The sequence below is a fragment of the Candidatus Thiodiazotropha endolucinida genome, assembly GCF_001715975.1.
GTDB classification, from domain to species: domain Bacteria; phylum Pseudomonadota; class Gammaproteobacteria; order Chromatiales; family Chromatiaceae; genus Thiodiazotropha; species Thiodiazotropha endolucinida.
Window position 1 is genome coordinate 1 of record NZ_MARB01000021.1, and the last position, 57,671, is coordinate 57,671.

Sequence of the window (57,671 nt, forward strand, 5' to 3'; positions counted from 1 at the left end):
ATCAATCGCTAGATTGAGCGGTAATTACACCGCCAAACGAATTTGACGGCTGACGACGGGTAAAAATCAACAGCCTGCTAGTGGACGGGTGGACTTTTTTTCATTCTTCTCGCTGTTTTTACCCTCCCTGGTCAGCTACCTCGTACCTGCGGCGATCATGCATTTCGCACTCCCCGAAGGTCACCTCTCAAGCAGGCAGGAACAGATACCCATGCGACGTGGCGCAAAACGCATCATGGGGTTATTCCTGTTGACGATCGCAACCGCAGTCTTTTTCCAGGGCCAACTGTTGCTTCCCGCCACTATCGGTGTGATGACCGGGCTCTCCTATCTGCAGTTTTTCGGCTACTTTCTCAAAAAAACCCATCAACCCAGTGAAGAGAAGATCACGACCACTGAATCACCCGATTTCTCCATAGTCGTCGAGAGCAGGCAGCCCTTCGATGTATTTTTGCGCGTCGCCAGATCAGAATGGGACACACTGCTTTTTCTCTATGGCGTCATTCTCTGTGTCAGCGGCCTGGGTTATCTCGGCTATCTGACGCTGGTCTCCGAATTGCTCTATATTCAGTGGGGCGCAACGATGGCCAACATCTCCATTGGTATCGCCTCCTCCGTACTCGAAAATATTCCCACCATGTCAATAGTACTCAACATGCGACCGGAAATGTCTCTCGGTCAATGGCTACTGGTCACACTCACCGCCGGTATCGGTGGCAGTCTGCTGTCGATTGGATCAGCGGCCGGGGTAGCCTTAATGGGTCAGGCAAAGGGAAAGTACACCTTTTTCACCCACCTGCGCTGGACTCCGGCAATCGCACTGGGTTTTTTCGCCGGTATCCTCGTTCACCTCTGGCTCAATGCCAATTTGTTCTGAAAGGTAATGGTATTCCGTCCCCATTGCGCCGCTGAGGAAGCCGTTACAGGCTGCGAAAAAAGAGACTACAAAAGGGGCATCAACGAAAACCAACCGATCCAAAATATTTTTATATTTATATGATTTTAAGCGTTATTTTACATCTATCCCAGCAATCGCCCGAAATCACCAACCATCCCTGACCAGGTACCTGTTCGTGCCATACTCGCATCTGCGTAATTGCGCAATGCAGCATACTGTCCGGGTGAAACAGTAACCGGCCAGCCGGCCCTCCCTGTTGTGCCGATGATTCGAAATACAGGATCCATTGTCACTGGAAATCGGACATCTCCGTGTTATAGTTGGCACCAATTTTTTACCCATAACCTAGTCCGATGAGAACAATACAGCCTCTACAGAGGCCTACCGGACAGCACAATATAATGAATTAGATAAGGGAGAAGCATATGTCTAATAAGCATCCTGTGGTTGCCGTCACCGGCTCATCAGGCGCCGGTACCACCACTGTCAAACGCGCCTTCGAACATATCTTCTATCGCGACGGCATCAAGTCTGCCGTGGTCGAGGGTGACAGCTTCCATCGTTATACGCGTGTGGAAATGCGAGAGAAGATGACCCAAGGCCTGAGCCATTTCGGCCCCGAAGCAAACCATTTCGAAAAGATTGCCGAGCTTTTCAAAACCTACGGCGAAACGGGTGGTGGAAACAAGCGATATTATCTGCATAGCGAGGAAGAGGCCGCCGAGCACAATTCCCGCCTCGGTTGCGATCAGAAACCCGGTGAGTTCACCCCCTGGGAAACCATTGATCAGGACACTGACCTGCTCTTTTATGAAGGTCTGCACGGTATGGTGGTAGATGGTGAGGTAGATGTCGCCAAATACGTGGATCTGGGGGTTGGCGTTGTACCAATTGTCAACCTGGAGTGGATTCAGAAGATTTTTCGCGATAATGCAGAGCGTGGTTACAGCGAAGAGGCAATTGTCGACACAATCATGCGTCGTATGCCCGATTATATCAACCACATCACACCGCAGTTCTCCCGCACCGACATCAACTTCCAACGGGTACCTACGGTGGATACCTCCAATCCCTTCATCGCCCGCGACATACCGACACCGGATGAGAGCTTTGTGGTTATCCGCTTCAGCGATCCCAAGAAGTTCGATATCGACTTCCCCTATCTTCTGTCGATGATCGACGGCTCATTCATGTCCCGCCGTAACAGCATCGTCGTACCCGGCGGCAAGATGGGGTTTTCCATGGAGATTATCCTGCAGCCCATCATCGAACGCATGATGGATGCCCGCAACGTTTAGTGGTATTGGCCGCATAGCCTGCGGGTTATGCGGCCGGATGACCGCTTTCGAATCAGCTAGTCGTACTCACTATCCTTCCACTTTCGCAACGCGGTAAAGACCTCACGTGGTGTGGAGAGTAGATGGCCCGTAGCCTTTTCCACAGCCTCCACCACTGATTGCTCCCCCGTACGCAGGAAGGGATTCGTCAATAACTCCTCGGTGAGGAGTGAAGGTACTGTAGGGACACCCGACTCTCGTTTTTCCCGCTCACGCCTGATACGCCTTGCCAAGTCGGGATTCTCCGGCTCAACCCACTCTGCAAAACCCAAATTGGCAAGGGTGTACTCATGGGCGCAGTAGAGCCTGGTGTCTCCCGGCAGTGCCGCGATGCGTTGCAGTGAATCCGACAACTGCTCGAAGGTGCCGCTGAAAACCCGACCACAACCGGCAGCGAACAGGGTATCGCCACAAAACAGCGCCCCTTCGCCGAAATATGCGATATGCCCCAGGGTATGCCCCGGCACCTCCAGCACCTGGAACCCGGCATCCAGACCGGCTATCTGAGGCCTGTCACCCTCTTTGAGAGGATGGGTTACGCCTCGAATGGACTCATTGGCCGGACCATAGACCTCGACTTCAGGATAGGCTTCCCGAAGTTCAGCGATGCCGCCTACATGGTCATAGTGGTGATGTGTGATAAGGATTGCACTGAGATTGCAGTCATGCTGCCGCAACCAAGCCAACACCGGCGCCTCATCTCCCGGGTCCACTGCAATGGCCCGGGATGAAGCAGGATTTTTCACCATCCAGATATAGTTGTCATCAAAGGCATCGACACCTGTAATTTCGATCATAGGGCTCCCGGAGATCATAAGATTCGTCCAGTGACCTAGACAACCTGGAACTTCGTCTCTCTATTGGCGCGTTCGATGGCGGCGAGGATACCCTCGGAATCGAGCCCGGCCTCAGAAAGCTGTTGCTGATGACTGGCATGGTCCAGATAGCGATCGGGCAATCCGAGATTAAGCACCCTTACTTGACGCCCACTGGATGCCAGGTACTCGTTCACCGCAGACCCGGCACCTCCCATCACCACGTTCTCCTCCAGTGTGATCAGGATCTGATGTGTGCCGGCCAATTTATCGATCAGCTTCTCATCCAGCGGTTTGATGAACCGCATATTGGCCAGCGTTGCGTCGACATGCTCGGCAACCTGTTGCGCTGTTGCGAGCAAACTGCCGAAGACCAGAATCGCCACACGACTGCCGTTACGCCGGATCTCACCCTCACCGATCGGTAACCGTGCCGGAAGTGACGAGCCCACATCCACACCCGGACCACTTCCCCGTGGGTAACGTACAAGGGCTGGTCCGGGATAGTCATAGGCAGTCTGCAGCAATCGACTGCACTCCCGCTCATCACCCGGAGCCATAATCACCATGTTTGGGATCGATCTCGCATAACTCAAATCGAAGCTGCCCGCATGGGTAGCCCCGTCCGCACCGACCTGCCCTGCACGGTCCACAGCCAGTGTCACGTCAAGATCCTGCAATGCCACATCGTGGATCAGTTGATCATAGGCGCGCTGAAGAAAAGTCGAGTAGATCGCCACCACCGGCTTCAAGCCTTCGCAGGCCAAACCCGCAGCGAATGTGAGTGCATGCTGCTCCGCGATACCCACATCGTAATAGCGATTGGGATACTGTTTGGCATATTGCACCATCCCCGATCCCTCACACATAGCGGGTGTAATGGCCACCAGCCGGTCATCATGTTTCGCGGCGGCACACAGCCAATCCCCAAATACCTGGGTATAGGTCTTACCACTGCCGTGTTTCTCCATCTTGCCCGTATCGGGATCGAATGGCGTGACCCCATGGTAGACACAGGGATCATTTTCCGCATGCACGTAACCCCGCCCTTTCTGGGTCACCACATGCAGCAGCCGGGGCCCGGACATGTTGCGCATGTTTTGTAGCGTCGCCACCAGGGTATCGAAATCATGACCATCGATGGGCCCGATGTAGTTGAATCCCATCTCCTCGAACAGGGTACCCGGCATCACCATCCCTTTCATATGCTCTTCCCACCTGCCGACCAGATCACCCACCTGGTGGGGTAGATGGCTCAGCGCCGATTTGCCGCCCTCGCGCATACTGGTGTAGACCTTACCGGACAGCAAGCGGGCCAGATGGTTGCTGAAACCGCCGACCGGCTTTGAAATCGACATATCGTTGTCATTCAGGATCACCAACAGATCCTGATCCAGGGCGCCTGCCTGGTTGAGGGCCTCGAAGGCCATCCCCGCACCCATGGCGCCGTCCCCTATGATCGCTACGACGTTGCGTTTTTCACCCTTCTGCTTTGCTGCCACGGCCATCCCGAGCGCTGCCCCGATTGAGGTGCTGGAGTGACCTGTACCGAAGCTGTCATATTCACTTTCTCGGCGTTTAGGAAATCCTGAAAGCCCCCCCTGTTGCCGCAGACTGCCCATCTGCTCACCTCTCCCGGTAAGGATTTTGTGTGGATAGGCCTGATGCCCTACATCCCACACCAGGCGGTCGTAAGGTGTGTTGAAGACGTAGTGCAGAGCGATAGTCAACTCCACCACGCCAAGCCCGGCTGCCAAATGGCCGCCAGTCTGGGAAACAGCGTCGATGAGCAAACGCCGCATCTCACCCGCCAAGGGTCTGAGCTTTGCCTGATCCAGCTGACGCAGATCCCTAGGCAGTTTGACTTTGCTAAGGAGAGGATAAGCTTCCAGTGCGTTCGGGCTTTGGTCTGAACTGCCCCTATCTGACATATTTTGGAGGCCCCACATAAAGTGAAATGTTGATGCTGAGTGCTTAGCTATGACAACGGTCGAGCTGAATAGTTGATTCTAACCCAACCACGGACCCTGTGCATTTGGCTCGTCCACTCAACGAACCATTCATACATCATATCCACCGCAAAAATAACAAATCCGGAGTCAAACGGACTCTGCAATCCCGCAACCACGATCCATGATGCGTTACACAGGCTCCTGTTTGATACGCAGAGCCTCTGCCAGAACAAAGTCGTGGAATGCCCTTGCCGGCGGTGACAGTCTCTTCCCCTTGCGATAAACCATGTACCAGTGGCGCTGCAACGGAAAACCCACCACATCGAGCACCAACAGACGCCCGGTCTCCACTTCCAGCTCGATGGTATGGCTGGAGACAACACCCAGTCCCATGCCGGCACGTACCGCCTGCTTGATTGCTTCGTTCCGGGTCATCTGCATGCCGGTGCTGAGGGGGATCGACTGTTCGGTAAAGAAACGCTCCATCGCCAGTCGGGTGCCCGACCCCTCCTCACGCATGATAAATACCTCTTCAGCCAAACGTTGTGCCGGTATCCTCCGTTCGTGCTGCAGCGCATGTCCGGGTGGTGCAATCACTACCAGCGGATTCTCCATAAAAGGCTCGTAGACGAGTTCTATATCCTCCGGCGGCAGGCCCATCAGAACAATATCGATCTCGTTATTCTTGAGCAGACCCATCAGCCGTTCGCGGTTGGTGACATCGAGGCTCAGGTCGATACCGGGATATCGACGGCTGAAGGCCGCGAGCAACCTCGGTGCGAAATAGTTGACCGTACTGGCCACGGCAATATTCAGGCGACCGGTATCAAGCCCCTTCATGGCATCCAGGACCTCTTCCATCTCCTCGAAAGTCTGAAAGATGGTCCGCACATACTGGAATATCTCTTTACCGGCCTCGGTAAGCTGAATCTTCTTGCCGGTGTGCTCAAACAGCGGCAGACCCACCGACTCCTCCAGCTGCTTGACCTGCATCGACACCGCCGGTTGGCTGAGATGGAGCTCCTGTGCCGCCCGCGTGTAGTTCAGGTGCTTTGCCACGGTGGTGAAGACTCGCATCTGTCTTAGGGTGGTATGCATGGAAATACGCTCACTTTGGTCAGTCGATCAGAAACGGCTCCCACATAGAGATCTCTATCGATATCAATGTTCGCCAAGAATCAAATTATCAGGAAATATACCATAAATCTCATATGGTATAAGTATTTTATTATGATTTTTATTAAAAGATCTGACTTCACTTAACCGTCTGCCTTTCTATACTAGCTCCACCTTACACAAGGTAGTTAGAGAGAGATTATTAACACTGACAGCACGGAAACATTTCTTCCAGATGCTGCATTTCAAGGCAACGCAATCCTAAATCAGGAGGAATCGCTAAAATGGCCAAGAAATATGATGCGGGCGTAAAAGAGTACCGCGAAACATACTGGATGCCGGAATACACCCCGGCCGACACCGATATCCTGGCGTGCTTCAAGGTTGTTCCACAGCCTGGCGTACCCCGTGAAGAGGCCGCAGCCGCTGTTGCCGCCGAGTCTTCCACCGGTACCTGGACCACCGTTTGGACCGATCTGCTGACCGACCTCGACTACTACAAGGGGCGTGCTTACGCCATCGAGGACGTCCCCGGTGACGACTCCTGCTTCTACGCCTTCATTGCCTATCCGATCGATCTGTTCGAGGAAGGCTCCGTAGTCAACGTATTCACCTCCCTGGTCGGTAACGTATTCGGCTTCAAGGCGGTACGTGCCCTGCGTCTGGAAGACGTACGCTTCCCGCTGGCCTACGTGATGACCTGTAATGGTCCGCCTCACGGCATCCAGTCCGAGCGCGACAAGATGAACAAGTACGGTCGTCCGCTGCTGGGTTGCACCATCAAGCCGAAGCTGGGTCTCTCCGCCAAGAACTACGGCCGCGCCTGCTACGAAGGTCTGCGCGGCGGTCTCGACTTCACCAAGGACGACGAGAACGTCAACTCCCAGCCTTTCATGCGCTGGCGTGAGCGCTTCAACTACGTGGTTGAAGCCATCCACAAGGCAGAGGCCGAGACCGGTGAGCGCAAGGGTCACTACCTGAACGTTACCGCGCCGACCCCTGAAGAGATGTACAAGCGTGCCGAGTACGCCAAAGAGCTGGGTGCTCCGATCATCATGCACGACTACCTGACCGGCGGTTTCACTGCCAACACCGGTCTGGCCCAGTGGTGTCGTGACAACGGCATGCTGCTGCACATCCACCGCGCCATGCACGCGGTACTCGACCGTAACCCCCACCACGGTATCCACTTCCGCGTGCTGACCAAGGCCCTGCGCCTGTCCGGTGGTGACCACCTCCACTCCGGTACCGTTGTCGGTAAGCTGGAAGGCGACCGTGACGCCACCCTGGGCTGGATCGACATCATGCGTGACAGCTACATCAAGGAAGACCGCTCCCGCGGTATCTTCTTCGATCAGGATTGGGGCTCCATGCCTGGCGTACTGCCGGTGGCTTCCGGTGGTATCCACGTATGGCACATGCCTGCGCTGGTCAGCATCTTCGGTGACGACTCCGTGCTGCAGTTCGGTGGCGGTACGCTGGGTCACCCCTGGGGCAACGCTGCCGGCGCGGCCGCCAACCGTGTTGCGGTTGAGGCCTGTGTCGAGGCTCGCAACCAGGGTCGCGAACTGGAGAAGGAAGGTAAGGACATCCTCACCAACGCTGCCGCTTCCAGCCCTGAATTGAAGGCCGCTATGGAGACCTGGAAAGAGATCAAGTTCGAATTCGACACTGTCGACAAGCTGGACGTCTCTCACAAGTAATCGACAGAATCGATGACTTGGCTGCCAGCCACCAGCTATCAACAGCCAGCCGTGGGCGGCCTAGCCGCCCACACATTGAGCTGGCATCTGGAAGCTGGAAGCTGGCCGCTTCAAGGTTTAGTGATTTTTCTTGAGCCAGACATTCACACTGGAACTGGCCAAAACAGAGGATTTATCTAATGAGTGAAATGCAAGACTATCAATCCAGTCTTACCGATACTGCAAGCCGCAAGTTCGAGACCTTCTCCTACCTGCCGGCCATGGACTCCGACCAGATCCGCAAGCAGATCGAGTTCATCGTCTCCAAGGGCTGGAACCCGTCCATCGAGCACACCGAGCCGCAGAACGCCACCGGTTCCTACTGGTACATGTGGAAGCTGCCCATGTTCGGTGAGACCGACGTAGACGCCATCCTGGCCGAGTGCGAAGCCTGTCACAAAGCTCACCCGAACAACCATGTTCGTCTGCTGGGCCTTGACAACTACGCCCAGTGCGCCGGTGCTTCCATGGTTATCTACCGCGGTAAGCCGGCCTGATCTCTGATCCGAGGTTTAGCTAATCACCCCCCGCGCACCGTCCTGCGGGGCGGGGGGATTCCGATTGGTAAGCTGCCAGCCGCCAGCAGCCAGCGATCAGCTGACTCACTGATCGAAATCTTGGGCTGTTGTCGAGTGAGAGTTTACTTAACAACAATGCAAATCGTCGGTTGCAGCTGTACCCCAGCCGGCAGCTGACTGCTGGAGGCATTTAGCGATGAGTGATATCGACCGCGATCAGTACTTAATCAAAGAGGAACCTTATTACCGCTCCGTGCATAATGAGGTTGAGATGTATCAAGCCGCATACGACGCTCGCATGCCGGTCATGTTGAAGGGCCCTACCGGTTGCGGCAAGTCCCGTTTCGTCGAATACATGGCGTGGAAGCTGCAAAAGCCGCTGATCACCGTGGCCTGTAACGAGGACATGACCGCCTCCGACCTGGTCGGCCGTTTCCTGCTCGATATCAACGGCACCAAGTGGCAGGACGGTCCCTTGACCGTGGCCGCCCGCATTGGCGCCATCTGCTATCTCGACGAAGTGGTCGAGGCGCGCCAGGACACCACCGTGGTGATCCATCCTCTGACCGACCATCGCCGCGAACTGCCGCTGGAAAAGAAGGGTGAGCTGCTAAAGGCCCATGCCGATTTCCAGATCGTCATCTCCTACAACCCGGGCTATCAGTCATTGATGAAGGATTTGAAGCAGTCCACCAAGCAGCGTTTCGGCGGCATGGATTTCGACTATCCGGCGACCGATGTCGAGACCGAGATTGTCACTCATGAAGGTGGCGTTGATAAGGAGACCGCTGAGAAGCTGGTTCAGATTGCCCAACGTTCCCGCAACCTGAAAGGCCATGGTCTGGATGAGGGTATGTCCACCCGTCTGTTGGTCTATGCGGCGCAGCTAGTAGCCAAGGGTATCGACACCCAGTCTGCCTGCCAGATGGCGTTGGTTACCCCGCTGACCGACGACCCGGATATGCGCGATACCCTGAGCGCTGCGGTGAATACCTACTTCTGAGCGGCCAGCGGCATAGAGGATCAGCGGGATGCTGAATCATGTCAACATATGTAGGTGAATGGGAATGAGGGACTATCGAAGACTAACGGTTTGGTCTAAGGCGCATGAATTGACAATGATGACATACCAAATCACCAGCAAATTTCCTACTGAAGAGCACTTTGGATTAAGCAGCCAAATGCGTCGGGCTGCCATTTCGATTGCATCAAATATTGCGCAAGGATATGGGAGACAGTGTGATCGGGATTTCGCCCGCTTTCTACATATCGCCTCAGGCTCAAGCTGTGAACCGGAGTATCAGTTGGTACTTGCCGGTGACCTTGGTTATATCAATAACAATGTTATGAGACAGCCTCTGAGCACCTGTAAAGAAGTACGCCAAATGTTAGCCGGTCTCCTAAAAAAGCTGGCAGCTGGCCGCTGACAGCTGGGAGCTTTTTATGACCATCGACTTCTCAGAATACATCACATGCCTCGACGAAGGCGACCACGAGCATGCGGAAGCGCTCGAATCCTCATACCACGAGGCGCAACGCGTCATGTCGCCACGCGGCCTGCAGAACTATATCGAAGGCATGCGCGCCTTCTGCACACTGGGCCGGGGCCAGGACCTTGTCCTGACCTACATCCAGGAGATGCCCGGCGTGGCCAAGGAGGTCGGCGAGGACATCATTCCCGACATCGTCGAGGCGATGATGAAACTCTCCTCTCACACCTCGGGCAGTGTCATCACCCTGATTGTGGCCAACCTGCCGCTGGCGGCCTCCCGCCTTGGCGATGCCGAAGTCATGCGCAGCTTCCTCAAGCTGCTGCACCAGATGACAGGCAAGGCACCGCGCGGTCTGCGCCCGATGATGGAGAACCTGGACGAACTGCTCTCCAAGCTGACACTGGGTGGTCTCCGGCGCTGGGTCATGTGGGGTGCGCAGGCTCACCAGCGCGACCTCGATGGCCAACTGGCCTACTTCGGACTGCAGACCGAGTCTTCCCGCTCAATTCTGCAGTCGGAAAGACGCGGCACCCTGTTTATCGACAACCAGCGCAAGCTCAACTTCTACCTGCGGGCGCTCTGGGCAAGGGCCTTCTTCATGCGGCCCACCGCGGGCGATTTCGAATCGCGCCAGGGTATACGCCCCTATATCGAGGATTTCCAGGTCCATGTACCGGACGCCTTCGACCCATTCCGCGGTATCGACGGCATGGAGGTCTACCGCGCCACCGTGTCACACGCAGCCGCACACATGGTCTACACCCGCGAGCCGATCTCCGCGGAACAGCTCTCCCAGGCGCAGATGCGCATGATCGAACTCTTCGAGGATGCCCGCGTCGAGTACCTCGCCTACAGCGAGTTTCCCGGCCTGCGCAAACTCTGGCTGCAGTTCTTCACCGCCGAGCCGGGTGAGAAAGACGAACTCGGCAAACCCCACGAGACCATGGACCTGATGCTGCGCACCACCCGCGCCATCATGGACCGCGACTATCGTGACGAGTTGGAGGTGATCAACCAGGTTGCTGACGACTACTACGCGCAGCTGCAGGAAGACCCCTACAATCCGCGCATGGCGTGGATGGCGGGCGTCGACTTCTACAACCGGATCGTCGAGATCGCCAAAATCCCCAGCGTACGCATCCTCAGCGAGTGGCCGATCCCCTACCGTGACGACAACCGCTACTTCTGGGAGTTCTCCGAGAACATGTTCGAGTCCCAGGGCGTCGACTACATGCCTGCGACCCATGGCACGGTACGGCGACACGTCAATATCATGGAGTTCGTCAACGAGATCGACTCGGAGATGACCCATGACAACCCGGACGAAATACTGGTGCTCTCCTCCGAGCTTTTCCCCTATGAGGATGACCTGGAGACCACCAAAAGCTGGAACGAAGCCGAAGGCGTGGAACCGATCTCCGATCCGTACCACTATAATGAGTGGGACTACCACGTGCAGCTCGCGAGACCCGACTGGGCTACGGTTATCGAACGCAAGCAGGGCCGTGGCGATCCCGAAATCATGGACGAGATTCTCACCAAGCATAAGCCGATCGCCTCGCGCATTCGCCACCTGATCGATGCACTGCAACCACAGGGTATCGTACGCCGTCGCGGCTACGAGGAGGGCGAGGAGCTGGATCTCAACGCGGCGATTCGCGCCATGATCGACATCCGCCGCGGGGTCATGCCAAACCCGCGGATCAACATTCGCATCCCCCGCCATATCCGCGACCTGTCGATTGTGCTGCTGCTCGACCTCTCCGAGTCGACCAACGAAAAGATCGGTGATATCGCCGAGGGTGAAGAGGGTTACCAGGATCAGGAGAGTATCCTTGACCTTACCCGGGAATCGGCCGGTCTGCTCTCCTGGGCGATCGACTCCATCGGCGACAACTTTGCGGTGCACGGTTTTGCTTCGGACGGCCGTCACGACGTGCAGTACTACCGTTTCAAGGACTTCGAGCAGACCTACGACGACGAAGCCAAATCACGGATGGCAGGCATGAAGGGCGGCCTCTCCACCCGTATGGGTGCGGCACTGCGCCACGCCGGCTGGCATCTGACCCAACAGAATGCACAGAAACGACTGGTGCTGCTGGTCACCGACGGTGAACCGGCCGACATCGATGAACGGGATCCCCAGTATCTGCGCCATGACGCCAAGAAGGCGGTGGAAGATCTGGCGATGCAGGGCGTCTATACCTACTGCCTGACCCTGGACCCCAATGCGGATCGTTATGTAGCGAGAATCTTCGGCGAGAACGGCTACTCCATCGTGGATAACGTGGAGCGACTGCCGGAGAGATTGCCGAGTGTCTTTGCTGCGCTGACCGGATAGTCATTCACAAGGTTTTTTGATTATTGTCCGCAAATGAACGCCAATAAACGCAAAATTACTTTTTTAAGTTTAAACTCACACCCGACAAGGGAGGTTGGGTAGAACGTTACACTGGGTGCCCTCGAACGTAAGTTCCACTATTTATCTGTACATTCCTTCTCTTTCGAGACTGTAGATACACAGGGTGCTTGCCGTACCCAGGCAATTGAGATATTGACAGTAATTAATTCAAGAAAAACCATTTGCGTTTATGAGCGTTCATTTGCGGACTTTTACTGTTTGGGATGTGGTTTTGGAAACGGTAGCACCCGCTTCACCCGCGCTTCACAGCCACTCTCTTTGAAGCGCACCTCCATGATATCGAGGGCCTTTTTGAAATCGCCGATCAATCGAGTGTGCAGTTCTCGGGCCTGACCGTCATAATAGATCAGATCGATCGGGGCAGGATCCGTGAGACTGTCTCTTTCCTGATCACGGCGGAATTTCCAGGCCAGCCGGATCAGCTTACCCCCTTCCCCATCCCGTACTGCGTAGGCCTGATTGTCGACAAAGATCACCTCATCCTCATCGATCACTGCCTGGATCTGCATAGTGCGGACAGGGATGAAGATATGTTCGTAGTGGCAACGGGACAACATCAGCCGGCACTGATTGTAGAGCGGCGAGGGAATGGTCAGGCGCTCACAGGCAAGTTCGTCAGGTCGAAAGAAGGTCTCGCTCAGGCTACCACTCATACCAGGGTCCGTTAATTCTCATCCAACCGCCCCTAAGCCTCAATCATCTTCACCCAGCTCAGGATTCCACCCCTTATCCTTGGCTTCGCTAATCGCCCGCTGATAGATACGACTGTGTCGCTCCGCCAGCTCCGGTGGGAGGTTCGAAACCAGGTGACCGTATTTTTCCCACTCTTTGGTGACTTTGTCATAGAGGTCATTAATCCCCTGTACCAACCAACCCTCACAGGTCTCAGTCTCGGGAATCAGGCCGAACACCCAGGCATCACGAATGATGTTGCCGGTGGGGTTCATGGCGCCGGTAGGGTCCTTGTCTATACCCTGGTATCGCTTTTCTGCCATTTTGGAAAACACGCTCTTATTGGTAATTACTGAAAAATATCGCTTAATTCAGGCTGGATTTGCTTGATTCCACATTATTATACCGGTTTGATTTCAACGCTATATAACCCGTTTAAGATATTAACAATCGACCTCATGGATCAGCACTCAACACCACTGTGTGAGTATCTTCCGCGCATTGACGATTTTCAACTATACCGATTTTGTCCTGCATCGTGACGAGTCTATAGTACAAACTTAAACGATAAGCATTAAATTATAATAAACATAAGAATATTTTGGGTTTACTTATAAACATACTGTCTGTAAGGTTTGTTGCCAATCCCGCAAACATCGTGTGGTTTAAAGAGAGAGATCCTCTCAAACTGACAGATTCAAAAACCGGAGTAGACAAATGGCATTAGACCAATCATCCCGTTACTCGGACCTCAGCCTGAAGGAAGAGGATCTCATTGCCGGCGGCCAGCATATCCTGTGCGCCTACAAGATGAAGCCCGCCTCAGGCTATGGCTTCCTCGAGGTAGCCTCCCACTTCGCCGCCGAATCCTCCACCGGCACCAACGTCGAGGTCTGCACGACCGACGACTTCACCAAGGGCGTGGACGCGCTTGTCTACCACATCGACGAAGCGACCGAGGAAATGCGCATCGCCTACCCGATCGATCTGTTCGACCGCAACATGATCGACGGCCGTATGATGCTGGTCTCCTTCCTGACCCTCACCATCGGCAACAACCAGGGCATGGGCGACTGCGAGTACGCCAAGATGTACGACTTCTTCATGCCGCCACGCGCCATCCAGCTGTTCGACGGTCCGGCCAAGGATATCTCCGACCTGTGGCGTATGCTGGGTCGTCCGGTGGTTGACGGCGGTTACATCGCCGGTACCATCATCAAGCCCAAGCTGGGCCTGCGCCCCGAACCTTTCGCAGAAGCGGCCTATCAATTCTGGCTGGGTGGCGATTTCATCAAGAACGACGAGCCCCAGGGCAATCAGGTCTTCTGTCCCGCCAAGAAAGTCTATCCCCTGGTCTACGACGCCATGAAGCGCGCCATGGACGAGACCGGCGAGGCCAAGCTCTTCTCCGCCAACATCACCGCGGACGACCACGCCGAGATGATCGCCCGCGGCGAGTTCATCCTCGATGCCTTCGGCCCAGACGCCGACAAGGTAGCCTTCCTGGTCGACGGCTACGTGGGCGGTCCGGGTATGGTCACCACCGCCCGTCGCTACTTCCCCGGCCAGTACCTGCACTACCACCGTGCCGGTCACGGCGCCGTCACCTCCCCCAGTTCCAAGCGCGGCTACACCGCCTACGTGCTGGCCAAGATGTCACGCCTGCAGGGCGCCTCCGGTATCCATGTCGGTACCATGGGCTACGGCAAGATGGAGGGGTCCAAAGACGACCGCAACATCGCCTACATCATCGAGCGCGACGAGTACCAGGGCCCAGCCTACAACCAGAAGTGGTACGGCATGAAGCCCACCACCCCGATCATCTCCGGCGGCATGAACGCCCTGCGTCTGCCCGGCTTCTTCGAGAACCTGGGCCACGGCAACGTGATCAACACCGCAGGTGGCGGCTCCTACGGTCACATCGACAGCCCGGCTGCCGGTGCCACCTCCCTGCGTCAGGCCTATGAGTGCTGGAAGGCCGGCGCAGATCCCATCGAGTGGGCCAAGGAGCACAAAGAGTTCGCACGTGCTTTCGAATCCTTCCCGCACGATGCGGATGCGATCTTCCCAGGTTGGCGCGAAAAGCTGGGTGTGCACAAATAAGCACTGCCCGGTAAGTCAACTGGCATTTATAAGCCCCCGCAAGGGGGCTTTTTTTCGCCAACGGTTTGATTAACCAAAATAAACACAAAGCAGCATCGGCGGGGTTGAGCCGCACCATTTGATCTAGTACAGGAATAACCCTAATTATTTAAGTAGAATATCGCAGAGATCATCTGCCTTACATTTTTTGAATCTGGAGTCCCCATGAGTGCCGACACCGAGCAATACCTGGTCAAACAGGAACCCTACTACCAACCTCAGGAAGATGAGATTGAGCTCTATGAGGCTGCCTACGCCGAAAGACTCCCGGTGATGATCAAGGGACCGACCGGTTGCGGAAAGTCACGCTTCGTAGAACACATGGCCTGGCGGCTTGGCAAACCCCTGATCACGGTGGCCTGTAACGAGGATATGACCGCATCGGATCTTGTCGGCCGCTACCTGTTGGATTCCGAAGGGACACGCTGGCTGGATGGGCCACTGACCGTAGCCGCCCGCATCGGCGCCATCTGCTATCTCGATGAGGTGGTGGAAGCCAGACAGGACACCACCGTTGTGATCCACCCCCTGACAGATCATCGGCGAACCCTGCCTCTCGATAAAAAAGGCGAAGTGTTGGACGCCCATGAGAATTTCCAACTGGTGATCTCCTATAACCCGGGCTATCAGAGTTTGATGAAGGATCTCAAACAGTCAACCAAACAGCGCTTCTCTGCGCTCGATTTCGATTATGCACCATCAGCCCTGGAGGCCTCGATTATCGCCAAGGAGACCGGTATCGACGAAGAGAAAGCCACCAGGCTGGTGAAGATCGGTGAGACAGCACGCAACCTGAAAGGACACGGTCTGGACGAAGGCATCTCGACCCGGTTGCTGGTCTATGCCGCGAGACTGGTAAAACGTGGTATCAAACCCAGGGCCGCCTGCCGCATGGCCCTGGTCAGACCGATCACTGACGACAAGGACATTGTCGCAACCCTCGATCATGCGATTGAGGCTGTTTTTGGATAGGGCTTTTTACAAGCCGCATGACACCCATGATCGAAGCGAAGGGTACGGCTTGCTGCATCGAGGCCGTCTATCCCAAGTAGCCAAAATGATATGTACATTTGCAACCATTCGCGTTCATTTGCGGCCTTCTGAATAAACGGTATATGCAAGCCCAATGACACAAGAGCGAGAGCAACTCAACTGCGGCTTCCGGGAGATCGACCCGGTCTTTGACGATTGCCTGGCCAACGCCCGCCGCCATATGAGCGACGCGGGGGTTGACGCCTATCTGGAAGGGGCCTCCCTGACCTGCAAAATCGGCCGCGGCGTGGAACCGGTCATCGTGTTCCTCGAAGAGATGCCGGAGATCACAGCCCGGGTGGGTGAGGCGGTTATTTCCAAGATATCGCAAACCGTATGGAAGATCTCGCGCAGTCCCAACGGCAAGGCGATACTCCCTTTTCTGCAGATGCTGCCCGAGGCGAGCCGCAGGCTGGGCAGCGCAGAACTGATGGAGCGCTTTATCGATCTGCTGCTGGAGATGATGGAGCAGACATCCGGTTCCATTCACGGTTTTCATACCACCATACCCAGCCCTTCCCTGCCGGATCTGTTGAAAAAAACCCCCTATCTGCTGAGCCAGCTATCCTGCGAGGGATTCCGTAACTGGGTCGACTACGGGATCCGCAACTACCGTACCCATCCACAGCGCCAGATCGACTACTTCAGCCTGCAGTCCGCCGACAGCCGGGCAATTCTGCAGCGTGAGCGGCACGGGACCCTGTTCGCCGATCACGAACGCAAACTCGATCTCTACCTGAAATCCCTGTGGCGCACCAAGGACCACTTCGTCCCCTACTCGGAAGGCTTCGACGAACTGCGCAAACCCATGCCCTACTACGACTCACTGGGGATACGCATACCCGATGTGTATGACGATTTTCACGGTGTCGCCGGAATCGACCGCTACCGTGCGCTGTTGGCACATGTCGCCGGTCACAAACGCTGGACCGGCCATGTGGTCGCGGACAATTACAGCCCCTTTCAGCGTGTCGCCATCGAGACCTTCGAGGATGCCAGGGTCGATCTGCTCGTCACCCGGGAGTATCCCGGTTTGCGCAATACCCTCCTGAAACTGCACCCCGCACCCGGCGAGGAAGACTGTGATCCGGAAAAAGAGTCCTGCATCCGACACCGGTTGGCGATGTTCTCATATGCAGCCTTGAATCCGGATCACGGCTACACCAATCCCGACCTGCTGGAGTTTCTGGGTCGCTTCAGTTCAGCGCTGACCGACAGTCTATCGAGCACCCAGGAGATGGCCGGGCTTGCCATTTCCTATATCGCCCGTACCCGCCGTCAGGCGGATCTCTCCGCCAATGTCTATTTCACGGATACCGAAGTGAGCTACCGTGACGACAACCGCCACATGTGGATCTTCATTGAAGAGGGAGATGAGGAAGAGATGTTCGATGCGGAGCAAAAGCGCAAAACATCGGACGAGGAGGTCGAGGGTCTGCCACCCCGCCACTACCCGGAGTGGGACTACAAGAGTAAGACCTACAACCCGGACTGGGTCAGTCTGTATGAGAGCCTCCATCCCCAGGGAGATGCCGGTTTTATCGATGCCCTGCTGCAAAAGCACCAGACCATGGCGAAACAGCTGAAACGCCTGCTGGATCTGCTCAAACCGCAACAGTATGTGCGTATACGCTACCAGGAGGAGGGTAGCGAGCTCGATCTCGATGTGGCGATCCGGTCATTAATCGAATACAAGAGCGGCCACAATCCCGATCCGCGGATCAACATGAGTCATCGCAACGATGGGCGGGATATTACGGTAATGCTGCTGATCGACCTATCCGAGTCTGTGGACCAGATCCCCGAGGGCTCCCAGCAATCGATACTGCAGCTCAGCCAGGAGGCGGTCTCCCTGTTGGGCTGGGCTATCGAACAGTTGGGTGACAGCTTCGCGATCGCCGGTTTCTCATCCAACACCCGGCATGAGGTCCGATACCAGCACATCAAAGGATATGCCGAACACTGGAACGATGCGGTCAAAGGGCGTCTGGCCGCCATGCAGGCAGGCTGGTCAACCCGCATGGGGGCCGCCATCCGCCACGCCTCACACTATCTGGGCGCCAGGCAGGCAGATAAGAAGCTGATGCTGATACTCACCGATGGGGAACCCGCCGATATCGATGTCCACGATGACCGCCTGCTCATCGAGGACAGCCGCAAGGCCGTACTGGAAGCGGAACAGGAGGGCATCTATACCTACTGCATCAACCTTGATCCCCAAGCCGATGACTATGTGAGAGATATTTTTGGTCACCAATTCACGATCATCGACCGGATTGAGCGGTTGCCGGAACTGCTGCCTAGACTTTTCATGGCCTTGACGAAATAGCTTAAATACAGATCACTCCCCGCTTCAGATATCCCTTGCTAAAAAAACCATGCATTAATTACACCTTTTATGCTGTCTTTTGCGGATTATCATAATGCGACAGATCATTTATCGCCGATTCATCCTATGCATGTATAATTACTTGTTTACTTGATCTGCATTTAAGCATCAACGCATGAAACAGACAGACGATCTTCGCATTAAGGCAATCAAAGAACTGAGCCCCCCCGCTCAGATTCATCAAGAACTTCCCATCACGGAAAAGGCGGCCGATACTGTGTATTCGACACGGCAGCGGATACATCACATTTTGCATGACGAAGATGACCGACTACTGGTTATTATCGGGCCCTGTTCGGTACATGACCCCGAAGCCGCCATGGAGTATGCCCGGCGTTTACAACCGGTGCGCGAACGGCTGAAGGATGATCTTGAAGTGGTGATGCGCGTTTATTTTGAAAAACCCAGGACTACAGTCGGCTGGAAGGGATTGATCAACGATCCGACCCTTGACGACAGATTCGAGATCAATTCGGGTTTGCGCCTGGCCAGAAAACTCCTTCTGGACATCAATAATCTGGGGGTTCCAGCCGGCACGGAATACCTGGACCTGATCAGTCCGCAATATATCGCCGACCTGATCAGCTGGGGCGCAATTGGCGCCCGCACAACCGAAAGCCAGGCCCACCGTGAACTCGCATCGGGCCTCTCATGTCCGGTGGGATTCAAGAACGCAACCAACGGCAGTATGCGGGTCGCTCTCGATGCAATTCGTTCGTCCTCCCGCCCCCACCATTTCCTGTCAGTCACCAAGGAGGGCAGGTCCGCTATCTTCTCAACACATGGCAACCAGGATTGCCACGTTATTCTTAGAGGCGGCAGCCGTCCCAACTATGACTCGGAGAGTATCAACATTGCAGCGGAGGAGATGGAAAGCAATGGTCTGAAAGCCAGGGTGATGATCGATTTCAGCCATGCCAACAGCCGCAAGCAACATCCCCGACAGCTCCTCGTAGGACGCGATGTGGCCAGCCAGATTGCACGGGGAGACCAACGTATCATGGGAGCCATGATCGAGAGTTTTCTGATCGAGGGTAGACAGGACAGAATAGAGGGTGAGACCCTGGCCTATGGCCAGAGTATTACGGACGCCTGTATCAGTTGGGAAAACAGTGAGCCACTATTGGAAACCTTGGCCGAAGCAGTCAGACAACGGCGTGAATTCGTTGCAGCGGCTTGATGCCATAAAGTAGAGAAACCGGATGATTCCAGATGCCTGAAGAAGCAATTGAGTTATTGGTATTAGGTAACACCACACCTGAAGTTGAGGCCTATCTAGATGCCTTGCGTAACAATGGCAACCCGGCACACGCCACACGCCACACGCATCGAGCATGATGCCGATCAGCTGGGCTCAGCACTGAAAGAGAAAAGATCACTGGATCTGTTGCTCTACACCATCGAAAACGAAGCGCTGGACACAACACATCTATTTGCCATCATTGGCGCTATCAATCCTATCATTCCCGTTGTCGCCGTATGTGACTCGCCCGATGAAGAGCTGCAGCTGGATCTGATGCGGCAGGGCGTTACAGACCTGGTGCAACGAAAAAATCATCCGCATCTTGTGCAGGTAATTCTTCGCGAACACAAGCATCTCAGTGGCATGCGCCGCTTGCAGCGGCTGGAGCGCCAGCTTGAAGAAGCCGAGGAGCGCTGTGATGCGCTTACGGAAAGCTCTAGAGATGCCATCGCCTATGTACATGAAGGTATGCATGTCACTGCCAACCGCGCCTATTTAGAGCTGTTCGGGCTCGCCGGGGAGGATGAAATCGAGGGGCTCCCCATACTGGACATGATTGCATCCGCCGAACATCAGACGTTTAAAAAACTGCTGCGCAAACTGAGTGCCGATAGTGACTATTCAAGTGAAGTGAAAACCACGTGCGTTCGCGACAACGGCACCGAATTCAGTGCAGAGCTCCATTTCACGCCCGCCAGTATAGATGGTGAAGCATGCACACAAGTCATCATCCGCGATCAATCGATCTCCAGGGAAGTCGAGGAAAAGCTGCGCCTGCTCAGTACCCAAGATGTACAGACGGGTCTCTACAACCGCCAATATTTCATTGGCCAACTGGACGAAGAAGCCAAACATCACTTTGATCGCGGTCAAAACCCACAGACGCTGCTTTACATCACTCTGGACAATTTCACAGAAATACGCAGTAAAACCGGTATCAAAAAGAGCGATGCGCTGCTGCTGGAGATTGCGGGGGAGATTCGTAAAATTGTCTCGAAAAACGATCTTCTCGCACGTTTTGGCGATCATACCTTTACCATTCTCACTGCAAAGCAGGAGCTGGCGGCTACTGAAGAAAAAGCCCGTAAAATCTGTGACACCGTAGCCTCTCATACCTTTCAGGAAAGCGACAGCGACATCAATCCAAGCTGCAGCATCGGTGTGGTTTTCTCATCCGATGATGTACTCAGCGGCCACGATTTTATTACCCAAGCCTACCATGCCTGCGAGCACGCCCGTTCCAATGGCGGCAACGATTTCTATATCACCGACAGCCAAATTCCGGAAGACACGCAAACTACGGCCAGTGAGGCCAATCTCAGCAATCTGATTCGCTATGCCTTCGAAAACAATCAGTTTCAATTGGCGTATCAACCCATTGTCAGCCTACATGGCGATACCAGGGAGAACTATGCGATCACAGTCCGCCTGATTGATGAAAGCAAGGAGGAGATCCAACCCGAGCATTTTCTCAACCAGGTCAAATCACTGAACAGAATGCCGGAACTGGATCGTTGGGTCATTCGCCATGCCATCGATGAACTCGCGACACAGCGTAAACAAGGTAAAAAAATCAATTTCCTGATCAGTATTTCCGGCGCAACGCTGGAAGATGACACCTTGTTGCTGTTCATTTGCGATTGCCTGCGGGATTACGAAGCCAAAGGCTCCTGGGTGACCTTTCAGTTCGATGACGATGAGGCCCGATCACACCTGCACCAACTGCAGAAACTGGCTGAGGGATTGAAAAAGATTAAATGTAAAACCTGCTTGGGTCATTTCGGCTTAGCGAAAAAGCCCGAAGCCATTCTCAATAGTTTCCCCCTGGATTTCATTCAATTTCACAGCTATTTCCTCTCCGATCTGTTCGAAAATCAAGACAAGCAGGATGCCTTGAATCATCTCAATGAAGTGATACAGGCAGAAAATATCAAGACCATTGCCTCAGGTGTGGAGGATGCCAGCAGTCTGGCCATTCTCTGGTCAATCGGCGTCAACTATATTCGCGGTTATTTTATCCAGGAACCTTCAGCATCCATCGATTACGATTTCCATACTGATTGAGGCTGACCCTTGCGGAACGGGCAAAAGATTGAGATGCCACTGTCGCCCCCCCTAGGGCCTGTTAACACTAATCCAATACGCCCTGTTGTGCCTGAAAAAGCGCCAATCAAGGCGCGAGGAGAGAGGTTTGGTTATTCCAAATGAGCGACGAGCAACGCCGAGTGGCGCTTTTTCAGGCGCAACCCGAAGGGCTGGGGCTGTTTTTGCGCCCAGCGGCGTTATCATTCGCTCATGTAGCATAACTACACCTCGCTCATTCTGCCTTGCTGGACACAAAAACAGCCCCAGCAGGGCGTATTGGATTAGTGTTAACAGGCCCTAGGCATTAGCCTCTCGCCCGCCAATATTGCGTATCATGACGAAAGAAGCCGGCCAGAAACGGAACCGACCAAGATAGCAGCTACCAGGGCATAAATGAGTTCCAGAATGTCATCGGCCGGGATGCATCATGAATATTGTAGTTCATCGAATGCATGTCCCGTTGGATGTTATAGGTTGCGTGGGTCATCGTCTTAATGGACTCTTCCATGGAATCCATACTTGTGAGCATTGGTTCCAGGGTTCTGACATCCTGGGCCATCGATTCCACACTGACAGCCATGGTACGTACATTGGCTGAGAGTTGACCGACGCTGTCGGTCATGGTCATGAGATTGCTTGACATGATATTCATATTGGAATCTACGCTCAGGGCCAGGAAATGGATATCCTTGGCGAGACTGAAGATCAAATAGAATCCATATGCCGCCAGCAATATAAATGCAAAAAGAGAGGGATAGACGATCAGTTCCCAGCGCCGCGCGCTGGTTTCGAACGCCATTGACAGGCGATCCATCGAGTCCTGAGTATCTCTGCTGTCTGCCTCAGCACCCCTATCCTCTACCTGATCATTCAGGGGTTTCTTGTCGTCTTTTTCAAACATACTATCTCGACCTAATACTAATTCTATGATTCTGGTCATAACGAATAGTAGCATAGCAACCGTTTATCACAATCAAAGTGTGTTGATACGCTAATAGAAACGAAACAATATCAGCACCAAACAGGCATAAAAAAACCGGGCATTGGCCCGGTTTTTAATTTTTATTACAATTAGTTAGCTTATTACCACAGCTTTATTATGGTTTAGAACTCTCCTGTCGCACCCCGATTCATGATGTCCAGGATATAATCCTTGACCAGTAAGGCCTCCTCCTTGAGATCAGGTGGCAGAGGCTTCCCACCATAGATCATCATGTCCATGTTCAGTGCAGTCAGCCAGAGCCTTCCCTGTTGATCCTCGATCAAGGTGATTCTGCATGGCAGATAAGCCGAATAGGCGTCAGAATAATCGAGCATCTTGGCCGCGATCAGTGAATTACAGAACAGATAGATCTTCACGAAGCGGTATTTCTCACCACTCTTTGCCTCAATATCCTTGTACAGTGGAAGCTCACCTACATTCGACATATTGTGCTCGTTGGCGACAAATTTCATGGTCTCTTCCACATCCTCCCAGGTGAGATCTTCCGCCACCGGAACCTTCCAGATGCTCGCTTCAGCCACATTCTTGGTAGACATGGTAGCCTGCGCAAATTCCATGAACATCTTACCCGCTTCAGGATCGAATTCTTGAAACTCCTTGTTATACTTCACATAGATGGCAGCCGCGCCCATGACTACCAAAAGCCCAATCAGGGCGAACAGATTTTTTATCATCCCCATCTCTCTCTCCAACGAACAACCAATAATATAGAATTGAGAATCCCAAACGACACAGCGCTATTACACACTTATTGGCTGATGTACTTGGGATACAACGCAGCTGTCAGCGCATAGAACTCTTTACTGCCTTTTCCTCTCGGATCCAGTTCATATACAGCCAAACCCTCACTGAAAGATCTGCGAAAAACCGTTCTTTGACAGAGGCGGTATTTTATAAAATCCACATCCGGCAGAGATACCAGGGCAGCAGCAGCTTCATCGGATTCCCTGATCGCATGGTGGGTATCGGCCCGGTTGATGAATGCCAACAAATCAGGACGATCGCCATCCACAGCCTCATCGAGAAAATTGATGAACCGCTGAGTCGACCAGATATCGGCCTGAGAAGGGGGTACTGGAATCACTACCCGATCAGCCAGCGCCAATGCCAATTTCATCGAATCGATATCGGAAGTCCCGACATCAATCAGTACTTCATCATAACCCGCGAGTTTCTTTCTGGACAATGCCGATGCGTTCTTAATATTCAGATAGGGTTCATATCCCTCCTCTGTCCGAACCTCGGATACATCACTCAAGGTCGCCTGCGGATCGGCGTCTATGACCAGTACTTCAGCCTCTGCCATTTCCAACCAGACAGCCAGATTGAAGGTCACCGTGCTTTTGCCGGACCCTCCTTTCAGACTACCGATTACTGTGATCATACACTCCCCTTTATTATATTATCGGTCATGTTTGCGCGCTTTATCCGGGAATATACAGAGTGCTTTTATTATCTATCGTCAGCCTCTCTATAACCTCAGTCCACCGGCAAGTATTGCGAAACCCTCGGCCACTCCTGCTGCCCGGCCAACTTATACCATGCCCCTTCACCGTCACCCCGTCCATCATACCAGTTGATACCGTATCGGTTCGGCACATCGGGCCGCCGCATCGGATGTGACATTCCAGGATAGGACATTGCCATTTGAGGTTGCCATTCCCGCCTCATAGTATCGTAATTGGCCCAACCGGGCCGCCTCCATTGATAGTTTGCTGCAGGATATGATCCGGCGGCATACCTATCCGGTATACCGCGATAGCGATATCCATCCCATACCGGTCGTTTTAGTGGACGGAAACGATGTCCTGTGAAAGGAGTTTGCCCTGTATATCGAGGGGCGGCATAGCCACGGGGAATCGGGTATCCGACACTATCTCCCCGCCAACGGTATCTGTCGTTCGAGTGAGCCACCGAAAACTGATTGTACCTGTCAAGGTATCGATATGGATCATAATGTGATGATGCCAAACCTGGCATAGGTATCCAGGAACGATCATAACCGATGCGCATCGGATCCCAGGGATTGTAACCATAATCCTGCATACCCGGTACTGCGGGACTTCGTCGTCTCTGTTGGTCCATGTAGTTACTAGGTTGCTGTACCTTGAGCGGGCGATAGACATAATGGTTGGGTATTTCAAGCTGTGCAGGCCGATAGGTCCACCTCGGCGGAGCCTCTCTCAGCCGCTCCCTTTCCATGGGCCTGAATCTGTACTGACTGTTGGGGCCATACTTCAGGTATCCTGCACGGGCAGATTGAGCCGCAGGTCGCCAATAGAATTGCTTGGGGACAGCCGCTCCCTGTGCTCCCTGGGAGCCAGGATTGTAAATATTCGTCGGCATTGCATATGCCCCGTTGTCGGGCCTTTTATAAGGTGCAGGACTTGTATTTGGCATCCTGGAAACGAGGCTCTTGTGACGACCGGCGTAGCCCTTCCAGGGTCTGAAGCTATAGGATTGCGGCCTATGCAGAGAGTAATTGTTACCACGCGTCCAAGCCGTAGGCCTAGCGTTTTGTTCCGGCTGAGGGGAGAAGTTGTTCCAGTTTACATCCCGGTGGTTCTGACTCTGGATTGGCCGCCATTTGCCTGTACCAGGATAGGAGGCACCCTCCACTGCAAACGTCAACGGCATAAGCATCACGGAGATTATCCCTGTAATCAGTAGTGCATACGTCTTGTTTCTCATCTTGATTACCTGTTAATTTGGTCCATCATCTATTTATGCAGCCCTGACTCGTCACTTCTATGCGGCCCAGTGTGGGACTGGACAGTAAGGTGAAGACGAACTCCTAGACCTGTTTCAATTTACAACACAGTTTAGCGGTAAACAGGTCTGTACAAAACCACCACTGTGCTGTTTTTGCATGAAGTCGATTGGAATCAATAGATGCAGTGCAACGATCGTCATCAGGAACCCCCTATTCAGGACGGAACATCGGCGCTTGATAGGCATCGGTAAATGCAGGATTGTAGGGAAATGATTGTGAACGCCCCCAATTCCCGCCGCGCTTCTTATCCAGTCTTTTATCAGGACGGAACTTATAGGCCCCCTGTCGCTGAATTTCCGGTTGGCCGTGACTATAACCACCGGATGAATGAATTGACCGGTTATCACTTCGATCCGGCTGCCAGGATTGATTGTAGAGTTCATTCCTCCGCTTAATGCGGAGTTGCTCGTCCGGGGTCAGTTCACGAAATCTAAACCCGTCCATGTGAGGGGTGATGGTATGCCTCTCTTCTACCGGCCTATAGACGCCACGGGGAAGACCTGGCGGTGTCTCGGCATAATCGATAACCGATGACGGATTGAGGGTCGACTGGTTTGGGAGACGGATATTAGCGGAGTCGTCAGATGATTCAATGAGCTTCTCTTCTTCCTCATTCAAGGGACGCCAGCGATAGTGATCTTGCTGCAAGCCCAATCTGTTTTGAGTCTGGCTGCGGAACTGAAAATCGGCATAGGGCTCCCTTGCCAGGACATCACCAAGACCAACCAGACACAAGAGAGAGACTAACCAGAGCAATGCATCAATACGCAAACTACCACTCCATTTTGCCAAAATGAGTATAGACCATACCGACAGAGGCAGGACCTGGTTGAGTGGTAATCGACCGCCTAACGTCCGGGTTTAGCCTCACCAACCCGGCACCATAACAAGTAGTGTGCAGCTACTGTGGCCTGTCTGCAGCGATGGATTAACAAGCCAAAAACTACTTCAGCCTTATCCCTCTTCTCGCGGCCCTTTTGCGTATCGGAAATTCCGTCACATTTGAGGCCGGCTTGGGAACCGTCTTTGTTTGCTGGGTATCGGATCCCGGTGATCCATTGCCCTTGCTCTTGGCCGATGCCGCTTTCTTTTTCGCCGCCTGTTTTTTCAGGGCCGAAGGGCGCTTTTTTTGCTTGGGATTGCTGGTTGCCTGTTTTCTGGAATCACCTTTCGTCCTACCCTTCCCTTTCTCAGCGAGCTTGACCTGCTTTTTCTTGACACTCTTTTTCTGTTTCCCAACGGCATCAGCTTTAGTGGCCTGCTTTCTTGGTTTGAGGTCTTCTGCCGACTGATCCCCAGGTGTATCCACTGAAACCTTAGATGGGGCCGCCACTTTTTCTTTCGGGCGCTGACTGGCTTTGTCAGTAGTCGTCGCAGGCGCGGCAGCAACCGGCACATCTTCGCTAGCAGATGATGGTGACCCAGTCTGGGGTGTCGTTGCGCCACCACTGCCTGAGCCGCCAGCCGTACCGCCTCCCTTTTTTACGCCCGGCTGGGCATCCGGTAGCTGAGGGGCCTTGCCTTTCCGAAATAGTCCTTTAAACATTTGCCCGATCACCAGGAATATCGCCCTGATCAGATAGAACAGCATAGTGACGACAGCGATGACTTTTTGCCAAATCCTGATAGGTAGGGAGTCGTTTTTCACAACCTCGGATTTAGCCTCGGGAGAGACCTGCGTATGGGCAACTGCAGGTATTGCCTCGGCCGGTTTCTTTTCACTATCCTCATCAGGACTGCTTCCAGCCGGTGCGGTAGTGGCGGCCACTTCCATAATATCCTTACTGGCGGCAATACAACCTAAAGGTATCACAATCAATGTCAACACCGTGGAGACCAGTACACCGGAGGCCAAGGATATCGCCATTCCCTGGAAAATCGGATCGAAAAAAATCACCGATGAACCACAGACCAGTGCGAATGCTGTAATCATGATCGGACGGGTCCGTGTCTTACAGGCCATGATCACGGAGTCGACCACGGAGGTACCCTGCTGAACCTGATGGATGGAGAAATCGACCAGCAGGATCGAATTACGCACGATGATACCCGCCAGGGCGATCCAGCCGATCATCGAAGTGGCGGTAAATTCCCCTCCCCAGCCAGCCTGGAAAAAGATGAAATGGGCGGGAATGATCCCCAACAATGTCAAAGGAATTGGGGCCATGATCAGTGCCGGTATACGGAAGTTGCCGAACTCCCATACGACCAGGATATAGATCAAAACCAGAGCAACCGCAAACGCCGCGCCCATATCGCGGAAGGTTTCAAAAGTCACCGTCCATTCACCGGCCCATTCAATGCCGGTCTGGGAGTCGTTATCGGGCGGACCGAGCCAGTCAGGTTTGATGGCAACACCGTCAGGTGCCTTGTACTCATTTTCGGCAAGGAGATCCTGTACCTGCAGCATGCCGTATACGGGAGCCGCCAGCTTGCCCCCCACTTCCGCCACGACATACTCCACATCCCGCAGATCCTTGTGGTAGATAATCGGATCCTCGAGCACTTGCTCGAAACGACCCAGTTCACGCAAGGGTACGGTGATACCGCTGCTGGACTGGATCGGCAGATCGCCCAGACGGGTGATTTCCGATCGCTCGGCCAGGGGCACCTGCATCATGATATTGATCGGTTCATGACCGGCGCGTTGCTTGACATCGCCCAAGGGTGAGGCGCCAAGGGCCATCCCCAGATTGCGGTTGATGGTATCAACCGAGATACCCCGCCGCACCGACTTTTCGGTGTCAACGGTAAAACGCCAGTACTGATAGGGATCGCGCATGTAGTTATCCACATCACGCAGGCTCTCTGTCTGCTCGAATATATCGGTCAGATCACGTGTCACCTGACGCCTGACTTCCGGGCTCGGCCCATGCACTTCAGCAACGACAGACTGCAGCACCGGGGGACCCGGGGGCATCTCCACCACTGCAATCTTGGCGCCTGTACCCTCGATGAGCTTACCCAGCACCTCCCTTGTCTGGACCGCGATTTCGTGACTGGTGCGGTCACGATCGGTCTTGTCCAGCAGCTGCACCTGCACTTCCGCCTGCCAGGGCTCCGAGCGCAGATAGTAGTGGCGGACCATACCATTGAAATCGAAGGGACGGGCGGTACCCGCGTAGACCTGAACCGCCGTAACCTCCGGCATGACACGGACCTTTTCCGCCATACGATGGGCCAGGTTGGCCGTCACCGGCAGGGCGGTCCCCTCCGGCATATCCACCACCACGGAAAACTCCGGCTTGTTGTCCAACGGCAACATCTTCACCGCCACCCACTTGAAATAGAAGAATGAACAGGTGACAAGGAAGGTGCCCCACATGATCAGCTTGAACAGCCGTGCCTTGCGAGGCGACTCGATCATCGGCATCAGGATGCGTTTAAACAATCGCTCCAGCCACTCAGACTCCTTGTGTTCCCGCGCACCGGCCACTTCCAGGTAACGCATGCTGGGCCTCAACCAGTGGGAGACGGTCAGATAAGGAGTGAATACGAAAGCGGCAAACAGGGAGATCAGCATCGCCACCGAGCCAAGGGCCGGGATCGGTTCCATGTAGGGCCCCATCATGCCGCTGACAAACCCCATGGGTAGCAGCGCCGCGATGACGGTGAAGGTGGCCAGTATCGTAGGATTACCCACCTCCCTGACCGCATCCACGGCGGTAACCACATCGGTGGACTTCTCTTCCAGCCAGCGCCGATAGATATTCTCCACCACCACGATGGCGTCATCCACCAGGATACCGATGGAGAAGATCAATGCGAACAGGCTGACGCGATCGATGGTGTATCCCATCACCCAGGCGCTGAATATGGTCATCAGCAATACCACCGGGATAACCAGCACCACCACAATGGCCGGCCTGAACGCACGGAAGGCGCCCAGCACCAGCAGGAATACAAAACCGGTAGCCATAAAAAGCTTAAAGATCAGTTCGGTGACCTTGTCGTCGGCCGTCTTACCGTAGTTGCGGGTGACGCTGACCTCCACATTGTCCGGTATCAATGACCCTTTGATATGCTCGACCCGCTCCTTGATGGCATTGGCCACGGTAACGCCGTTGGAGCCCTCTTTTTTGGCGATCGCCAGCGTCACCGCAGGTACACCATCGGCCTTGATCTCCAGGTCGCTGGCCGCACCGGTGTAGTAGCCCACCAACTGCTTGGCATCCTCCGGCCCCTGCTTGACCCGGGCGATGTCGTGCACATAGACCGGGACGTTGTTGTGGGTACCGACCACCAGCCGGTTGATGTCTTCGACATTTTCCAAGAACGACCCGGTTACCACATTGAAATGGGTACTACCGGTCTCAACACCACCAGCCATTTGCTCCGCATTGGCAGTGCGAATCGTATTGGCAACCTGGTCCAGGCTGATGCCGTATCCCGCCAATCTTTCCGGAAAAACTTCAATGGTGACCTGTTCCCGCCGACCACCAACGACAAATCCGTTTCCGGTATCGGGCAGTTCCTTCAGGGCCTGCAGCACATCGTGGCCCAACATCCGCAGTTGCCCGTCGTCAACATCGGGCGCCCCATCCCGGTCCAGGTCCTTGGACCATAGGGTCAGTGTCACCACCGGCACATCGTCAATACCCTTCGCCTTCACCAATGGCGGCATCACGCCCGGTGGGATCAAATCCATGTTGGAATCGATCTTATCGTTCACCTTCACCAGAGAGGGGCCCATCTCTTCACCCACCTCGAATTCGATGGTGACGGCGCCGCCACCTCGCTGAGAGGCTGAATAGACATGTTTCACATCGGGGATCTCCGACATGATCCGTTCCAGCGGTTCAATGGCCAGCGCGGCAACCTGATCCGCCGCCGCGCCCGGATATTGCACGAAGATATCCACCATCGGCACCGAGATCTGAGGATCCTCCTGACGCGGCGTGATGATAAGGCCCAATAGTCCCATCAACATCATGGCCAGGAAAAAGAGCGGCGAGAGAGGAGACTGGATAAAGAAACGGGCGGTTCTACCCGCGATACCCAGATGCGCCTCGTAGTTAGGATCGGTTGAGTGGAGCTGATCGAGTTTCTCGTCGTTCTGGCTCATATTTAATCTCGAAGCATTGATATCGGGCAGGCCCTGTCGAAGACCCTGACCCGCATCGTGATTTTAAGTGTTGAGAGTACTTTATTTTTGCGTGAAAACCCTGGGAATCCCCGCATAACCTCCGCACTACTGACCCTGCGAGGAGGTCCAACCGGCACTGATTCCCAGAGGTGGATTACGCAATACCCGCTCGCCCGCCTGCAGCCCCGACAATACAGTACTGTATTCTCCACCCGGAAGCTTTTCACCGACGCGAATCAGCCTCAGCATCGGCTTGCCGTCCTCTCCCACTACATAGACGCCGGGAAGGCTTCCGTTATAGCGTATTGCACTGTTCGGTATGACCGGATTGGAACGGGCCGGCGCATTGAAGTCGGGCACCAAAACCTTCGCATACATACCCGGCGCGGAGACTCCCTGGGGCAGGTCGAATTTGATGGTTACGGTGTGTCTTTGAGCATCGGCCATGGGGAAGATCTGAGCAATCCGAACAGGAACATCTCGATCACCCACATCGAGTTCCGCCCGTAGCATCATGCCTTCGTTCAGGCCGGGACGCAGGCGGCCGGGCACATCCACCACGATCTGCAGATACTCCACATCGGCATATTTCAATAACGGTTGACCCGGTTGCACGGTATCGCCGACTTCGACGAATTTCTTCATGATCACACCGTCGAAGGGGGCGAGACTCTTGGCATCGCGCAGCTTGGCGTCGATGGCCCGAATCTCAGCCTGAACCCGGTAGATGGTATTTCTCGCCTGTTGAATGTTGGTTTGCGAGGAGAAGATATCCGCCCTGCGTTCGGCGCCTTGATCACGCTCCCCGAAGGCGTCTTCCATCGGACGTGTAAACATCTGATCAAAGAGGTTCGGCATACCCATGCCGCCCATGGCGGATCTCGACTTAGGCGACCACAACTCGCGACTGTACTGCACGCCGGCATTGCGCAACTGGGCGTCGGCATTCGCCAGCTGCGCCAGCGCCGCTTCCCGTTTGGCCATCAACTCGCTGTCATCCAACTCCACCAGACGATCGCCTTCCTTGAATGTATCGCCCTCGATACCGGCAAGATAGTTCACCCTGCCAGGGAGTTGCGCAGACAGGGTAACCTCTTTGTAGGGAACCACTGTACCGCCAAGAGAGACATTGGGTACGCCCTGTGTCTGCTGAACCACGAAGTGGTCACCACCGCTCATATTGGGCTGTGCCTGCAATCCGGTCGTTACAAGGGAAAATGCACAACTGGCAACCAGAATCCGCGCCTTCGATCTAAAACCCATATTTCACACTACCTGGTGTTGATTCACTATCGGTACGGGATATCCCGTTACCACACATCTATCAGACACGCCCCATAACGGAAAAGCTCTTGATAAATGGCCCCGCCATACGTGGATCCTTGATCATGGATGAATAGTCGCCGACCATGAATTTCATCTTGCGTGATGTAAAGGCCATTCCGAGCCCCATCATACCGGGTGGCTTCGCAATCCACTTGTTCCATTGCTCCTCAGAGGCGCGAATATCCCAGTTCATCGTCTGGCCGTTGTAAGCCTCACCACCCACTGCCTTTCCATTTTCCACGATGAGCACACCTTTCGGGGTATCGTCACCATCGAAACCGTAACCGATCACGCTATTGAAGCCTATTTGAGACAGGGCGTCCGCCAATTCAGGTTCTGCATTCCAGTGAGTTGCAAAATCTTTCATCCATGCCTCGGAAAACAGTTCTGCCATCACGATCTCCTCTACAGATTATTCGACATTTTTATTCAGTTGCAGGCGAATTCCCGACCTGCTTAAGAATCTGCCAGTATCTACGAAGGCGGGTGCCATTGCAACCGACTAAATTCATCAGAAACCATTATAAATCATTTATTTAAGAATATCAGCAAATTATAATATTATTTTTACTTTCAGTAACATAAGGCACTTCAAAACGTTACATTACGGATTAAAACTCATACAATAATTAAGGTTGAAATTTTACCTTTTAAAATGCTTCGCAGACGACGGTAATCTCACGCCGAGTTAAAAAAAATTATGCATGCCGCCGAGGCAGGCATTAAGATAGCCCTAAGTATCTGATTTCGACCACCTGCCTATTATCAAGTAGAAAAAATGATACCTGCGAGACAGCGTAATCGAGGAGTGTGATAAACATGCATCCAGCCGGAAAGGTCATTGAGGCACGCCTGCAACACCTAGAAACCCACCTGGAACAGGAAAACCCAATCCTCCTCAGTACGGTACAGAGTTTTCGTCAACTCGACGCAGTCGCCTTCCGGCTTGGGCTGCTGGAAGGCGACAACTCATTTGCCACGCAGATACCCTGGTGGCCCCTGATTTCGATCCTCGGCACCTTCTCCGCCGGCAAATCGACATTCATCAATCACTACATCGGCACATCCCTGCAGCGTTCGGGCAATCAGGCTGTTGACGACAAGTTTACCGTCATCTGCTACAGCAAAGAGGCTACCGCCCATGCCCTGCCCGGCGTAGCCCTCGATTCCGATCCCCGTTTTCCCTTCTACCAGATGTCTGACGAGATCGAAAAGGTGGCGAAAGGCGAGGGTGAACGTATAGATGCCTACCTCCAGCTCAAGACTTGTCCGAGTGAAAAGCTGCGGGGAAAGATCATCATCGATTCTCCGGGATTCGATGCCGATGCCCAACGAACCTCGACACTGCGCATCACCGATCACATTATCGACCTCTCCGATCTGGTACTGGTCTTTTTCGATGCCCGCCATCCTGAACCCGGCGCCATGCAGGATACCCTGAGCCACCTCATCGAGCGCACCATCCATCGCAATGACACCGGTAAATTCCTCTACATCCTGAACCAGATCGATACCACAGCCAGAGAGAACAACCCTGAAGATGTCATCGCAGCCTGGCAGCGTGCATTGGGAGAACGCGGGCTTACGGCCGGTCGCTTCTATGCGATCTACAATCCTGATGCAGCGGTGCCTATTGAGGATGAGGCCCTGCGACAACGCTATGAGACAAAGCGTGATATCGATCTGAAAGAGATCCACAGCCGTATGGAAGAAGTTGAAATAGAGCGGGCCTACCGAATCGTTGGCGCACTTGAAAAAACTGCACGGGATATCGAAGAGCGCAGCATACCCCTGATCAGTTCAGCTCTTGGGCGCTGGAAGAAGCGGGTATTGTTGGGGGATGCCCTGTTGATGGGCGGCTTGCTTCTGGCACTGCTGATATTCTCGGTCAATGCGGGCTATTGGCAGGGTTTCAAGTTTGCCCCACCCTGGCTCGAAAGTGGGGTAAACACGCCTTTGCCATGGGTATTAGCGGCTCTGCTGGTCATTGTTCTCATAGTCATCCATTTTGCGGTCAGGCTGGCCGCTGCCCGTAGCCTGCTGAAAGGGCTGCGCAAACAAGTGTCCAGCGCGGGGATAAAGGGTAATCCGGTTGGCGCCTTCCTACGCAGCACCAAGCCCTGGCGCTCAATCTTCCGTAAAAATCCCGCCGGGTGGGGACGCAAATCCAAAAGAGAGTTACGGGAAGTCCTGCAGGCAACGGACACCTATATCCAGACGCTCAATGACCGGTTCACCAATCCTTCCGGCAGTGAAACTCTGCTCGCAGCCGAACCCGCTTCGCCGGCCGAGGCGCCGCAGGTTGCCGAGGAGAATGTTTGACGCTTTGCGGAGGATAGACGAACCCTGTCGAGCGGGGTCACAGGAAACTTCTGCGACTGTTATGACCTTCGCATTTACAATCGTACATGGCGCGATCCGCTTTCGAATAGAGTTGATCAAGCAGTTCACTGATTGATAAAGCTCGGTCGTAATCGGGTGACAGCGAGGTTATCCCGATGCAGGCGGTTAGACTCAATCCCACCAGGTCGCGCCCTGTGTCGAGTTGCGCCAGCCTCTCCTGTATGCGCTGTGCCATCAATTCTGCGCCACCGATACCGGTTTCCGCAAGCATCACCACAAACTCTTCACCACCCACCCTGGCGAGTATATCACCACCGCGGGCTTCCTCCTTCAGGCCCTTTGCAATGGCAATCAGTACCTCATCACCAACCTGATGGCCCCATTGATCATTGATGCGCTTGAAATAATCCATATCGATCAGCATTAAGCTGCAGCTCTGTTCATGCCGGACGGCCCTGGATAACAGAGCCTCAGCTTCCGTAAAGAAGTAGCGTCGGTTATGTAATCCTGTGAGCTCATCGATAGTCAGCAATTGTTCATAGCGCTTGCGATGTGCATCTGCCTCATTTAAGGCATCTTGCAACTCCCGGGTGCGCTGTTCAACCTCATTCTCCAGATCATTCAGCAACCTGTGGTTGTACATGATCTGCCCGAGACAACTACAGAACAGACTCAAGGTGTGCTGTTGCCAGGGTTCGAAATATTCCGGTAAGGGGTGGGATGCGATCAATACTCCCAATACCTGTTTCCCCATCATGATAGGGGCACTGATCAGGGATCCGGGTATCTCACCGCCGGACAGTGTATTGATTAAAAAGTCGTCGCTCTGGGAGCAGTCGCGGCAATATTGTAACTGGCCGGTGCTAAAGGCTGTACCCGCGATTCCCTCCCCGGGTCTGAACTGCATCGTCTCCCTGGATTGTCTTACACGCTCAGATCCGCTGACCTGAGCATGGGTTTCATCCAGGTTGGTACCCACCGCGCAGCGAAGCAGATCCCCCTCCATGCGAAAAACCGAACAGTTTTCAACATTCTGATAGCGTACCAGTTCATCCAAGGCTTTGGTGATCAGTTCATCTTCAGTGATACCATCAAGGTTGATTTGGGATAGCGCGCGCAATGCAGAGAGCGAATCGAGCAGACTAAAAAAACGCTCTCGCAAGTCCATGGATGTCTGATTAAAAGAGAGATCCATTCAATGCTCCGGTTATTTGGCCAACATATTGGCAATCATATGAATCTCCTCCTGTTTGCCGAGAAAATCCGTCATGATGGTATCCAACTGTTGTCTCGACATCCTGCATTTCACTTCCAATCCAGACAATGGCTGTGTCAGCTTCGATTCAGTGGGTAGCGGACTCTTAATCCACTCCGCCACATTGCCCACAAGCACGGCATCACAGTGATTGTCCGAATCAATCCCCTCTCCTGCTCCCTGTGCGATGATTTGGACCACCATTTCGGGCAGATGCCAACGATGGCCCAGCCAGATTCCCGCCTGACGATGGTCGATCCCGATTATTTCTGTTTCAAGTTCCAGCCGATCCTGATCGGGCTGCTGTTTCGACACCCGCAGTACCCTGGCATACTCCTCCGGAAACTCATGCACCAAGACCAGCACACCAATTTCGAATAGAAGCCCCGCCAAATAGATCCCGTCAGCATCCGGCTGTATTTCGTTTTTGACAGCCAGGCTGATCTGCCGGGAGAGCATGGCAATAGATAGTGAATGGCCCCAATACTCCTGTAAATCGAAACCACTACAAGCATCGGATTCGAACACGCCGCTGACAGCGACGCTGAATGCAAGGCTTTTCACCATGTTCAAACCGAGGACGCGAATAATAGCGTCTTCCAGGGTGAGAATCGGTTTTGTTTGGCCGAAATAGGCTGAATTGGCGAGCCCCAGAATTCTCGCACTGAGCCCTGGATCCTGATTGATGACACCCGCCAGGTCATGCAAGGTAAAACTGTCATCACCCAACATCCCAAGTAGACGGGTAGCCGTCGCCGACAGTGGCGGTAGGTACTGCAGCTTCTGTACCCTGTACTTTGCCTGATTGGGTTGTTTCATATTACCTTGTTCTAAGAAATCCACCTTTCTACTCAAGTTTAATAACGGCATACCCATTCCGACCTTTAACCCCTCCAGCGCGCTCTGAGAGAGAGTTCATGCTACTACTTAGTGACATGTGGGATTGCCAGTAGCTTGTCCGAGCCGAGACATGTGGATTGGTCGCCCCCGCCATAACCATGCAAACCCACCGGTTTTCTGTCTGGAGAAGTACTGGTGCAATAAATGTGTATTTGATACACTAAGCTGTAATAAAGAAGTAACGGAGTGATTCTAGCGATCCAGGCATCCACGTCAGACAGAGTAATGCCTCCAACCCACCGACACTGCTATGACTACCCTCACCCGGCGGTGACCACTGATGTTGTGTTGTTCACCATTCGCCAGGACGCCTTGTCTGTACTGCTGATCCAGCGCGGCAATCCTCCTTGCCAGGGGATGTGGGCCCTACCGGGGGGATTTCTGAATATCGACGAAGACCTTGAGACATGCGCCAAACGTGAATTGCTGGAAGAGACGGGGGTCGAGGGTGTCTATCTGGAGCAGCTGTATACCTTCGGTGATCCAAAACGTGATCCACGGGAAAGGGTAATCAGTGTCACGTTTTATGCATTGAGCCAATCCGACCTTCTGACGCCCAAGGCATCCAGCGATGCGGCGCTCACAGCATGGTTCGCCATCAACCAGCTGCCGGAACTGGCATTCGATCATGCCGATATTGTTCAATTGGCACGCCAACGCTTAGTGTCCAAGTTAGGCTACACCACCATCGCTTTTCAAATGCTGCCGAAATCCTTCACACTCAGTCAACTGCAGTCGGTCTATGAGATATTGCTGAATGAAAGCCTGGACAAGCGCAACTTTCGCAAGGGGATACTTGCCCGTAACATCATCAAGGAGACAGGTGAATACTCCCGTATTGGAAATCACCGTCCGGCCAAAACCTACCGGGTAATCAATCCATCCCAGGTCGAAATTATAAAATAGAGAAATGAGAACTCCATGAATTCCCAACCACTCAATCTTACCAAGATCGTAGTCCCCGAGCACCCTCAATGGCCCTCTCTCAGCGACCAGGAGAAGCAAGCCATCAAGGCCAGAATCAGCCGTAAGCTGGAACAACAAAATGCGGTATTGGTGGCTCACTACTACACCGACGCCGAACTGCAGGCTCTTGCCGAAGAAACCGGTGGCTGCGTTGCCGACTCCCTTGAGATGGCACGTTTCGGCACAGTTCATTCAGCGGATACACTGGTTGTCTGCGGCGTCAGATTCATGGGTGAGACATCGAAGATCCTGAACCCGGAAAAACGGGTCATCATGCCGGATCTCGGCGCCACCTGTTCCCTTGATGAGGGCTGCCCTGCCGATCAGTTCACCGCATTCTGCGATGCCCATTCAGACCATACCGTGGTCGTCTACGCCAACACCAGCGCCGAAGTGAAGGCCCGTTCGGACTGGGTGGTTACCTCGGGCATTGCATTACCGATCGTCAAGCACCTGGCCGAACAGGGAAAGAAAATTCTGTGGGGGCCGGATCGACACCTGGGCAGCTATGTACAGCGGGTCACGGGAGCGGAGATGTTGATGTGGCCCGGCTCATGTGTTGTTCATGAAGAATTCAAGGCGGTGGCACTGGAACGCATTCGACGCCTGCACCCGGATGCAGCGGTATTGGTTCATCCTGAATCCCCTGAAAACGTAATTCAACAGGCTGACGTCATCGGCTCCACCACCGCCTTGATCAAAGCCGTATCGGAGCTGGAGAACAAGGAGTTCATCGTTGCCACCGACGGGGGCATCTTCTATAAGATGCAGCAGATGGCGCCCGATAAGGTACTTATCGAGGCACCTACCGCTGGCGAGGGAGCGACCTGTGTCAGCTGTGCCCACTGTCCCTGGATGGGTATGAACTCACTGCAGAACCTGGAACAGGTTCTCGATTCCGGTGGGAATGAAATTCATATCGATGAAGCGATCAGGGCACGCGCGGTAATCCCGATTAAGCGAATGCTCGACTTTGCCGCTCAACAGGGCATTGGGATGCAGGACAAAGGAAACGCTTGAGACTGTGAATCACCAGCACAAGTCTTTGATATTGGCGTCATTGACCAGATGATCAATTAGGCCGCGATCAGCTGCTGATTCACCATGGGGTAAATGAGTTCATAAAGTCCATCGGACGCCCCATTTGATTGATGTCGCGGCTCATGAAACCGGTGTTTACCGTCATTGTACGCATGGCCTGATTCATATCTGCGATATTCACCGTCATCAGCCCCACGTTCTGTTTCATGTTACCCACGTCAACCGCGAGCGCACCGATATTACCGTCCATTGCGGCGATATGCTGCTCCATACTGTCCACCCGCTCCACCAAAACAGTGATCTGTTCCGTCATGATCTGGATATTCCGTGTCAACTGCCCCATGTGGTTAGACATCGATTGCAGATTGTCTTCCATACGCGGATCCACCTGTTCCGTAAGTGTATGCATATCGGTTGTGACGTTGTAGATGAGGTAGAAACCGGACAATCCGAGCACACCGACAACCACCAGCATGGGATAGATCATACGCTCCCAACGGGACATGCTCTTATCGAAGTTCTTGAAGAAGTTGGTCAAGGTTATCTCAAGCTTGACCATCGCCTTCTGCTCCGGCGACAGATTCTTGAATTCAGGAGAGAAGGTGCGTGGATCTTTCTCAAACATAGACTGAATACTGCCTCAAATTATGAGCAAGCCTCTGATTTTTCCCCGCGAGGGATTCTGTGGTCTGTGATATCTATTTTCCATGATATATCTACGATTATAGACACCGCCATACCCCATTAGGGAAGAATCTGCGATTATAGCTGTCGAATCTTAAAGTTAAGTTTGCCAACTTAGTCGGTTAAACTTGAGATTAATCAATTATTACCCGGGCCTCAAGCAAACTATACATGTCTGACTTTATTCTCGATCATGAGCTGTCTATCCGGTTAACGGCCTTTTTCTCAGTGTTCGCCATAATGGCGTTGTGGGAGGTCGCCTCACCCTGCCGCAAACTACGTGTTCCCCGCTCCCGGCGCTGGTTGGCGAATATCGGTATTGTGATACTGAACACCCTGTTGTTGCGTCTGTTGTTTCCGGCAGCAGCGGTAGGAATGGCACTGTTCACCACACAGGCCCAATGGGGGGTGTTGAACGTCATCGCACTGCCCCCCTGGCTGACTATCATCATCGCCATTCTGATCCTGGATCTGGTGATCTACCTGCAACATGTGATGGTTCACGCCGTCCCGATGCTCTGGCGCCTGCACCGGGTGCACCATGCGGATCCCGATTATGACCTCACCACCGGGGCGCGTTTTCATCCCATTGAGATTATACTATCGATGCTGATCAAGATCGCGACCATCGCCGTACTGGGCCCACCGGTAGTGGCGGTTGTGATATTCGAGGTACTGCTCAACGGCATGGCGATGTTCAATCACGCCAACATCAGACTTCCTACCCGCATCGACAGAGTGTTACGCTGGCTCGTCGTGACCCCTGACATGCATCGGGTACACCACTCCGTGGAGCCCGATGAGACAAACAGCAACTTTGGTTTCAATCTCTCACTCTGGGACCGCCTGATGGGCACCTATCGCCAGCAACCCAGACTAGGACAGCAAGCAATGGATATCGGCATCGTATCCCTGAGAGACCCCCGAATAACGACCAGGCTCACGGGAATGCTGGTGATCCCTTTTCTTCAGGACAAAGATGTCTACAGTATCAATAAACGGTCCTGGAAGATTGACCGTGAACCTGGAGATGCTCAACCATGACTGGCGAAATGTATGACGTCTATTTCTCCGGAGCCATTATCAAGGATAGTGACCCGGTGGAGGTGAAACGTAAAATCGGTGCTATTTTCAAGCTGCAAGGCGACAAACTTGATCGGCTCTTCAGTGGCAAACCGATCCCGATAAAAAGGGGCGTGGATATGGATCGGGCAATTAAGTTTCGAGTCACGTTTCGCGATGCAGGCGGTTTGGTGGATATCGTACCTGCCGGCGACCCTCCTCCCACTGCTAAACCGACTCAACAAAGCCGCCCGGCGGAGCAGGCAAAGGCTGTCGCCACCGATTCTCATCAGGCAAGTAGCGAATTGACTTTCGCGGATGGACCCATGGAATCACCGGCTGACAGCCATTCGGATACCCCGCCCATTGCCGTTCCGGACTATGAACTCTCATCGGCACAAGGTTTCGACCTGAGCGACTGTGCACCGACAGTGGAGGCTGTGGAGATTCCCGATATCAGCTCGCTTGATATGGACAAACCCGGCATCACTCTGGATGAATCCCCGGATCCGGAACCTCTGGAAATCGATACATCCTCATTGGAATTGGATAAACCGGGAGCGACCTTGATTGAAGAATCGCCCCCTGAACCAGCCAGGATCGACACGGCAGCTTTAAGTATGGCGCCAGCCAACCAGGGCAGCCTGGAAGATTGCCAGACACCCGTTGAACCTGCACCCATCCCAAACATCGATCACTTGAGTGTGGTACAGCCCGAACAGGATCCATCCGAAGGCAAGGCAAAATTTGATATCGCAGACGATTAATCGAAGGGGCAGGGAATAACCTAGGGCCTGTTAACACGAATCCAATTGGCCCTAGAAGCCGAGATAGGTCTCGAGGGAGGAGCGGGTCGCTTCGGAAAATCCAGCATCTTCGCCATCAAGGGGGCGGCCCGTATCAAGAATCCCCTCCATGGCACCAAAGGCACGCTCCGCATAGAAACGCAGTAACAGGCGTTCCTCATCGTCACTCAACCAGAGATCCACCTTGTTATCCTTTTTGCCACTCTCCGGGTCAATCTCCCACAACCTGACCTTGAAGGCAGGCCGGTTCCAACCGGCTCTCACCAACCGTTCCTGACCCACCTTGATATGATATGCATTGAGTTTCTCGCCATTGAAGGTGGAGAAATCGAGCTGGGTACCCGGTTTCAGCGGCATACCGCGAAGACGATGCAGAAAGCTGATGTAATCCAATGCCTCGCTGCCATCAAAGGCAACGCGATGGGTCTGCAATAATCTTTCCCATTGCTCGTCAGGTAGCTCCGTAATCTGTTTTAAGCCTACCGGAGGTTTGCCTGCCTCCTCGTTATCCGACTTGCCGGATTGGTAGTTATAGGCCTCGCCCTGGGTATGATCGAACCACATCAGCGCCTCTTTATGCTCCCTCGTTTTCAGGGATTTAACCGCCACAAGCGGGTGGAGTTTGTGAGCATCCAGCCAGCTGCGATAGGTCAATCTCACAGGATAGAGCATCTCGGCCTTACGGTAGGGCTCCGTGGTGAGTTGCAGGTTGGTGACATAGGCCGGATTGTCATCCACATGTCCCATCTTGCGCTCCACCGCCATGGTCATTTTCGCGATGTCCAGTTCCACGAAACCTGTCACCACGCCGCGAAATTTCAGTGTATATTCAAGATACTCCCCAAGCACCGGCGCTTTCGCCGCGACTGATGATCCGGCGAGTATCAGCCCCAACAGGAGGATTAGGGCTTCAATTCGCACGATCATCTTTCAATCCCCTGAGCACTATTCACTTGGCTATACTCTGCAATAGTCTGTTGGCACGTTTCTGGCATCATCCCTCATAAATGCTGAATCGCAGCTGAATGCGTCAAATTTTTGTCTCTAGAGGAGTCGGTATCATGATCAGCCCCGTCAACAGCGACAGACCCATCAACACATCAACGGATCAGTCGGGTAGATCACACACTAGCCAGAAGCCAGCGGAGGCATCGGTACAATCAACGACTCAGCAATCACAGGCGACGCAAGCGAACAGCGCCGCAGTTGAGGTCGATCAGGCACGTAGACTCTTCGATATAGAGAATAACCGCGCTCAGGTCTCGGAGAACGCCTTAAACACGCCTGAAGAGGCCCGTTCATTACTCGCAAGCATAGTGCAACAAATATCGACCACGCCAGCAACGGCCGCCGAGGCACAGGCCGGCAAGGCATCTGCAGATCCCATTTCGGGCATTCTGCAAAGTGCCCCGGCTTAGGCTCTGCATTACCCTGGCGAGATTGAAACTGACGCTGCCCAACGTCACGATATCTGAACGAAACCTCTCTTCGAGGTAGCTAGTAGCGGCAGCTGAATTACTGCATGAATTGACGCTACCCCTATAGATCCTGTGAACCTGGCGGGGGTTCCAACAAATTGTCAGCTACGGCCTGCTTGAGACGGGAAATTTCCTGATTCGGCCCAATAACCACCAATATATCCCCAGCATGCAAGCGGTGCGATACACCGCTGTTTGCAAAGATCAGCTGATTTCCCAACTCCAGGTCGACTACCCCGGTGATGATCAGATTGAACTGTTTTTCCAGCTGCAGATCGTTCAATACCACCCCCGACAATCTGGAATCTTCGGGCATCTCAATCTCGGCGATGTCGATATGCTTGCCGAATAGTGAGCTTTCGAGCATTTCGACCAGATAGGGTCTGGCGATGCGTTCATGTACACGGTGGCCACTGATTTCGTATGGATCGATCACTTTTGTCGCGCCCGCCGCTTTTAAGCGCTCCCCGGACGCAGCTGACTCACAAACACAGACGATCTTGAGATTGGGATCGATGGATCTGGCGGACAGCGTCAGAAAAAGATTGTTCGGTTCTTGGGGAAAAAGACAGAATATCGTCTTTACCCATCTGCCTATGCCGATTTCACGCAGCTTGTCATCATTCTTGAAATCGACCACTGCGGCCTGCATTCCCTTTGCCAGCAGCGCCCCGACTTCATTCAGATCGTTGCTGTAGAGGTATGCCTCGACACCACGCTCCGCCAGTTGCATGGCGACCTCATGACCCAGTGCACCGCAACCGAAAATCAGGGTGTCTAGCCGGCTCATCAGAGCGTCCCCCTTTCGAGACAATCACGAAAGTGAACCACGCTGTATTCGTGTCCCATCAATACAAGCAGGTCATCCTTCTTGAGGGTGAAATCATCTTTGGGATTAAAGAAGAAACAACTCCCTTGCAGATCATAGTAGGCATGCTCTTCAGCCGTGCCGCATCCCGCTTCGCGTATCACGCCAAAGGGTGTCAGTTTGCGGTGCCTGAAATCGATACTATCTATGCGTCGCCCGACCAATACACTCTCCTGCTTGACACGCACTGCCTCAATTCCTTCCGGTGATTGGCCGGTCAGCAATCCATAAATGGCCTCGAAAGCGACCGGTTGCCCGGCATACTCGGCTGCGATCAAACCGAACACCTGATTGGGTGCGACGCAATAGTCGGCACCGGCGCGGTAGAGCTTGGATAGATTTTCCCGATGGTTGGCACGGGAGATGATTTCGATGTTTGGATTCAACTGCTTTGCGGAAAGGGTGATATATACATTGACCACATCATCCCCGGTAAGACATAGCAACCGCTGTATACGCTTTTCGATTCCCAGACTCGATAACAACTCGGTATCTTCTCCATCTCCGACCACCGCCAGGTGGCCGCGCTGTTTGGCGATGAGCGCATTCTCATCCAGCGGATCAATCACGATAAAGGCACGTTTGTCCCCTGCCATGCGTTCCGCAACCACCTGCCCTACCCGCCCAAAACCGCAGATCAGGGTATCGATACGTTTACGTTCAACCTCGGAATAGATCCGATGGGCGCGAATTTCATCGATCTTCTCGCCAAAGGCCGAGACGATGATGGAGGTGAAAAACGAGATCACGCCCAATCCGGCGATGATCAGTACAAGGGTAACAACCCGTCCTTCGGTGGTGTGCGGTGTTATGTCACCATACCCAACCGTTGACATGGTCACCAGAGCCCAATAGACACTGTCGAAAAAGCCGGTTATCTGGGCATCCTGCTGATCGGCCTCAAAGAAGAATATTGCGGTGGCGGCAGTGAAGGTGATGAAGGCCATAAAGATAAACAGCGTCACCAGCTCGATCCGTTTCTCGGAAAGCACCTTGACGAACTCACTGATACTGCGGGTATAACGGAACAGCTTGAAAAGGCGAAACAGTAAGAAGATACGCAGAAATCGCAATGGCCGGTAGCTGGGAATGATCGCCAGCAGATCGATAATCGCCAGCGGTTGAACGACATATCTGATTTTTTCCAGAAAAGCCCGCCAAAGTGCCGGCCAGACCTGGAAGGGCTGATTAATGAACTCGGCACGCTCGTAGCGCTCAAGTATCACTTTGTGGCTGTCATTGAAGATCCAGAATCGCAACAGATATTCGATGATGAATATTCCGACCGCAATCATCTCGAACAGATCACCAAACATACCCAGGTCATGCTTGACCTCATAGATCAGCATCCAAACCGTGGTCAAAACAAGCAGGATCATGAAGATATCGAAATAGGGACGAATCGGCGCGCGGGGATTCTCCAACAGATTGTATACTGTTTGTTTCAGCCCGGTATAACGGGCGGAACCCTGCATGGCATAACACTGCTTTATGACGCGATGGGAGAATGACATGTGATGGCGCTACTCACCGATTACCAATTTTCGTTAACTGCCCGAATCCACAAGGACCCTCACGGGTTGCCGGCCAGTGTTAACAGGCCCTAAGCTTCTGGCTCTATATCGGCAGATCTGAAAAAACCTGGAGCGAGCGACTACCTCACGGGCGTTGCCGGGAAGCCGACTCCAGTTCGATGCGTTCATTGTTGGCCACACTGACCTCCCTGCCGTCCAGGGTGACAAAATAGCGTTCTTCGATATCGCCGCGCCGCGCCTGGTAACTGACACTTCTCCCCGTCTGGGTGTCGACCACGACGACAGTGACGACGCGGGTGGAATCCTGCCACTGCACGAAGAGATAGGCCCCACTACCCGCCAACAGCATAGCCAGCAGTGCATAAGCCCCCCATTTGAGCAGGGGATTCGTAGCGCGTCTTGCCGCAACATCAGGCTGGCTATCATGGGTGATGGCCTGTACGCGTTGCTGTCTGTTTTTAACCACCAACCAGGCAATGGCTATAACCGTAAGGGTGAGAATCAGTTTTGTTATCATGGCGGCTAAACCCTATCACGTGCCTGCCGTCAGGCCAATCATCGACAGTCTTTGCTTGCAGCTTTGGTAGATAACGATTTACTATCTTCCACTATGTTCAACAGATTCAACCTCCTCAGTATTGTCTGCCTATCCACGCTTATCGGTTGCAGCCAGCCCAGCGAACCCACTATCACCCTTGCGCGTGCTGTCCAGATCGGCGATATCGATCAACTGGAACGCAATATCCATTGGAACGCCGACATCAACAAACCGGGACCTGAGGGAATGACGCCGCTGCATGTTGCGGCGACAAAAGGGAGTTTGGTGATGACCAAAATCCTGGTCAAAAACGGCGCTGATTTTGAAATTACCGACCCTCAAGGCCACACACCCCTACTTAAAGCACTGATTGCACGCAACACCATTGTTGCGGAATATCTATTCAAAAGCGGCGCAAAACTCGACCCGAATACCGCATTGCACGAAACCGCAAAACTGGGCAGCGCTGATCGTGACGTGATCGGATTCCTGTTACGCCGGGGCGCAACACTTGATAATACGGATGCAGACGGCAATACTCCCCTCCATTCGGCGATTCTCAATGATCAGCGGGTCGTGGCCAAGTATCTCATCAACCGTGGAGCCAGCCTGGATATACGCAATCGTGCGGGAATGAGCCCGCTGGCGCTTGCCATTGAGCGGAAAAATCAGGATATCGAAAGAATTTTAAGGCAATTCGGTGCAAGTGAAGCGCGCTGATCACAAGTCATCCACCGTTACATTTAGGAACAGTATTTCAAATGGCATCAACACCCGAAGAACTCAGTGTCACCTACTCGGAGGACGGCATCGATGTCGTCAAGGAGCTGGACAAAGTCGTACTCTCCAAGGGAGCGTGGACAACCATCATATTTCGCTATCAGGATTGGGACAGAGCCAAACAGCAGTACGGCGCAGACAAATATACCATCCGCCGCTACCAGAAACGTAGCGGGGAATATATGCAAAAGAGTAAATTCAATATTTCCAGCAGGGATCAAGCGAAGGGAATAATCGAAGCCTTGCGGAATTGGATCGATGAATAAGCACTAGATCTCCGGCGCGATCCGCTCAGCCCAGCTCAGTAACTGTGAGATCAGATCCCGTTTTTCCGGCATCAGCGTCGGATCCGTTTCAAGGTCATCCAGCCGTGCGAGATATTCACTCAGGGTGATACTGCCACCGCCATCGGGATCCAGCAACCTGGCTTCGCGATATTCCTGCCACCGCTGGTTCTCCTCCACAGAGAGCAGTTCAGGCCAGTTTCTTGCCCGATACCTGAATAACATTTCAGGCAGACGCGTATCGTCAAAAACCAGAGGGAATTGAGCCAGGGAAGCCGGTTCTGTCGCTAAAATTGCATCCATGCGCTGTCGGTCATCACGGGAAAAGAATCCGCCACTATAGAGCGCCTGATCGGGATCGTTGATCGGCTCGAAGCCGCTTCTTTTGTGAATATTCGCTATTTTGCCGATGAAAGCCGGTTCAGCCAACAACCGTTGCCGATAGGCCTCACCCTGCCTCGGATCGATACACCACCGTTTTGCCGCATCCTCTGTCAGAGTGGATAGAGGTACGACAACCGGACACTTATTGATGTGTACGGTCTTCAGTGGAATACGTTCGACACCCTCGGGCAGATCCGCGCCAGGCGTAAACAGTCGCTCATGCAGAACCTCCTCCGACAGCCCGAACAATGGTTCCGGATCATGGCGAAGATCATATACGATCACACCGTTGGGATTGGCAGGATGCTTCAGCAACGGTACGACCATTGCGATGCAACCCAGCGCGGCCGGATACATCGATGAGACATGCAATACCGCCTGGCGCTTTTGCAGATTCAGGCGCTCCGCTATGACATTTTTCTTGCGGCTCTTGAACAGATAGTCGTAGAGTTTTGGCTGACGCTGTTTAATCAGCCGTGCCAACTCAATCGTTGCATAGACATCGGAAAGTGCATCGTGAGCGGATTCATGGGAGATATTATTGGCGGCACTGAGCGCCTCGAGACGAAAACTGGTCACACCCGCTTCATTTTGCGGCCACTCAATACCCTCAGGCCTCAAGGCATGGGTCAGGCGAACCATATCGAGGATATCCCAGCGGGATGATCCATGCTGCCACTCTCTCGCGTAAGGATCGTAAAAATTCCTATACAGTGTGTTGCGTGTTACTTCATCATCAAAGCGAATCGTGTTGTAACCGACACCGCATGTTTCCGCTGCGGAAAGTTGTTGATGGATAAGCCTGATGAATTCGGCTTCAACCAACCCCTCTCGGAGCGCCGTTTGCGGTGTGATACCGGTAACAAGACAGGCTTCCGGCTGGGGCAGCATATCGTCACTTGGCTTGCAGTAGATGACCAGCGGGTCACCGACCGGATTCAGATCCGCGTCGGTACGCACGCCCGCGAATTGAGACGCTCTGTCCCGGCGCGGATCGGCACCCCAGGTTTCATAGTCATGCCAATAGAAGCTGAATGTCATTGTATTGATATGTCCGCAAATGAATGCAAATAACAGCTTAAAAAACCCGATCAATACGTAGGGTGCGGCTCGCCGCACCAATACACAAGCATCATTATGGTACCAATATGTCTAGAGGATTTAACGGTGCGGCAAGCCGCACCCTACACGATAGAAGCGCCGAGCGGAATCAATAAAATCCATTCGCGTTCATTTGCGGACTCATTTCTCAACTTAAATCCATCAATACCCGGATATGGGCCTCGACGCTGCGTGCCAGGGCGCTGGGCTCATAGCCACCCTCCAGGACAGAAACTATTCTCCCGTCGGCATACTGATCCGCCAATATCTTGATCTGTTCCGTTACCCAGCGGTAATCCGCTTCCGTTAGACTGACTCCCGACATGTCATCCTCTATATGGGCATCAAATCCGGCAGAGACAAAGAACATCTGCGGCTTGAAATGATTCAGCGCCGGTAGCCAGTGCCCGGTAACGGCATCCCTGAATTCTGCGCTCTTCGCGGTCGCCTTCAAGGGTGCGCAAATTATATGATCGGGACTCTCTTCAATATCTGTATAGGGGTAGAAAGGGTGTTGAAAGGTTGAACAGACGATCACCCTTCGATCATCACGAAAGATATCTTCGCTACCATTGCCATGATGGACGTCGAAATCGAGTATGGCGACTCGTTCCAGGCCATACACTTCCATTGCATGAGCAGCTCCGATTGAGGCATTGCCATAAATGCAAAACCCCATGGTACGCATTTTTTCTGCGTGATGCCCTGGAGGCCTGACATTGCAAAAGGCATTCGACAAACCCTGATTCATAATCAGATCCACGGCCTTTATGACGGCACCCGCCGCCCGTTTTGCGGCTTGCGTGCTCTCAGGGCTGACCACCGTGTCCGGATCAAGGTGGGCATAACCGTTTTGCGGCATCAATTTGTCAACCTGATTGAGGTAGGCCACATCGTGACAACGCAGCAATTGTTCTTTTGTCACCTCGGGTGCATCGTAGTGACGCAAAAAATCATACAGCTGTGCCGCCATCAATCGGTCATCGATCGCCTGCAGGCGACCTGCGTTTTCGGGGTGACCCTCACCGGTATCGTGCAACAGGCAATCCGAGTGTGTTATGTATGCGGTCTTCAATCTCCAAACCTCACTTCCTATATCTCTATTTGACCGAGCAATACTCAGTATAAATCATTAAAAAATCACAACTTAGTTAAAGAAATTGTCATCATATACCGGTAAACTTCAAGCCCATCATGCCGCTATCCATAGTGATCGATACTGATACTTTTCTTTAGCGGTATTGTCTGAGTTTCACACTGTGCCTTAATGAGTAATCAAGGACATCATACTCCATATCATCTTACGAAGTTCAACAGGCAGTAGATTATGCAATCACACTATTTGACGTCTCTCTTCTCTCCAAAAAGCATCGCCATGTTTGGTGCCAGTGACAGGAAGAATTCAGTCGGTGAGGTGGTATTTAAAAATCTCATATCATCCGGATTCAAGGGGGATATATACCCGATCAACCTCAAACACGACAAAGTTCAGGGTATTAAGGCTTATAAAAGTATCGAGGCAATCATCAAACCTGTCGAGCTCGCTGTCGTCGCCACACCGGCAAAGACTATACCTGCTATTGTGCAGGCCTGCGGCGAACATGGTGTCAAGACCATGATCATACTCTCTGCCGGGTTTCGTGAATCCGGAACCGCCGGCCGGCGTCTTGAAGACAAGATTGTTGAACTGGCAAAGGACTATGGGATGCGCTTCATCGGTCCCAACTGTCTTGGCCTGATTCGACCGGATCAAGGCATCAATATTACCTTCGGCAACAACAATGCAGCCCCCGGCAATCTGGCGCTCGTTTCTCAGTCGGGAGCAATCTGCACTGCCATCCTCGATTGGGCGGAGGTCAACGATATCGGTTTCTCAACCGTCATCTCCACCGGTATCGGGGCGGATCTGGATTTTGGCGACTACCTTGATTTCCTGGTATCGGATCCCATGACGGACAGTATCCTGCTGTATGTGGAGGGCATAAAGGACGCACGTCGCTTTATGAGTGGCTTGAGGGCAGCGGCGCGCATCAAACCCGTCATTGTACTCAAGGTGGGACGGCATGCGGCCGGGGCGGAAGCCTCAATGTCACACACCGGCGCCCTGGTAGGCAGCGATGAAACCTTTTCCGCCGCGCTCTCCCGTTCCGGCGTATTGCGTGTGGAGACCATTTCACAACTCTTCTCCGCCGCCAAGGCGCTCTCTTCCCGCTATCGGGTCTATGGCGACAGGCTGGCTATTATTACCAATGGTGGTGGTCCGGGCGTCATGGCCGCCGACAGGGCTTCCGACCTGAATATCGAACTGGCGGAACTCAATGATCAAACAATCGATGCATTGAACAAAGTGCTGCCGGATGTATGGTCCCATGGAAATCCCGTGGACATTATCGGTGACGCCCCCCCCGAGCGCTACCGTGCCGCAGTCGACATCTGTCTCAACGATCCCGCTGTGGACGGCACCATCGTCATACTGACCCCTCAGGCGATGACCGAACCGGAAGAGGTAGCCAGGGCACTGATCGATTTGGCGGATTCCCATAAGAAACCGATCCTGACCAGCTGGATGGGAGGCAAGCAGATCGAAACTGCGCGCAAGCTGTTCAAAGACGCCAGATTACCCAGTTTTCGTACCCTGGAAAACGCAGTCGATGCCTTCTCCTACCTCTCTTCCTATCAGAAGAATCAGCGCCTGTTACTACAGACACCCGCCAAGAGTTCCCGTCGGCACATCCAGCCCGATACCGAAGGGGCGCGCCTCATTATAGAAAGCGCTCTGTCGGAACAGCGTAAGATCCTCACCGAGCCCGAATCATTTGCCTTGCTCGGCGCATTCCGCATCAACGCGGTACGTAACGGTATTGCACGTTCCGCCAATGAGGCGTTGATCCTGGCGGAATCGATCGGTTTCCCCGTTGCCATGAAGATCTACTCACCCGACATCTCCCACAAATCCGACGCCGGCGGCATTCGACTCAATATCAGCAATGCCCAGGTTGTACGGAGTACCTATCGGGATCTGATCGAACAAGTCAAGGAGACCCGTCCCGAAGCGAATGTGGAGGGCGTGACTGTCGAGCAGATGTATCAGAGTCCGAATGGACGGGAACTCCTCATCGGTATCGTGCGTGATCCGGTATTCGGGCCGGTTATCAGTTTCGGCAGCGGCGGCACCGCGGTGGAAGTGATGGGCGACTCGGCGATTGCCCTGCCACCCCTCAACCGCAGCCTCGCCAGCGATCTGATCGACCGCACCAAGGCGGCAAAACTGCTGAGTCAGTTCCGGCATATGCCACCCGCCAATCGCGAGGCACTCATCGATGTATTGTTGCGGGTATCGACCATGGCTTGTGAACTGCCTTGGATTCGTGAGATGGATATCAATCCATTGATTGTCGATGATCAAGGGGCGGTCGCCGTGGATGCACGTATACGGGTCGATTTCCCACGCCCATCCACCGATCCCTATCACCATCTGGCCATCCATCCCTACCCGGTAAATCTGGTCAACACCACCCAGTTGCCCAACGGCACCAATATCGTGATCAGGCCCATCCGCCCGGAAGACGCCGACCTGGAACAGACCTTCACCCGCCAGCTCTCCGATGAAGCAAAATATTTCCGCTTCATGAGTTCGATACAGGAACTGACCCCGGAGATGCTGACGCGATTCACGCAGATCGACTATCACAATGAGATGGCCCTGATCGCAGTCACCGAGGATGGCAACCATGAAATCGAATTGGGTGTCGCCCGCTATGTGATCAACCCTGACAAAAAGAGCTGCGAATTCGCCCTGGTGGTATCCGATCAGTGGCAACGCCAGGGCATCGGGCACAAGCTGATGCACCAGCTGATGGAGGTTGCCCGCGATCGCGGTCTGGAAAAAATGGAGGGCGAAGTATTGAGCAACAATTTCAAGATGCTCGACCTGATGAAATCACTCTACTTCCATATCTCCACATCGCCGGACGACAACAGCATCAAGCAGGTAGTGATCGACCTGTAGATACAAGGGTGCGGCTTGCCGCACCATTCAATCTGTCAGTAATCGGTGCGGTAATTATAAGATGAGTTTTTAGTTTTGAGTTATGAGTTTTTAGTTGTATGTGTTCGCTTCGCTCACGCTTTTTTTCCCTACAGTCTGACCGACCCAAGAGGAAGAGAATCAAAAACAAGTTGTGCGATTTACCGCACTCATCCAACTCAAAACTAAAAACTCATAACTCATAACTCATGACTAAGAACAAAAAAGCCGCTCTGTCCAACAACAGAGCGGCTCTCTCAACAACCGGTTTACAGGTTGAAGTTTCTAGATTTTCTCTTTAATACGCGCAGCCTTACCGGTCCGTCCACGCAGATAGTAGAGTTTCGCGCGACGCACATCACCACGACGCGTCACCTTGACAGAGGCTACGGTCGGGCTGTAGGTCTGGAATACACGCTCGACACCCTCGCCATGCGAGATCTTACGAACGGTGAATGCCGAGTTGAGACCGCGGTTGCGCTTGGCGATCACTATACCCTCGAAGGCCTGCAGGCGCTCACGCTGCCCCTCCTTAACCCGTACTTGAACCACAACGGTATCACCGGGGCCAAAATCCGGAATCTCACGACCCATCTGCTCGGCTTCGAGTTCTGCGATGATATTACTCATGGTCTATTGCTCCTGTGTCTGCTCCGCGTCTCCCGACGCAGCAATGATTTCTGCTAATAACTTCTCTTCTTCCACCGTCATCTGACGGTCCTGCAGCAGATCGGGTCGTCTCTCCCGAGTGCGTTTCAGTGCCTGCTGCAGGCGCCAACGCCGTATGGCGTCATGGTTACCGCCCTGCAGCACTAACGGCACAGACATGCCGTCGATCTGCTCAGGACGGGTATAGTGCGGACAATCCAGCAACCCGTCCATGAATGAATCCTGTTGAGCGGAGTCTGCATCGCCCAGAGCACCGGGGATCAGCCTAATCACCGCATCAAGAACCACCATCGCGGCCAGTTCACCGCCGCTCAAAACATAGTCGCCTATGGACCACTCTTCATCCACATAGCGTTCTATAATACGCTCATCGACGCCTTCATAACGGCCCGCTATCAGCAACAGCGGCTGTCGATTTTCAACAACCGTTTGTGCCCGCTGCTGATCAAACCCAACCCCTTGCGGGCTCATATAGACCACCTTCGCCTGCGGAGATGCACTCAACGCCGACTCGATCGCCTGTTGCAGCGGCTGGTACTTCATCACCATGCCAGGGCCACCACCGTAGGGCCGATCATCCACCGTGCGATGTACGTCCCTGGTATAGTCGCGGGGATTCCAAAGCTCGATCTGCGCCAGTTGGCGGCCTATCGCTCTGGCTACGACACCCTCCTTAGTCAAGGCATCGAACATAGCCGGCATCAGCGTCACCAGGTCGAAGCGCATCAGAAATCAGGATCCCAGTCCACGATAATCCGACCGTGCTCCAGATCCACCTCCCGTATGGCCTCACCCTTGGTGTAGGGTATCAACCTTTCGCGCTCACCGCGGACCACCAATACATCGTTGGCCCCGGTCTCGAAGAGGTGTGAGACGACACCCAATTCAATCCCTTGGAGATTTAACACCCGCAATCCCTGCAGGTCGTTCCAGTAATACTCGCCGGATTCCAGTGGCGGCAACTGCTCACGCCGGACGGCGATATCACAGTTCACCAATGGGGCTGCAAGATCCCGGTCATCGATACCCTGCAGTTGGGCAACCACGCCCTTACCCTGACTACGACCGGCAACCAGCCTATGGCACTTCCAATCATCCCCTCGCTTCAGGTACCAATCCCGGTAGCGGACGATTCCCTCCCTCGGCGAGGTGTGGGAGTAGATCTTGAGCCACCCCCTGACACCAAACAGGCCAGAAACCCGGCCCATTACTATAAACTCATCTTGTGACATCTTCTCCGTCCACCTGCGCGGCTTTCACCCGGGACGGGAGGCTGACTGTCAGGCTGCCTGCTTAGCCGCCTGCTTCAGTAGAGCCGTCACCCGATCGCTCGGCTGCGCACCCTTTGAAATCCAGTGCTGCACACGCTCCTGATCAATTCGCAGTCCCTCTTCGCCACCCACTGCTACGGGATTGAAGAAACCGAGACGTTCGATATAGCGACCGTCACGCGCATTGCGGCTGTCGGTCACCACAATATGGTAAAAGGGCCGCTTTTTCGCGCCCGTTCTTGAAAGGCGTATGGTTACCATGATGTATCCTTAGAAATTCGCTAACACACCGGAACCTGCCGGCGGGAAACGGCGTATTATAACCAACTTTGGGCCGATGTGAAGAGAAATGTAATTATAAATGTTGAATTTTGAATTGTGAATTGATGTGTTCGCTAAGCTTACATCCCTCTTGGATGATCAGTGTGCGAAGCGCAATCCACCCATTCAGAGTTCAACGTTCAAAATTCATAGTTAATTCAATGTGCTAACTCAAAACGGAAAGCCGCCACCCCCCGGTGGCATGCCCCCACCCGGAAAGCGTCCTGCCATCCCCCGCATCATCTTCTTCATACCCCCGCCCTTCATCTTTTTCATCATTTTCTGCATCTGCATGAATTGCTTGAGTAATTTGTTCACATCCTGCACCTGGGTACCGGAACCGGCAGCGATGCGGCGTTTACGGGATCCTTTGATAACCGCCGGAAAAGCCCGCTCATGGGGCGTCATGGAGTTGATGATTGCAATCAGCCGTCCGACCTCTTTGTCGTTCACCTGATTTTTCACATGATCGGGTATCTCTCCCATGCCCGGTAATTTGTCCAGCAGGCCGCTCATGCCCCCCATATTGGCCATCTGCAACATCTGCTCCTTGAAATCCTCCAGATCGAATCCCTTGCCCTTTTGGAGTTTTTTCGCCAGTTTTGTTGCCTTCTCCTGATCGACCTTGCGGCCCACCTCTTCCACCAGGCTGAGGACATCGCCCATGCCCAAAATACGGGAGGCGATACGATCGGGATGAAAGGCCTCAAGGGCATCGGTCTTTTCACCGACGCCGATGAATTTAATCGGTTTCCCCGTGATCTGACGTATCGACAGGGCCGCGCCGCCGCGGGCATCACCGTCGGCCTTGGTCAGAATCACGCCTGTCAGCGGCAGTGCGTCATTGAAGGCCTTGGCGGTATTCGCGGCATCCTGTCCGGTCATGCTATCCACGACGAACAGGGTCTCCACCGGATCGAGGACCTGATGGAGCTGCTTAATTTCCCCCATCATCTCCTCATCGACATGCAGTCTGCCGGCGGTATCGACAATCAGCACCTCGGCAAACCCCTTTGCTGTCTCCTTCAGCGCCCTTTTGGCGATGTCCAATGGCTTTTCATCATCTGAACTGGATATAAAGTCGAGCCCCACATCCCGAGCCAGGGTCTCCAACTGGTCGATCGCCGCGGGGCGGTAGACGTCGCAACTGACAACGCTGATCTTCTTTTTTCCCTGTTGCAGCAACCAGCGACCAAGTTTGGCGACACTGGTGGTCTTACCCGAGCCTTGCAAACCCGCCATCAGTATCACCGCCGGGGGTTGCGCCGCCAGATCGAGGGCTTCGTTGGCCTCACCCATCACGTGAATCAATTCATCATTGACGATCTTGATCAGGGTCTGGCCGGGAGTGAGGCTCTTCATGACCTCCTCACCCATCGCTTTCTGCTTCACCTGATCAATGAATTCACGCACCACCGGCAGGGCCACATCAGCCTCCAGCAGCGCCATCCGCACTTCGCGCATGGTCTCCTTGATGTTGTCATCCGTGAGACGGCCCTGGCCGCGCAGATTAGTGAGCACCTTGCCCAGTCGTTGAGTCAAATTGTCAAACATGATGTTCCTGGTGGGTAACGCCCGGAATGAGCATCAACTAATGAGTCATAAAAGTATAAGAATCAGTATACCAGTCCGGGGGAAATCCCTGCCATCTCTTTCACTGCAACAGGAAAATATGCGAACATCGCGGCTGATTCCCATCTGTTGATAAGGATTTACAGGACATTGATCGCCACACTCGCCATTATCGCCTATCTGGCCGCCGGCTCGATCCTGGCATTGCGGTTGTTCCGCACCCATGAAAGTTTGGTGCGTTCCCGCGTTCTGGCACTGGGATTGGGGTTTCTCGGTGTGGCGTTGCACGCCATCCCCCACTATCAGAATCTGATCTCATCCTCGGGTATCAATCTAGGTATTTTCAATGCCATGTCCCTGATCGCCTGGACCATCACCCTGTTGCTGCTGGTCTCAAGCATCAGCAAGCCGGTAGAGAACCTGGGTATCGTTATCATGCCCCTCGCAGCAATCGCTCTCTACCTGGAGAGCCGATTTCAGACAGTCCACTTCATAACCGACCAGCTCTCCAGCGGCCTGACTATCCACATCCTGGTCTCCATGCTGGCCTATAGCCTATTCACCCTGGCCAGTGTGCAGGCTGTTTTGCTCGCCATACAGGATCATCATCTGCGACAACGCCATCCGGGTGGCTTCATACGCGCCCTCCCCCCGCTGCAGACCATGGAGAGTCTGCTGTTCGAGATGATCGCCGTGGGTTTTGTGTTATTGAGCCTGGCCCTGCTCTCAGGATTCGCCTTTCTGGAAAATATGTTCGAGCAGCGTCTCGCCCACAAGACCGTACTGTCGATCATCGCCTGGGTGGTCTTCGGCACCCTGTTATGGGGACGTTATCGCTTCGGATGGCGCGGACAGATGGCCCTGACATGGACCCTCAGCGGCTTTGTGGTATTGATGCTCGCCTATTTCGGCAGTAAGGTGGTCATTGAGTTGATTCTCAGCTGACCGATAGGTCTACAGGACCGAATCAATCGTATGACTGTTTCAGATAGGCATGAACGGCCTCCTTGCCCAGTTTCAACCTTTTGCCATCCTGTATGACACCCTCTCTCGCCTCGGTACAAATCGCCATTGCCTGGTTGTTCAATGCCACGATCTGCTCCAGCTGATCTTCGAAATCCCTGTGTCCGGTCCGCATTTCGGGATCGGCAAAGATCGATTCCAGGATCCGCATCCGCTGTCGATCGAGTTCATCCATATCAGACCAGCGTTTCTCGCCGGCGAGACGTACGATCTCTTGACTCAACTCCAAGGCAAGATTGAGGTTCTGCACGAGCTGAGTCACAGGCTACTCCTGTCAGAGGTGAGGTGTTGAGCCGGTTTTCAGGTGGTTTTTACCACGTCTTTGATATTTTTCGCGTTCTGAATTGCTTCAGGCATGGCGTCCCAGGCGGTTTTGATCTCTTTCAGAAGTGATGCCACTTCATCGAGCGCCTCAGTATCCTGGTGTATGTTTGCCTCAAACAGACGGCGAATCATGTAGTCGTAGAGCATGTCGAGATTATTGGCTATCTCACCGCCCTTCTCAAAATCCAGGGCGCCACGCAGGGCATCGATCACGGAGATGATCCAGTTGATCTCGTTATGCCTCGCTTCATGCTCCTTTCTCTGAATCGAGCCTTTTGCATTGGAGATGCCGTCCAGGGCTCCGTTCATCAGCATCTGCACCAGGCGGAAGGGGGTGGCATACATGGCTTCAGATGAAGCTGCTTGACGATAACTGTTTATTGCTGAGTTACTTA

General features: G+C 53.6%; 51 protein-coding genes (1 of these 51 running past the window's edge). 22 read left to right on the plus strand and 29 right to left on the minus strand.

Annotated features, from left to right (window positions below; all coding sequences use genetic code 11):
• Nucleotides 1–88 precede the first annotated feature (88 nt).
• Nucleotides 89–877, plus strand: a complete 789-nt coding sequence (gene nhaD / locus CODIS_RS15740) for a sodium:proton antiporter NhaD (RefSeq protein WP_069126911.1) — start codon at nucleotides 89–91, stop codon at nucleotides 875–877.
• Between the two features lie 446 nt (nucleotides 878–1,323).
• The gene (locus CODIS_RS15745; protein WP_069126912.1) at nucleotides 1,324–2,196 is read left to right on the plus strand and encodes a phosphoribulokinase; all 873 of its coding nucleotides are present in this window, start codon (nucleotides 1,324–1,326) and stop codon (nucleotides 2,194–2,196) included.
• 56 nt (nucleotides 2,197–2,252) lie between these two features.
• Here CODIS_RS15745 and gloB read toward each other — a convergent pair whose 3' ends face one another.
• The 3 genes from gloB to CODIS_RS15760 form a co-directional block, all read right to left on the minus strand.
• Nucleotides 2,253–3,032, minus strand: a complete 780-nt coding sequence (gloB, locus tag CODIS_RS15750; protein WP_069126913.1) for a hydroxyacylglutathione hydrolase — start codon at nucleotides 3,030–3,032, stop codon at nucleotides 2,253–2,255.
• A gap of 35 nt (nucleotides 3,033–3,067) precedes the next feature.
• Nucleotides 3,068–4,981 carry a 1-deoxy-D-xylulose-5-phosphate synthase gene (gene dxs, locus CODIS_RS15755; RefSeq protein ID WP_069126988.1) on the minus strand — a complete coding sequence of 638 codons (1,914 nt, stop codon included), beginning with the start codon at nucleotides 4,979–4,981 and terminating at the stop codon, nucleotides 3,068–3,070.
• A 210-nt stretch (nucleotides 4,982–5,191) separates the two neighbouring features.
• Complete coding sequence (locus tag CODIS_RS15760; RefSeq protein ID WP_069126914.1) at nucleotides 5,192–6,100, minus strand: LysR family transcriptional regulator; 909 nt, start codon at nucleotides 6,098–6,100, stop codon at nucleotides 5,192–5,194.
• A gap of 302 nt (nucleotides 6,101–6,402) precedes the next feature.
• On the opposite strand from CODIS_RS15760, the gene CODIS_RS15765 reads away from it, so the two are divergent.
• The 5 genes from CODIS_RS15765 to CODIS_RS15785 all read left to right on the plus strand — a co-directional run bounded on the left by CODIS_RS15765 (nucleotide 6,403) and on the right by CODIS_RS15785 (nucleotide 12,212).
• Entirely contained in the window at nucleotides 6,403–7,821 is a 1,419-nt protein-coding gene (locus tag CODIS_RS15765; RefSeq protein ID WP_069126915.1) for a form I ribulose bisphosphate carboxylase large subunit, read from the plus strand.
• 179 nt (nucleotides 7,822–8,000) lie between these two features.
• Entirely contained in the window at nucleotides 8,001–8,357 is a 357-nt protein-coding gene (locus CODIS_RS15770; RefSeq protein ID WP_069126916.1) for a ribulose bisphosphate carboxylase small subunit, read from the plus strand.
• Nucleotides 8,358–8,574: 217 nt separating this feature from the next.
• Complete coding sequence (locus CODIS_RS15775) at nucleotides 8,575–9,381, plus strand: CbbQ/NirQ/NorQ/GpvN family protein (protein ID WP_069126917.1); 807 nt, start codon at nucleotides 8,575–8,577, stop codon at nucleotides 9,379–9,381.
• 64 nt (nucleotides 9,382–9,445) lie between these two features.
• Nucleotides 9,446–9,805: a four helix bundle protein gene (locus CODIS_RS15780; RefSeq protein ID WP_069126991.1), complete on the plus strand. Its 360-nt coding sequence runs from the start codon at nucleotides 9,446–9,448 to the stop codon at nucleotides 9,803–9,805.
• A 16-nt stretch (nucleotides 9,806–9,821) separates the two neighbouring features.
• Nucleotides 9,822–12,212, plus strand: a complete 2,391-nt coding sequence (locus CODIS_RS15785) for a nitric oxide reductase activation protein NorD (protein ID WP_069126918.1) — start codon at nucleotides 9,822–9,824, stop codon at nucleotides 12,210–12,212.
• 272 nt (nucleotides 12,213–12,484) lie between these two features.
• Here the strand turns inward: CODIS_RS15785 and CODIS_RS15790 are convergent, their stop codons facing one another.
• Nucleotides 12,485–12,946, minus strand: a complete 462-nt coding sequence (locus CODIS_RS15790) for a hypothetical protein (protein WP_069126919.1) — start codon at nucleotides 12,944–12,946, stop codon at nucleotides 12,485–12,487.
• 39 nt (nucleotides 12,947–12,985) lie between these two features.
• The gene (locus CODIS_RS15795) at nucleotides 12,986–13,288 is read right to left on the minus strand and encodes a hypothetical protein (protein WP_069126920.1); all 303 of its coding nucleotides are present in this window, start codon (nucleotides 13,286–13,288) and stop codon (nucleotides 12,986–12,988) included.
• A gap of 394 nt (nucleotides 13,289–13,682) precedes the next feature.
• Here CODIS_RS15795 and CODIS_RS15800 point away from each other — a divergent pair, with 394 nt between their 5' ends.
• From CODIS_RS15800 to CODIS_RS15820, 5 genes are all read left to right on the plus strand, one after another.
• Nucleotides 13,683–15,068, plus strand: coding sequence for a ribulose-bisphosphate carboxylase (locus CODIS_RS15800; protein ID WP_069126921.1), 1,386 nt, complete (start codon nucleotides 13,683–13,685; stop codon nucleotides 15,066–15,068).
• 204 nt (nucleotides 15,069–15,272) lie between these two features.
• The gene (locus tag CODIS_RS15805) at nucleotides 15,273–16,079 is read left to right on the plus strand and encodes a CbbQ/NirQ/NorQ/GpvN family protein (RefSeq protein ID WP_069126922.1); all 807 of its coding nucleotides are present in this window, start codon (nucleotides 15,273–15,275) and stop codon (nucleotides 16,077–16,079) included.
• 154 nt (nucleotides 16,080–16,233) lie between these two features.
• Nucleotides 16,234–18,468 carry a nitric oxide reductase activation protein NorD gene (locus CODIS_RS15810; RefSeq protein ID WP_069126923.1) on the plus strand — a complete coding sequence of 745 codons (2,235 nt, stop codon included), beginning with the start codon at nucleotides 16,234–16,236 and terminating at the stop codon, nucleotides 18,466–18,468.
• Between the two features lie 175 nt (nucleotides 18,469–18,643).
• A complete protein-coding gene (gene aroG, locus CODIS_RS15815; RefSeq protein ID WP_069126924.1) occupies nucleotides 18,644–19,708 on the plus strand; it encodes a 3-deoxy-7-phosphoheptulonate synthase AroG in 1,065 nt (354 codons plus the stop codon).
• Nucleotides 19,709–19,807: 99 nt separating this feature from the next.
• Nucleotides 19,808–21,835, plus strand: coding sequence for an EAL domain-containing protein (locus CODIS_RS15820; protein WP_235615251.1), 2,028 nt, complete (start codon nucleotides 19,808–19,810; stop codon nucleotides 21,833–21,835).
• A 400-nt stretch (nucleotides 21,836–22,235) separates the two neighbouring features.
• On the opposite strand, the gene CODIS_RS15825 is transcribed toward CODIS_RS15820, so the two are convergent.
• The 8 genes from CODIS_RS15825 to CODIS_RS15860 form a co-directional block, all read right to left on the minus strand.
• On the minus strand, nucleotides 22,236–22,757 hold the full coding sequence (locus CODIS_RS15825; RefSeq protein WP_069126925.1) for a hypothetical protein: 522 nt from the start codon (nucleotides 22,755–22,757) through the stop codon (nucleotides 22,236–22,238).
• A gap of 203 nt (nucleotides 22,758–22,960) precedes the next feature.
• The gene (locus CODIS_RS15830) at nucleotides 22,961–23,539 is read right to left on the minus strand and encodes a DUF302 domain-containing protein (protein WP_069126926.1); all 579 of its coding nucleotides are present in this window, start codon (nucleotides 23,537–23,539) and stop codon (nucleotides 22,961–22,963) included.
• A gap of 68 nt (nucleotides 23,540–23,607) precedes the next feature.
• Nucleotides 23,608–24,243 (minus strand): AAA family ATPase, encoded by a 636-nt coding sequence (locus CODIS_RS15835; protein ID WP_069126927.1) that lies wholly within the window; start codon nucleotides 24,241–24,243, stop codon nucleotides 23,608–23,610.
• 95 nt (nucleotides 24,244–24,338) lie between these two features.
• Nucleotides 24,339–25,205, minus strand: a complete 867-nt coding sequence (locus tag CODIS_RS15840; RefSeq protein WP_154723169.1) for a hypothetical protein — start codon at nucleotides 25,203–25,205, stop codon at nucleotides 24,339–24,341.
• A gap of 577 nt (nucleotides 25,206–25,782) precedes the next feature.
• Nucleotides 25,783–26,403, minus strand: a complete 621-nt coding sequence (locus tag CODIS_RS15845; RefSeq protein ID WP_069126929.1) for a hypothetical protein — start codon at nucleotides 26,401–26,403, stop codon at nucleotides 25,783–25,785.
• 172 nt (nucleotides 26,404–26,575) lie between these two features.
• A complete protein-coding gene (locus tag CODIS_RS15850; protein WP_069126930.1) occupies nucleotides 26,576–30,697 on the minus strand; it encodes an efflux RND transporter permease subunit in 4,122 nt (1,373 codons plus the stop codon).
• Nucleotides 30,698–30,823: 126 nt separating this feature from the next.
• Nucleotides 30,824–31,897, minus strand: a complete 1,074-nt coding sequence (locus CODIS_RS15855; RefSeq protein ID WP_069126994.1) for an efflux RND transporter periplasmic adaptor subunit — start codon at nucleotides 31,895–31,897, stop codon at nucleotides 30,824–30,826.
• 145 nt (nucleotides 31,898–32,042) lie between these two features.
• A complete protein-coding gene (locus CODIS_RS15860; RefSeq protein ID WP_069126931.1) occupies nucleotides 32,043–32,438 on the minus strand; it encodes an SCP-2 sterol transfer family protein in 396 nt (131 codons plus the stop codon).
• 425 nt (nucleotides 32,439–32,863) lie between these two features.
• Here CODIS_RS15860 and CODIS_RS15865 point away from each other — a divergent pair, with 425 nt between their 5' ends.
• Nucleotides 32,864–34,366, plus strand: coding sequence for a dynamin family protein (locus CODIS_RS15865; RefSeq protein ID WP_069126932.1), 1,503 nt, complete (start codon nucleotides 32,864–32,866; stop codon nucleotides 34,364–34,366).
• A 37-nt stretch (nucleotides 34,367–34,403) separates the two neighbouring features.
• On the opposite strand, the gene CODIS_RS15870 is transcribed toward CODIS_RS15865, so the two are convergent.
• Both CODIS_RS15870 and CODIS_RS15875 read right to left on the minus strand, forming a co-directional pair.
• Entirely contained in the window at nucleotides 34,404–35,582 is a 1,179-nt protein-coding gene (locus tag CODIS_RS15870; protein WP_235615252.1) for a GGDEF domain-containing protein, read from the minus strand.
• Between the two features lie 12 nt (nucleotides 35,583–35,594).
• The gene (locus CODIS_RS15875) at nucleotides 35,595–36,461 is read right to left on the minus strand and encodes an HDOD domain-containing protein (protein ID WP_162420253.1); all 867 of its coding nucleotides are present in this window, start codon (nucleotides 36,459–36,461) and stop codon (nucleotides 35,595–35,597) included.
• Between the two features lie 306 nt (nucleotides 36,462–36,767).
• On the opposite strand from CODIS_RS15875, the gene CODIS_RS15880 reads away from it, so the two are divergent.
• Together CODIS_RS15880 and nadA are read left to right on the plus strand one after the other, a co-directional pair.
• Nucleotides 36,768–37,448 carry an NUDIX hydrolase gene (locus tag CODIS_RS15880; protein ID WP_069126934.1) on the plus strand — a complete coding sequence of 227 codons (681 nt, stop codon included), beginning with the start codon at nucleotides 36,768–36,770 and terminating at the stop codon, nucleotides 37,446–37,448.
• Between the two features lie 15 nt (nucleotides 37,449–37,463).
• Nucleotides 37,464–38,528, plus strand: coding sequence for a quinolinate synthase NadA (gene nadA / locus CODIS_RS15885; RefSeq protein WP_069126935.1), 1,065 nt, complete (start codon nucleotides 37,464–37,466; stop codon nucleotides 38,526–38,528).
• Between the two features lie 79 nt (nucleotides 38,529–38,607).
• On the opposite strand, the gene CODIS_RS15890 is transcribed toward nadA, so the two are convergent.
• On the minus strand, nucleotides 38,608–39,174 hold the full coding sequence (locus tag CODIS_RS15890) for a hypothetical protein (protein WP_069126936.1): 567 nt from the start codon (nucleotides 39,172–39,174) through the stop codon (nucleotides 38,608–38,610).
• A gap of 230 nt (nucleotides 39,175–39,404) precedes the next feature.
• On the opposite strand from CODIS_RS15890, the gene CODIS_RS15895 reads away from it, so the two are divergent.
• Nucleotides 39,405–40,277, plus strand: a complete 873-nt coding sequence (locus tag CODIS_RS15895; protein ID WP_069126937.1) for a sterol desaturase family protein — start codon at nucleotides 39,405–39,407, stop codon at nucleotides 40,275–40,277.
• The gene (locus tag CODIS_RS15900) at nucleotides 40,274–41,062 is read left to right on the plus strand and encodes a hypothetical protein (protein ID WP_069126938.1); all 789 of its coding nucleotides are present in this window, start codon (nucleotides 40,274–40,276) and stop codon (nucleotides 41,060–41,062) included. Before CODIS_RS15895 ends, CODIS_RS15900 begins: the two co-directional genes overlap by 4 nt.
• A gap of 51 nt (nucleotides 41,063–41,113) precedes the next feature.
• Here CODIS_RS15900 and CODIS_RS15905 read toward each other — a convergent pair whose 3' ends face one another.
• Nucleotides 41,114–42,028: a DUF3108 domain-containing protein gene (locus tag CODIS_RS15905; protein ID WP_069126939.1), complete on the minus strand. Its 915-nt coding sequence runs from the start codon at nucleotides 42,026–42,028 to the stop codon at nucleotides 41,114–41,116.
• 134 nt (nucleotides 42,029–42,162) lie between these two features.
• On the opposite strand from CODIS_RS15905, the gene CODIS_RS15910 reads away from it, so the two are divergent.
• Nucleotides 42,163–42,519: a hypothetical protein gene (locus tag CODIS_RS15910; RefSeq protein WP_069126940.1), complete on the plus strand. Its 357-nt coding sequence runs from the start codon at nucleotides 42,163–42,165 to the stop codon at nucleotides 42,517–42,519.
• Between the two features lie 121 nt (nucleotides 42,520–42,640).
• Here the strand turns inward: CODIS_RS15910 and CODIS_RS15915 are convergent, their stop codons facing one another.
• The 3 genes from CODIS_RS15915 to CODIS_RS15925 all read right to left on the minus strand — a co-directional run bounded on the left by CODIS_RS15915 (nucleotide 42,641) and on the right by CODIS_RS15925 (nucleotide 45,499).
• Nucleotides 42,641–43,369 carry a potassium channel family protein gene (locus CODIS_RS15915; protein ID WP_069126941.1) on the minus strand — a complete coding sequence of 243 codons (729 nt, stop codon included), beginning with the start codon at nucleotides 43,367–43,369 and terminating at the stop codon, nucleotides 42,641–42,643.
• Entirely contained in the window at nucleotides 43,369–44,961 is a 1,593-nt protein-coding gene (locus CODIS_RS15920) for a potassium channel family protein (protein WP_069126942.1), read from the minus strand. Before CODIS_RS15920 ends, CODIS_RS15915 begins: the two co-directional genes overlap by 1 nt.
• Before the next feature lie 145 nt (nucleotides 44,962–45,106).
• A complete protein-coding gene (locus CODIS_RS15925) occupies nucleotides 45,107–45,499 on the minus strand; it encodes a hypothetical protein (protein ID WP_069126943.1) in 393 nt (130 codons plus the stop codon).
• A 93-nt stretch (nucleotides 45,500–45,592) separates the two neighbouring features.
• Here CODIS_RS15925 and CODIS_RS15930 point away from each other — a divergent pair, with 93 nt between their 5' ends.
• Entirely contained in the window at nucleotides 45,593–46,240 is a 648-nt protein-coding gene (locus CODIS_RS15930; RefSeq protein WP_069126944.1) for an ankyrin repeat domain-containing protein, read from the plus strand.
• Between the two features lie 41 nt (nucleotides 46,241–46,281).
• Complete coding sequence (locus tag CODIS_RS15935) at nucleotides 46,282–46,566, plus strand: hypothetical protein (protein ID WP_069126945.1); 285 nt, start codon at nucleotides 46,282–46,284, stop codon at nucleotides 46,564–46,566.
• A 3-nt stretch (nucleotides 46,567–46,569) separates the two neighbouring features.
• On the opposite strand, the gene sbcB is transcribed toward CODIS_RS15935, so the two are convergent.
• Nucleotides 46,570–48,009: an exodeoxyribonuclease I gene (gene sbcB, locus CODIS_RS15940; RefSeq protein WP_069126999.1), complete on the minus strand. Its 1,440-nt coding sequence runs from the start codon at nucleotides 48,007–48,009 to the stop codon at nucleotides 46,570–46,572.
• 208 nt (nucleotides 48,010–48,217) lie between these two features.
• The gene (locus CODIS_RS15945) at nucleotides 48,218–49,108 is read right to left on the minus strand and encodes a histone deacetylase family protein (RefSeq protein ID WP_235615253.1); all 891 of its coding nucleotides are present in this window, start codon (nucleotides 49,106–49,108) and stop codon (nucleotides 48,218–48,220) included.
• Nucleotides 49,109–49,396: 288 nt separating this feature from the next.
• On the opposite strand from CODIS_RS15945, the gene CODIS_RS15950 reads away from it, so the two are divergent.
• Complete coding sequence (locus CODIS_RS15950) at nucleotides 49,397–52,078, plus strand: bifunctional acetate--CoA ligase family protein/GNAT family N-acetyltransferase (RefSeq protein WP_069126947.1); 2,682 nt, start codon at nucleotides 49,397–49,399, stop codon at nucleotides 52,076–52,078.
• Between the two features lie 303 nt (nucleotides 52,079–52,381).
• Here the strand turns inward: CODIS_RS15950 and rplS are convergent, their stop codons facing one another.
• The 5 genes from rplS to ffh form a co-directional block, all read right to left on the minus strand.
• Nucleotides 52,382–52,726: a 50S ribosomal protein L19 gene (gene rplS, locus CODIS_RS15955; protein WP_069126948.1), complete on the minus strand. Its 345-nt coding sequence runs from the start codon at nucleotides 52,724–52,726 to the stop codon at nucleotides 52,382–52,384.
• A 3-nt stretch (nucleotides 52,727–52,729) separates the two neighbouring features.
• A complete protein-coding gene (gene trmD, locus CODIS_RS15960; RefSeq protein WP_069126949.1) occupies nucleotides 52,730–53,491 on the minus strand; it encodes a tRNA (guanosine(37)-N1)-methyltransferase TrmD in 762 nt (253 codons plus the stop codon).
• Nucleotides 53,491–53,997 carry a ribosome maturation factor RimM gene (gene rimM / locus CODIS_RS15965; RefSeq protein ID WP_069126950.1) on the minus strand — a complete coding sequence of 169 codons (507 nt, stop codon included), beginning with the start codon at nucleotides 53,995–53,997 and terminating at the stop codon, nucleotides 53,491–53,493. The genes trmD and rimM overlap by 1 nt, the downstream gene beginning before the upstream one ends.
• A 48-nt stretch (nucleotides 53,998–54,045) precedes the next feature.
• A complete protein-coding gene (gene rpsP / locus CODIS_RS15970) occupies nucleotides 54,046–54,297 on the minus strand; it encodes a 30S ribosomal protein S16 (protein ID WP_069126951.1) in 252 nt (83 codons plus the stop codon).
• A 231-nt stretch (nucleotides 54,298–54,528) separates the two neighbouring features.
• Nucleotides 54,529–55,911 carry a signal recognition particle protein gene (gene ffh, locus CODIS_RS15975; protein ID WP_069126952.1) on the minus strand — a complete coding sequence of 461 codons (1,383 nt, stop codon included), beginning with the start codon at nucleotides 55,909–55,911 and terminating at the stop codon, nucleotides 54,529–54,531.
• Between the two features lie 156 nt (nucleotides 55,912–56,067).
• On the opposite strand from ffh, the gene CODIS_RS15980 reads away from it, so the two are divergent.
• The gene (locus CODIS_RS15980; protein WP_069127001.1) at nucleotides 56,068–56,874 is read left to right on the plus strand and encodes a cytochrome C assembly family protein; all 807 of its coding nucleotides are present in this window, start codon (nucleotides 56,068–56,070) and stop codon (nucleotides 56,872–56,874) included.
• Nucleotides 56,875–56,896: 22 nt separating this feature from the next.
• On the opposite strand, the gene fliT is transcribed toward CODIS_RS15980, so the two are convergent.
• Together fliT and fliS are read right to left on the minus strand one after the other, a co-directional pair.
• Nucleotides 56,897–57,214 (minus strand): flagellar protein FliT, encoded by a 318-nt coding sequence (fliT, locus tag CODIS_RS15985; RefSeq protein ID WP_069126953.1) that lies wholly within the window; start codon nucleotides 57,212–57,214, stop codon nucleotides 56,897–56,899.
• 38 nt (nucleotides 57,215–57,252) lie between these two features.
• On the minus strand, nucleotides 57,253–57,671 hold the 3' portion of the coding sequence (gene fliS, locus CODIS_RS15990) for a flagellar export chaperone FliS (protein ID WP_069126954.1). The gene runs 4 nt beyond the window's last position; only the last 419 of its 423 coding nucleotides appear in the window; the start codon falls outside the window, past its right edge — the gene reads right to left on this strand; the stop codon is at nucleotides 57,253–57,255.

Coding starts and splice junctions, on each gene's coding strand:
- CODIS_RS15745 (WP_069126912.1), top strand. CDS start 1,324: ATGTCTAATAAGCATCCTGTGGTTGCCGTCACCGGCTCATCAGGCGCC.
- gloB (WP_069126913.1), bottom strand. CDS start 3,032: ATGATCGAAATTACAGGTGTCGATGCCTTTGATGACAACTATATCTGG.
- dxs (WP_069126988.1), bottom strand. CDS start 4,981: ATGTCAGATAGGGGCAGTTCAGACCAAAGCCCGAACGCACTGGAAGCT.
- CODIS_RS15760 (WP_069126914.1), bottom strand. CDS start 6,100: ATGCATACCACCCTAAGACAGATGCGAGTCTTCACCACCGTGGCAAAG.
- CODIS_RS15765 (WP_069126915.1), top strand. CDS start 6,403: ATGGCCAAGAAATATGATGCGGGCGTAAAAGAGTACCGCGAAACATAC.
- CODIS_RS15770 (WP_069126916.1), top strand. CDS start 8,001: ATGAGTGAAATGCAAGACTATCAATCCAGTCTTACCGATACTGCAAGC.
- CODIS_RS15775 (WP_069126917.1), top strand. CDS start 8,575: ATGAGTGATATCGACCGCGATCAGTACTTAATCAAAGAGGAACCTTAT.
- CODIS_RS15780 (WP_069126991.1), top strand. CDS start 9,446: ATGAGGGACTATCGAAGACTAACGGTTTGGTCTAAGGCGCATGAATTG.
- CODIS_RS15785 (WP_069126918.1), top strand. CDS start 9,822: ATGACCATCGACTTCTCAGAATACATCACATGCCTCGACGAAGGCGAC.
- CODIS_RS15790 (WP_069126919.1), bottom strand. CDS start 12,946: ATGAGTGGTAGCCTGAGCGAGACCTTCTTTCGACCTGACGAACTTGCC.
- CODIS_RS15795 (WP_069126920.1), bottom strand. CDS start 13,288: ATGGCAGAAAAGCGATACCAGGGTATAGACAAGGACCCTACCGGCGCC.
- CODIS_RS15800 (WP_069126921.1), top strand. CDS start 13,683: ATGGCATTAGACCAATCATCCCGTTACTCGGACCTCAGCCTGAAGGAA.
- CODIS_RS15805 (WP_069126922.1), top strand. CDS start 15,273: ATGAGTGCCGACACCGAGCAATACCTGGTCAAACAGGAACCCTACTAC.
- CODIS_RS15810 (WP_069126923.1), top strand. CDS start 16,234: ATGACACAAGAGCGAGAGCAACTCAACTGCGGCTTCCGGGAGATCGAC.
- aroG (WP_069126924.1), top strand. CDS start 18,644: ATGAAACAGACAGACGATCTTCGCATTAAGGCAATCAAAGAACTGAGC.
- CODIS_RS15820 (WP_235615251.1), top strand. CDS start 19,808: ATGCCTTGCGTAACAATGGCAACCCGGCACACGCCACACGCCACACGC.
- CODIS_RS15825 (WP_069126925.1), bottom strand. CDS start 22,757: ATGTTTGAAAAAGACGACAAGAAACCCCTGAATGATCAGGTAGAGGAT.
- CODIS_RS15830 (WP_069126926.1), bottom strand. CDS start 23,539: ATGGGGATGATAAAAAATCTGTTCGCCCTGATTGGGCTTTTGGTAGTC.
- CODIS_RS15835 (WP_069126927.1), bottom strand. CDS start 24,243: ATGATCACAGTAATCGGTAGTCTGAAAGGAGGGTCCGGCAAAAGCACG.
- CODIS_RS15840 (WP_154723169.1), bottom strand. CDS start 25,205: ATGCCGACGAATATTTACAATCCTGGCTCCCAGGGAGCACAGGGAGCG.
- CODIS_RS15850 (WP_069126930.1), bottom strand. CDS start 30,697: ATGAGCCAGAACGACGAGAAACTCGATCAGCTCCACTCAACCGATCCT.
- CODIS_RS15855 (WP_069126994.1), bottom strand. CDS start 31,897: ATGAGCGGTGGTGACCACTTCGTGGTTCAGCAGACACAGGGCGTACCC.
- CODIS_RS15860 (WP_069126931.1), bottom strand. CDS start 32,438: ATGGCAGAACTGTTTTCCGAGGCATGGATGAAAGATTTTGCAACTCAC.
- CODIS_RS15865 (WP_069126932.1), top strand. CDS start 32,864: ATGCATCCAGCCGGAAAGGTCATTGAGGCACGCCTGCAACACCTAGAA.
- CODIS_RS15870 (WP_235615252.1), bottom strand. CDS start 35,582: ATGGATCTCTCTTTTAATCAGACATCCATGGACTTGCGAGAGCGTTTT.
- CODIS_RS15875 (WP_162420253.1), bottom strand. CDS start 36,461: ATGAAACAACCCAATCAGGCAAAGTACAGGGTACAGAAGCTGCAGTAC.
- CODIS_RS15880 (WP_069126934.1), top strand. CDS start 36,768: ATGCCTCCAACCCACCGACACTGCTATGACTACCCTCACCCGGCGGTG.
- nadA (WP_069126935.1), top strand. CDS start 37,464: ATGAATTCCCAACCACTCAATCTTACCAAGATCGTAGTCCCCGAGCAC.
- CODIS_RS15890 (WP_069126936.1), bottom strand. CDS start 39,174: ATGTTTGAGAAAGATCCACGCACCTTCTCTCCTGAATTCAAGAATCTG.
- CODIS_RS15895 (WP_069126937.1), top strand. CDS start 39,405: ATGTCTGACTTTATTCTCGATCATGAGCTGTCTATCCGGTTAACGGCC.
- CODIS_RS15900 (WP_069126938.1), top strand. CDS start 40,274: ATGACTGGCGAAATGTATGACGTCTATTTCTCCGGAGCCATTATCAAG.
- CODIS_RS15905 (WP_069126939.1), bottom strand. CDS start 42,028: ATGATCGTGCGAATTGAAGCCCTAATCCTCCTGTTGGGGCTGATACTC.
- CODIS_RS15910 (WP_069126940.1), top strand. CDS start 42,163: ATGATCAGCCCCGTCAACAGCGACAGACCCATCAACACATCAACGGAT.
- CODIS_RS15915 (WP_069126941.1), bottom strand. CDS start 43,369: ATGAGCCGGCTAGACACCCTGATTTTCGGTTGCGGTGCACTGGGTCAT.
- CODIS_RS15920 (WP_069126942.1), bottom strand. CDS start 44,961: ATGTCATTCTCCCATCGCGTCATAAAGCAGTGTTATGCCATGCAGGGT.
- CODIS_RS15925 (WP_069126943.1), bottom strand. CDS start 45,499: ATGATAACAAAACTGATTCTCACCCTTACGGTTATAGCCATTGCCTGG.
- CODIS_RS15930 (WP_069126944.1), top strand. CDS start 45,593: ATGTTCAACAGATTCAACCTCCTCAGTATTGTCTGCCTATCCACGCTT.
- CODIS_RS15935 (WP_069126945.1), top strand. CDS start 46,282: ATGGCATCAACACCCGAAGAACTCAGTGTCACCTACTCGGAGGACGGC.
- sbcB (WP_069126999.1), bottom strand. CDS start 48,009: ATGACATTCAGCTTCTATTGGCATGACTATGAAACCTGGGGTGCCGAT.
- CODIS_RS15950 (WP_069126947.1), top strand. CDS start 49,397: ATGCAATCACACTATTTGACGTCTCTCTTCTCTCCAAAAAGCATCGCC.
- rplS (WP_069126948.1), bottom strand. CDS start 52,726: ATGAGTAATATCATCGCAGAACTCGAAGCCGAGCAGATGGGTCGTGAG.
- trmD (WP_069126949.1), bottom strand. CDS start 53,491: ATGCGCTTCGACCTGGTGACGCTGATGCCGGCTATGTTCGATGCCTTG.
- rimM (WP_069126950.1), bottom strand. CDS start 53,997: ATGTCACAAGATGAGTTTATAGTAATGGGCCGGGTTTCTGGCCTGTTT.
- rpsP (WP_069126951.1), bottom strand. CDS start 54,297: ATGGTAACCATACGCCTTTCAAGAACGGGCGCGAAAAAGCGGCCCTTT.
- ffh (WP_069126952.1), bottom strand. CDS start 55,911: ATGTTTGACAATTTGACTCAACGACTGGGCAAGGTGCTCACTAATCTG.